General features: G+C 37.4%; 51 protein-coding genes (2 of these 51 cut by a window edge). 14 read left to right on the top strand and 37 right to left on the bottom strand.

All coding sequences use genetic code 11. From position 1 onward, the window contains the following. Positions 1-1,418, top strand: partial view of an IMP dehydrogenase gene (gene guaB / locus HHL23_RS01375; RefSeq protein WP_169233038.1) — the 3' portion only. 43 nt of this gene lie to the left of the window's left edge; 1,418 of the gene's 1,461 nt are visible here — the last part of the coding sequence; its start codon lies off the left edge, out of view; its stop codon occupies positions 1,416-1,418. A gap of 90 nt (positions 1,419-1,508) precedes the next feature. Here the strand turns inward: guaB and HHL23_RS01370 are convergent, their stop codons facing one another. The 5 genes from HHL23_RS01370 to HHL23_RS01350 all read right to left on the bottom strand — a co-directional run bounded on the left by HHL23_RS01370 (position 1,509) and on the right by HHL23_RS01350 (position 6,164). Next, positions 1,509-1,706, bottom strand: coding sequence for a KTSC domain-containing protein (locus HHL23_RS01370; protein WP_169233037.1), 198 nt, complete (start codon positions 1,704-1,706; stop codon positions 1,509-1,511). Between the two features lie 97 nt (positions 1,707-1,803). Beyond that, positions 1,804-2,487 (bottom strand): T9SS type A sorting domain-containing protein, encoded by a 684-nt coding sequence (locus tag HHL23_RS01365; protein ID WP_169233036.1) that lies wholly within the window; start codon positions 2,485-2,487, stop codon positions 1,804-1,806. A gap of 6 nt (positions 2,488-2,493) precedes the next feature. Then, on the bottom strand, positions 2,494-3,084 hold the full coding sequence (locus tag HHL23_RS01360) for a phage tail protein (protein ID WP_169233035.1): 591 nt from the start codon (positions 3,082-3,084) through the stop codon (positions 2,494-2,496). Between the two features lie 132 nt (positions 3,085-3,216). Further along, entirely contained in the window at positions 3,217-5,079 is a 1,863-nt protein-coding gene (locus HHL23_RS01355; RefSeq protein ID WP_169233034.1) for an AAA family ATPase, read from the bottom strand. Positions 5,080-5,093: 14 nt separating this feature from the next. Then, a complete protein-coding gene (locus tag HHL23_RS01350) occupies positions 5,094-6,164 on the bottom strand; it encodes a DUF4407 domain-containing protein (protein WP_169233033.1) in 1,071 nt (356 codons plus the stop codon). 307 nt (positions 6,165-6,471) lie between these two features. On the opposite strand from HHL23_RS01350, the gene HHL23_RS01345 reads away from it, so the two are divergent. Continuing rightward, on the top strand, positions 6,472-8,367 hold the full coding sequence (locus HHL23_RS01345) for a zinc-dependent metalloprotease (protein ID WP_169233032.1): 1,896 nt from the start codon (positions 6,472-6,474) through the stop codon (positions 8,365-8,367). Positions 8,368-8,424: 57 nt separating this feature from the next. Here the strand turns inward: HHL23_RS01345 and ruvC are convergent, their stop codons facing one another. Beyond that, positions 8,425-8,979: a crossover junction endodeoxyribonuclease RuvC gene (gene ruvC / locus HHL23_RS01340; RefSeq protein ID WP_169233031.1), complete on the bottom strand. Its 555-nt coding sequence runs from the start codon at positions 8,977-8,979 to the stop codon at positions 8,425-8,427. A 100-nt stretch (positions 8,980-9,079) separates the two neighbouring features. Here ruvC and HHL23_RS01335 point away from each other — a divergent pair, with 100 nt between their 5' ends. Beyond that, on the top strand, positions 9,080-9,571 hold the full coding sequence (locus HHL23_RS01335) for a hypothetical protein (protein ID WP_169233030.1): 492 nt from the start codon (positions 9,080-9,082) through the stop codon (positions 9,569-9,571). A 2-nt stretch (positions 9,572-9,573) separates the two neighbouring features. Continuing rightward, entirely contained in the window at positions 9,574-10,938 is a 1,365-nt protein-coding gene (locus HHL23_RS01330) for a T9SS type A sorting domain-containing protein (protein ID WP_169233029.1), read from the top strand. A gap of 44 nt (positions 10,939-10,982) precedes the next feature. On the opposite strand, the gene HHL23_RS01325 is transcribed toward HHL23_RS01330, so the two are convergent. Further along, the gene (locus HHL23_RS01325) at positions 10,983-11,522 is read right to left on the bottom strand and encodes a 2'-5' RNA ligase family protein (RefSeq protein ID WP_169233028.1); all 540 of its coding nucleotides are present in this window, start codon (positions 11,520-11,522) and stop codon (positions 10,983-10,985) included. A gap of 83 nt (positions 11,523-11,605) precedes the next feature. On the opposite strand from HHL23_RS01325, the gene HHL23_RS01320 reads away from it, so the two are divergent. From HHL23_RS01320 to HHL23_RS01310, 3 genes are read left to right on the top strand one after another with little or no spacing between them, the layout of a single operon-like run. Next, positions 11,606-11,929, top strand: a complete 324-nt coding sequence (locus HHL23_RS01320; protein WP_076508939.1) for a PadR family transcriptional regulator — start codon at positions 11,606-11,608, stop codon at positions 11,927-11,929. Then, complete coding sequence (locus HHL23_RS01315; protein WP_169233027.1) at positions 11,926-12,651, top strand: hypothetical protein; 726 nt, start codon at positions 11,926-11,928, stop codon at positions 12,649-12,651. The genes HHL23_RS01320 and HHL23_RS01315 overlap by 4 nt, the downstream gene beginning before the upstream one ends. Positions 12,652-12,702: 51 nt before the next feature. Beyond that, positions 12,703-13,317, top strand: coding sequence for a hypothetical protein (locus tag HHL23_RS01310; protein WP_169233026.1), 615 nt, complete (start codon positions 12,703-12,705; stop codon positions 13,315-13,317). On the opposite strand, the gene HHL23_RS01305 is transcribed toward HHL23_RS01310, so the two are convergent. The 4 genes from HHL23_RS01305 to HHL23_RS01290 all read right to left on the bottom strand — a co-directional run bounded on the left by HHL23_RS01305 (position 13,256) and on the right by HHL23_RS01290 (position 19,830). Further along, positions 13,256-14,425 (bottom strand): serine hydrolase domain-containing protein, encoded by a 1,170-nt coding sequence (locus HHL23_RS01305; protein ID WP_169233025.1) that lies wholly within the window; start codon positions 14,423-14,425, stop codon positions 13,256-13,258. The two genes, HHL23_RS01310 and HHL23_RS01305, sit on opposite strands and share 62 nt — an antisense overlap. A gap of 274 nt (positions 14,426-14,699) precedes the next feature. Beyond that, on the bottom strand, positions 14,700-15,404 hold the full coding sequence (locus tag HHL23_RS01300; RefSeq protein ID WP_169233024.1) for a Dph6-related ATP pyrophosphatase: 705 nt from the start codon (positions 15,402-15,404) through the stop codon (positions 14,700-14,702). An 84-nt stretch (positions 15,405-15,488) separates the two neighbouring features. Further along, positions 15,489-16,376 carry a hypothetical protein gene (locus HHL23_RS01295; RefSeq protein WP_169233023.1) on the bottom strand — a complete coding sequence of 296 codons (888 nt, stop codon included), beginning with the start codon at positions 16,374-16,376 and terminating at the stop codon, positions 15,489-15,491. Positions 16,377-16,482: 106 nt separating this feature from the next. After that, positions 16,483-19,830 carry a methylmalonyl-CoA mutase family protein gene (locus HHL23_RS01290; RefSeq protein ID WP_169233022.1) on the bottom strand — a complete coding sequence of 1,116 codons (3,348 nt, stop codon included), beginning with the start codon at positions 19,828-19,830 and terminating at the stop codon, positions 16,483-16,485. Positions 19,831-20,015: 185 nt separating this feature from the next. Here HHL23_RS01290 and HHL23_RS01285 point away from each other — a divergent pair, with 185 nt between their 5' ends. Beyond that, positions 20,016-20,348, top strand: a complete 333-nt coding sequence (locus HHL23_RS01285; RefSeq protein ID WP_169233021.1) for a hypothetical protein — start codon at positions 20,016-20,018, stop codon at positions 20,346-20,348. Here the strand turns inward: HHL23_RS01285 and HHL23_RS22395 are convergent. Then, positions 20,345-21,463, bottom strand: coding sequence for a DUF3667 domain-containing protein (locus HHL23_RS22395; RefSeq protein ID WP_228464531.1), 1,119 nt, complete (start codon positions 21,461-21,463; stop codon positions 20,345-20,347). The two genes, HHL23_RS01285 and HHL23_RS22395, sit on opposite strands and share 4 nt — an antisense overlap. Before the next feature lie 346 nt (positions 21,464-21,809). On the opposite strand from HHL23_RS22395, the gene rplM reads away from it, so the two are divergent. The 4 genes from rplM to HHL23_RS01260 all read left to right on the top strand — a co-directional run bounded on the left by rplM (position 21,810) and on the right by HHL23_RS01260 (position 25,088). Beyond that, positions 21,810-22,265, top strand: a complete 456-nt coding sequence (rplM, locus tag HHL23_RS01275) for a 50S ribosomal protein L13 (RefSeq protein WP_034706094.1) — start codon at positions 21,810-21,812, stop codon at positions 22,263-22,265. Between the two features lie 6 nt (positions 22,266-22,271). Further along, positions 22,272-22,658, top strand: a complete 387-nt coding sequence (gene rpsI / locus HHL23_RS01270; protein WP_042722891.1) for a 30S ribosomal protein S9 — start codon at positions 22,272-22,274, stop codon at positions 22,656-22,658. Positions 22,659-22,840: 182 nt separating this feature from the next. Next, on the top strand, positions 22,841-23,602 hold the full coding sequence (gene rpsB, locus HHL23_RS01265) for a 30S ribosomal protein S2 (RefSeq protein ID WP_169233020.1): 762 nt from the start codon (positions 22,841-22,843) through the stop codon (positions 23,600-23,602). Between the two features lie 233 nt (positions 23,603-23,835). Further along, positions 23,836-25,088, top strand: a protein-coding gene (locus HHL23_RS01260; RefSeq protein ID WP_169233019.1) for an IS3 family transposase whose coding sequence is annotated in 2 segments (ribosomal slippage) — positions 23,836-24,163 and positions 24,163-25,088 — 1,254 coding nt in all. Because the reading frame shifts where the segments join, the coding sequence is not laid out codon by codon here. A gap of 24 nt (positions 25,089-25,112) precedes the next feature. Here HHL23_RS01260 and HHL23_RS01255 read toward each other — a convergent pair. The 11 genes from HHL23_RS01255 to tsf all read right to left on the bottom strand — a co-directional run bounded on the left by HHL23_RS01255 (position 25,113) and on the right by tsf (position 40,112). Further along, positions 25,113-25,568, bottom strand: coding sequence for a DUF6759 domain-containing protein (locus HHL23_RS01255; RefSeq protein WP_169233018.1), 456 nt, complete (start codon positions 25,566-25,568; stop codon positions 25,113-25,115). A gap of 5 nt (positions 25,569-25,573) precedes the next feature. Continuing rightward, on the bottom strand, positions 25,574-26,272 hold the full coding sequence (locus tag HHL23_RS01250; protein ID WP_228464529.1) for a DUF6759 domain-containing protein: 699 nt from the start codon (positions 26,270-26,272) through the stop codon (positions 25,574-25,576). Positions 26,273-26,293: 21 nt separating this feature from the next. After that, complete coding sequence (gene trmB / locus HHL23_RS01245; protein ID WP_169233017.1) at positions 26,294-26,971, bottom strand: tRNA (guanosine(46)-N7)-methyltransferase TrmB; 678 nt, start codon at positions 26,969-26,971, stop codon at positions 26,294-26,296. A gap of 98 nt (positions 26,972-27,069) precedes the next feature. Continuing rightward, the gene (locus HHL23_RS01240; RefSeq protein WP_169233016.1) at positions 27,070-27,843 is read right to left on the bottom strand and encodes a DUF6759 domain-containing protein; all 774 of its coding nucleotides are present in this window, start codon (positions 27,841-27,843) and stop codon (positions 27,070-27,072) included. Between the two features lie 203 nt (positions 27,844-28,046). Then, entirely contained in the window at positions 28,047-28,835 is a 789-nt protein-coding gene (locus tag HHL23_RS01235; protein ID WP_185194843.1) for a hypothetical protein, read from the bottom strand. A gap of 161 nt (positions 28,836-28,996) precedes the next feature. Next, entirely contained in the window at positions 28,997-32,395 is a 3,399-nt protein-coding gene (locus HHL23_RS01230; protein WP_169233015.1) for a T9SS type B sorting domain-containing protein, read from the bottom strand. Positions 32,396-32,508: 113 nt separating this feature from the next. Beyond that, positions 32,509-35,352 (bottom strand): T9SS type B sorting domain-containing protein, encoded by a 2,844-nt coding sequence (locus HHL23_RS01225; protein ID WP_169233014.1) that lies wholly within the window; start codon positions 35,350-35,352, stop codon positions 32,509-32,511. A gap of 138 nt (positions 35,353-35,490) precedes the next feature. Continuing rightward, positions 35,491-38,346 (bottom strand): T9SS type B sorting domain-containing protein, encoded by a 2,856-nt coding sequence (locus tag HHL23_RS01220; protein WP_169233013.1) that lies wholly within the window; start codon positions 38,344-38,346, stop codon positions 35,491-35,493. A gap of 77 nt (positions 38,347-38,423) precedes the next feature. Next, entirely contained in the window at positions 38,424-38,723 is a 300-nt protein-coding gene (locus HHL23_RS01215; protein ID WP_169233012.1) for a T9SS type B sorting domain-containing protein, read from the bottom strand. 124 nt (positions 38,724-38,847) lie between these two features. Further along, complete coding sequence (locus HHL23_RS01210) at positions 38,848-39,090, bottom strand: hypothetical protein (protein ID WP_169233011.1); 243 nt, start codon at positions 39,088-39,090, stop codon at positions 38,848-38,850. A 194-nt stretch (positions 39,091-39,284) separates the two neighbouring features. Further along, entirely contained in the window at positions 39,285-40,112 is an 828-nt protein-coding gene (gene tsf, locus HHL23_RS01205; protein ID WP_169233010.1) for a translation elongation factor Ts, read from the bottom strand. Positions 40,113-40,257: 145 nt separating this feature from the next. Between tsf and HHL23_RS01200 the strand changes: the two genes are divergently transcribed. Further along, positions 40,258-40,986 carry a DUF6759 domain-containing protein gene (locus tag HHL23_RS01200; protein WP_169233009.1) on the top strand — a complete coding sequence of 243 codons (729 nt, stop codon included), beginning with the start codon at positions 40,258-40,260 and terminating at the stop codon, positions 40,984-40,986. Between the two features lie 67 nt (positions 40,987-41,053). On the opposite strand, the gene HHL23_RS01195 is transcribed toward HHL23_RS01200, so the two are convergent. The 8 genes from HHL23_RS01195 to HHL23_RS01160 form a co-directional block, all read right to left on the bottom strand. After that, positions 41,054-42,010 (bottom strand): acetyl-CoA carboxylase carboxyltransferase subunit alpha, encoded by a 957-nt coding sequence (locus HHL23_RS01195; RefSeq protein ID WP_169233008.1) that lies wholly within the window; start codon positions 42,008-42,010, stop codon positions 41,054-41,056. Between the two features lie 48 nt (positions 42,011-42,058). Continuing rightward, the gene (gene gltX / locus HHL23_RS01190; RefSeq protein WP_169233007.1) at positions 42,059-43,555 is read right to left on the bottom strand and encodes a glutamate--tRNA ligase; all 1,497 of its coding nucleotides are present in this window, start codon (positions 43,553-43,555) and stop codon (positions 42,059-42,061) included. A 131-nt stretch (positions 43,556-43,686) separates the two neighbouring features. Continuing rightward, positions 43,687-44,595 carry a glycosyltransferase family 2 protein gene (locus tag HHL23_RS01185; RefSeq protein ID WP_169233006.1) on the bottom strand — a complete coding sequence of 303 codons (909 nt, stop codon included), beginning with the start codon at positions 44,593-44,595 and terminating at the stop codon, positions 43,687-43,689. 33 nt (positions 44,596-44,628) lie between these two features. Continuing rightward, positions 44,629-45,720 carry a hypothetical protein gene (locus tag HHL23_RS01180; protein WP_169233005.1) on the bottom strand — a complete coding sequence of 364 codons (1,092 nt, stop codon included), beginning with the start codon at positions 45,718-45,720 and terminating at the stop codon, positions 44,629-44,631. A 777-nt stretch (positions 45,721-46,497) separates the two neighbouring features. Beyond that, on the bottom strand, positions 46,498-46,959 hold the full coding sequence (locus HHL23_RS01175; protein WP_169233004.1) for an N-acetyltransferase: 462 nt from the start codon (positions 46,957-46,959) through the stop codon (positions 46,498-46,500). Further along, positions 46,956-48,176 (bottom strand): glycosyltransferase family 61 protein, encoded by a 1,221-nt coding sequence (locus tag HHL23_RS01170; RefSeq protein WP_169233003.1) that lies wholly within the window; start codon positions 48,174-48,176, stop codon positions 46,956-46,958. The genes HHL23_RS01175 and HHL23_RS01170 overlap by 4 nt, the downstream gene beginning before the upstream one ends. Positions 48,177-48,241: 65 nt before the next feature. Then, the gene (locus HHL23_RS01165) at positions 48,242-49,429 is read right to left on the bottom strand and encodes a glycosyltransferase family 4 protein (protein ID WP_169233002.1); all 1,188 of its coding nucleotides are present in this window, start codon (positions 49,427-49,429) and stop codon (positions 48,242-48,244) included. Continuing rightward, on the bottom strand, positions 49,426-50,403 hold the full coding sequence (locus HHL23_RS01160; protein WP_169233001.1) for a glycosyltransferase family protein: 978 nt from the start codon (positions 50,401-50,403) through the stop codon (positions 49,426-49,428). Before HHL23_RS01160 ends, HHL23_RS01165 begins: the two co-directional genes overlap by 4 nt. A gap of 59 nt (positions 50,404-50,462) precedes the next feature. Here HHL23_RS01160 and HHL23_RS01155 point away from each other — a divergent pair, with 59 nt between their 5' ends. Further along, positions 50,463-51,542, top strand: a complete 1,080-nt coding sequence (locus HHL23_RS01155) for a glycosyltransferase family 4 protein (RefSeq protein WP_169233000.1) — start codon at positions 50,463-50,465, stop codon at positions 51,540-51,542. Here the strand turns inward: HHL23_RS01155 and HHL23_RS01150 are convergent. The 6 genes from HHL23_RS01150 to accB all read right to left on the bottom strand — a co-directional run. Then, positions 51,539-52,282 carry a polysaccharide deacetylase family protein gene (locus HHL23_RS01150; RefSeq protein WP_169232999.1) on the bottom strand — a complete coding sequence of 248 codons (744 nt, stop codon included), beginning with the start codon at positions 52,280-52,282 and terminating at the stop codon, positions 51,539-51,541. The genes HHL23_RS01155 and HHL23_RS01150 overlap by 4 nt on opposite strands. 405 nt (positions 52,283-52,687) lie before the next feature. Then, complete coding sequence (locus HHL23_RS01145; RefSeq protein ID WP_169232998.1) at positions 52,688-53,443, bottom strand: glycosyltransferase family 2 protein; 756 nt, start codon at positions 53,441-53,443, stop codon at positions 52,688-52,690. Beyond that, the gene (gene rocD, locus HHL23_RS01140) at positions 53,443-54,690 is read right to left on the bottom strand and encodes an ornithine--oxo-acid transaminase (protein ID WP_169232997.1); all 1,248 of its coding nucleotides are present in this window, start codon (positions 54,688-54,690) and stop codon (positions 53,443-53,445) included. Before rocD ends, HHL23_RS01145 begins: the two co-directional genes overlap by 1 nt. 359 nt (positions 54,691-55,049) lie before the next feature. Continuing rightward, positions 55,050-55,454 (bottom strand): type VI secretion system tube protein TssD, encoded by a 405-nt coding sequence (gene tssD, locus HHL23_RS01135; RefSeq protein ID WP_169232996.1) that lies wholly within the window; start codon positions 55,452-55,454, stop codon positions 55,050-55,052. Positions 55,455-55,781: 327 nt separating this feature from the next. Further along, positions 55,782-57,137, bottom strand: coding sequence for an acetyl-CoA carboxylase biotin carboxylase subunit (accC, locus tag HHL23_RS01130; RefSeq protein WP_076508879.1), 1,356 nt, complete (start codon positions 57,135-57,137; stop codon positions 55,782-55,784). Positions 57,138-57,230: 93 nt separating this feature from the next. Beyond that, positions 57,231-57,671 carry the 3' portion of an acetyl-CoA carboxylase biotin carboxyl carrier protein gene (gene accB, locus HHL23_RS01125; protein WP_169232995.1) on the bottom strand. It continues 39 nt past the right edge of the window, so 441 of the gene's 480 nt are visible here — the last part of the coding sequence; its start codon lies beyond the right edge, outside the window — the gene reads right to left on this strand; its stop codon occupies positions 57,231-57,233.

Raw genomic sequence — 57,671 nt, 5'->3', positions numbered from 1 at the left:
ATGACGTTCTTCTAGTCCCTTCTTATTCAGAAGTTTTACCTAACCAGGTACTATTAAAATCAAGACTTACCGACAAAATCACGCTGAATGTTCCGATAGTTTCAGCTGCGATGGACACCGTTACTGAAGGAGATTTAGCGATTGCTTTGGCAAGAGTTGGTGGTTTAGGTTTCATCCACAAAAACATGACGATTGCTGAGCAGGCTGCCCAGGTGAATCGTGTAAAGCGTTCCGAAAACGGAATGATCTCTGATCCTGTTACCCTTTCAAAAGATCATACTTTGGCCGAGGCTAAGGAAACAATGGCCAAATATAAAATTTCCGGTCTTCCTGTAGTAGATGCTGATAATGTCCTGATTGGGATCATTACCAACAGAGATGTAAAATATCAGGAAAACCTTGAGATGAAGGTGGAAGAGATCATGACGAAAGAAAATCTGATCACTTCTGATAAAAATACAAACCTTGAGAAAGCAAAAGAAATTCTTCTGAAAAGCAGAGTTGAAAAGCTTCCAATCGTAGATCAGGACAATAAACTTGTAGGATTAATTACGATTAAAGATATTGACAATCAACTGGAATATCCGAATTCGAATAAAGATCACAAAGGACGTCTTATCGTAGGAGCCGGCGTAGGAGTAGGAGAAGATACAATGGACAGAATTGCAGCATTGGTTAATGCTGGTGTTGATATTGTAGCTATTGATTCCGCTCACGGTCATTCCAAAGGAGTTCTGGATAAAATTTCAGAAATCAGAAGAACCTATCCGGATCTGGATATCGTAGGAGGAAATATTGTAACAGCAGAAGCGGCGAAAGATCTTATTGAAGCTGGAGCTAACGTTCTTAAAGTAGGAGTAGGACCAGGTTCTATCTGTACAACGAGAGTAGTTGCAGGAGTAGGAGTTCCTCAGTTATCTGCTATTTATAATGTTTACGAATATGCAGCTTCCAAGAATGTAACCGTAATTGCTGACGGAGGAATCAAGCTTTCAGGAGATATCGTAAAAGCTATTGCAAGTGGAGCTGGAGCAGTAATGCTGGGTTCACTTTTAGCCGGAACAGACGAAGCTCCGGGAGAAGAAATTATTTTCCAGGGAAGAAAGTTCAAGTCTTATCAGGGAATGGGAAGCCTTTCCGCGATGAAAAGAGGAGGGAAAGAAAGATATTTCCAGAGTGAGGCTAAAAAATTCGTTCCGGAAGGAATTGAAGGAAGAGTGCCACACAAAGGAAAATTGGAAGATGTGATTTTCCAGCTTACAGGAGGTCTTAGAGCAGGTATGGGATACTGTGGTGCTAAAGATATTGAAGCTTTACAGAAAGACACCAAAATGGTTATGATTACCGGAAGTGGATTGAAAGAGTCTCATCCGCACGATGTAATCATCACTCAGGAAGCTCCGAATTATTCTTTTTAGAATTTTAAAACTCAATATAAAAATGCCGTACACAAATTGTACGGCATTTTTTATGCAAACAAATTAAGCTGTTTTATAGCAAAATTTCAGTCAGCTGACTTTAATAAACCGATACCTCCGCTTAATTACGTTATTCAAAAACTGGCCTTTTGATCTGGCCTCTCTGAATTTTTCAGAAATAGAAAGCGGTACTTTGAGATAGTCATAAACAGCTCCGGACTGATAGATAATTCTTAAGATCTCAGTCTCCGGAAAATAAATATAACTGTTGACAACACTTGATGGCATATTGTTTAGCAAGCAAAAAATATTCCTAAAAAATAGCCTTCAAGATTTCCTGAAGGCTATATCAATAATCAATTAATGCTATAAAAACATTGTATTTTTATTTTTTAACGAATTTGAATTCATGAGATTGAAAACTTTTAGTCGTTACTTTTAAAACATAAACTCCCGCAGAAAGCTGAGAAACATCAATCTTTTGATCAAATGCTTCAGATTTTACAAGTCTTCCGTCTACATTATAGATCTGAACAGTCTGTCCGTTGTCGATCCCTGAAATACGAATCACATCTGAAACAGGATTTGGAAAGATCTGGATTTTAGATTTTGTAACATCCGCTGTTGCAAGTGGAGAACTGCTAACATCTCCTGTCATTGTAGAGTTAGTGGCTGTAAGGTTACCTCCGCACTGACCATTTGTTATCGCTGTATTTTCTACCCATAGTCCAAATGTATTGCTTGGCGGTTTTGAGCTGGCGCCGTTTCCTGTTGAATTATGATAAATCAAATTGGGATTGACGAAAGTTCCATTACCCGAGTCAGCCAGAAATTCCCATCTGGTAAGGGTATTGTTCCACTGGATTTTAAACTCGCAGCTTCCTAATCCGCTACAAGGCTGTCCGTCAACGGGGGTGGTGATATAAATGTTTTTATTGTACGCATCAACTCCGCTTTTCGTGAAAACAAAGTTCTGATTGTCAAACAAATTATGGCATCCATTGAAAGTAATGGTCTGTGCTGCCATTGAACTTCCAAGAGCTAAGGCTAATAAGTATAGAGTTTTCATAACTTATTAATTAAAAGATGGGTAAATACCCTGCGTTGCAATAATGCATCTCAGAGTAAGGAAGGGAGATCTGTTTTCATGAGGCTGATTTCCTCCTGCCGGGTTAATCATGGTAGACTTCATGGTAGTATTCGCTGCCGCATCAGAATATTCCTTGTCTAAAAGTTTCGTATCTGCAGGAAGGCTGTTGGTTGGGGCATTCTGATTTCCTTCACTCGTTACAGCGTTTACCGTATGAGAGTGGGATGGCATTTCCTGTTGAGTTAAAGTAACAGATTCGCTGCCTCCGGTCTGACCTACTACATAGTTATTAGCGCTACCGATACCCAATCCTAGGGAGATAGGTGCTCTTCCCCTCATGTCCGGTAATGCAAAATTAGTGGTCCCGTTTCCTCCGAAGGTTGTTCCTAATAAGGAGAAAAGAGCTTGGTTTTGGTTGATAGACAGGAGTTGACCGTTGCAGTCTGCCCATCCAACGGGAGTTCTGTTATAAGGAACAAAAATTATTTGTCCAAGATAAGGATCCATTTGTGCTTTTAAAGAAGGCGTAAATGCCCCACTTACAAGCAGAGTAAATGCTAAAATTAAGTTTTTCATGATGATTAGTTTAAGTAATGTAAAATTATAAAATATTTTATATAAAATAATTATATAAACAAAAAACCTTTCATAATTAACTGAAAGGTAGGATTTTATTAATGTGTGTTTATGTTCTGTTGGATTTTTAATCTATGGATTCAGCATTTTATGGTACTCTGCAATGTGGAGATAGCCTTCCTCTTTTATGCTTACCTCCAATTGATGCTTTCTGGCGGTTTCATAAATCTCTTTAGGCAGCATGCTTCCTTTTTTACTGAGCTCAATACTCATGTCTTTCAACAGGTCCAAATGAAGAATCAGATCTTCTCTTGTCTTTTTGGCCAGATCCTGTATCAGTTTTTCTATTTTCTTATCCGTGATATCATGCTGCATACGGTGCGGATAATCTTCCAGGCTATAAGCGGCCTGATACTCTTCATCGAATCCATACTTTCTGATATAATCAGCGGCCAGAGCTGTTGCCTGCTCTCTGTCATGGCTTCTTCCTATACTTGCGTTATTTTCACCAAAGACAATTTCTTCAGCAATACCTCCTGCCAGATAGATTTTAATTTTATGCAGAAGGCTTTCCTTGGTATCATGAATCTGGTGAGGGAAAGTAAATCCTGCGGCATAGCTGCTGGCAACTTTGCTCTTTAGCTGTAGCGGTGCAAAACCTGTGTGTAACATATACGAAATGGCATGTCCGCATTCATGAACGCTGATGTTGGCCACCGCATCCTGTTGGTTGGACTGGCGTATACTGTCGATCCTTCCTGTATAAGGAATGCTGATGATACGTTTTCCCACTTTTCCCAAAATGGTTTTCTCTTTTACCAGATAGTCGATTTCTATGGTTTTGTCATCATTGATGATCGCTTCAAAGAGAAATTTGCTGAGGTTCGTATCCAGAATATCAACAACACTACTGAATACGGGGCGTACTCCCTGAACAGGAAAAACTCCATTTCTGTAAATCAGTTCATTGATGTTTTTACTGACCTTCAAACTGATCCCGAATTTTGACTTTGTTTTCGTTTTGAGGTTATTTATTTCCCTTTGAACCAGTTGTTGGAAATCTTCTGTTTTTAATGAAAAATAAATCAGATGGATATTTCCGAATCTGGCTACCTGTTCCGGACGAAATTTCCTCGACAGCGCATTTTTTATATCAACAACGGTAATTTTCTTTGTAAAGGCATGATAGATATTGGCGTCTATATCTGCCTCGCTCGTTTCCCGGGACATCTGAAAAGCTTCATCCAGATTTCCGCTGATGATGATCAGCATTTTACTATAGTCTATCGGCTCATAAATCTTCTTTTCCTTTTGCTTCTTAAGGATAAGCTTGATCATATCTTCCTCTTTCATATCAATGATGCTCATCACATCATCTTCCATGCTGAGGTATTTCTTCAGTTCTTTTGCATCCCAAAGGTTCAGGTATGGATTTTCATCCATTTCTGCCTCACCGTTCTTTTTGCGTCGGTCATTTTCCTTTTTGCGTAAAAGATAGGAGAACAGATAATGCTCAAGATCATCACGTTCTCTTTTGCTTAATCTGCCATCGCTTAAAAGCTCCCAGAAATCTGTGAATTTTGTCTGTGGTACTGGTGTACCATCAGGATCAATCGTATTAAAACGCTGGATTTCGTCAAAGAGTACAATGCTGGGTTTTTCATCATTGAGACGGTTGCTTTGGAAAATATCAGATACACTTTTGCTCCATGTGGTTTCATCATTGTTGCTCAGTTCTATCTCTACGAAACGGTTTTGAAATTCCAGGAACCGGACAGTTTTTCTTACCAAATCTGTTTTTCCTACGCCTGTCATTCCCCATAGATTGATTACCACGGGACGTGTCAGGATTTCGGGCATCAGGTACCAGATCTGGATATATTCCATTAAATCATCAATAATCTTATCGATTCCGATGAATTCTTTTTTCAGGAATGCTTTGCAGTCGTCCAGCTTTTTCTTTTTCTTCTGGATCTCTTCTTTATCAATAATCATGCGTGAAAAATACGCTATTTTTTTAAATTATCCTTAAAATCGTCGATTCTGAAATCGGTCAATGCATTTCCTTTTTCAATTTTTTCTTTAGAATAAAGCCTGAAATCATTTTCTGTCTTTTCTAACAGGTGATCATAAGGTCCTACATGGGAAATTAATTTCACCAAGACCGGAGAAATCTCAAGACATATAAAAAGTCCCATGATAAAAGCTGCTGCCAACCCAATGATCGCTGAATTTTTTCCAAGTTCATCCAATGCCTGCAGCCTTGCCGCAAATCCGTTAAATTTATCCTCAAAGGTTTCTGATGATTTCCTTTCAGTTTCCAGATTCGTATAAACTTTAGAGATTTCTTTATCTAAATATTCAACTCTTGGTGCATTTTGCTTCTGGAAGTTTTCCAGATCCAGACGTCGCTGTTCCTTTAATTCCTGCTTACGTTTTGCATTGGGACCATAGCCCTCTTTACCACTCGTTAACCCTGACTGTTTTCCGAGGATTTCTTTTTCAAGTTCTACAGCAGCTGAGTCATATGCCTTTTGATATTGTACTGTCTTTTCAGCAATCTGCTTTTTTTCTGTTTCAAACGGTCCGCTTTGCTGTAAAATTCTGCCGCTCATTTCACCCTGAAGTTGTTTTTTATTTCGTTGAATAATGGTATTTAACTGCTTATTGACTTCTTTTTCAAAAATTTTAAGCTCTAAAGGTTTTGAAATAATGATTCCTAAAAACGTTGCTAAAATCAGACGCGGTACAGCCATTAAAATCTGATTCCACCATGTTCCTGTTTTTTTGATAGAGGAAACAATATAACGATCCAGATTGAAGATCATTAATCCCCAAAGAATACCAAATCCTACGGAAGTCCACACATTATCAAATACTGTATACATAGCGTATCCTGCAGATAGGGTTGCAAAGACTGCGGTAAACAGTACAATTCCTCCAATTCCCGAAAATTTATTCCATTCACTAGGAGTCTTTCTTAAAATATGAATGTTTCCTCCGGAGCATACCATCAGAAACTTCTGGAACCAATTTATTTTATGATTCGCTTGATTTATAGTTTGTTGGTTTGTTTTCATACCTGAAAATTTATACAAATGTAGTACTAAAAATCATACCAATGTAAAAGATAGTATTATGTTTTGCCAAGTAATTGGGTGTTTTTATTTAATTGATTGATTTACATTGTATTATTTTGATTGTTGGGGATTTAGGCTGGAATGTAATTATTGAGGAAATTGTATAACCTGATATTAATGGTTATATAATGGCTTTATTGTTTTAACATAGAAAAAAACACATATCCCAAGAATATAAATATATCATTTATTATTTTGATAAATAATATCTATATTTGCGCTGAATAAATCAAAAAATATTTGTAAAATGAAGAAAATAAGTATTCTTTTAGTGCTTTTTTTATTTTTTAATGCTTTTTCTCAAAATGTTGAACATTTTTGTGGTTTTGATGAGGAAATGAGAAAAATGGACATTAGATTTCCAGAATTAAAGAAAAACAGAGAAGAGGTAGAGACGAAGCTGAGAAATATGGACAAGCAGTCTTTTCTTAACAAAGTAGGTGGAACAACGGCCTGGAACGGTTTGTATACAGGGCAAACTTTTGAAATTCCAATTGTAGTACACGTTATTGAATCAGGGGCTGTGGCTAATTCAAATTTGACGCTATCAGATCAGGATGTGATCAATTGGATCGACAGAGCGAATAAAATGTACGCTACTACGTACGGAAACGGGTTCTATCCGGAAGGAGCAGGAGCAACCGGAGGAAACGTTATTCCTTTTAAGCTTGTATTAGCTAAAAGATCTCCAACCTGTGCCCCAACCAACGGTATTGTAAGATATAACGGAAGTACAATCCCTTTGTATGATACGAGAGGAGTGAAGTCTGCTTCTACAGGAAATGGAGCAAGTGACAGCCAGATAAAAACGTTAGCGCCACACTGGCCTGAGACATCTTATTTTAATATCTATGTAGTCATTGGCTTTGATGGTCAGCAGCAAAATGCAGGTGGGCTGATGGGATATGCAAGATTTCCTGAATCTTATGACTATTTCTATGAAAGCTTTATGAAGGTGGCCACTCTTAAAAATCAGAATGATACCACATTGACCCATGAACTTGGACATGCTTTTGGCCTGTACCATACTTTCCAAGGAGTGAACTACACAAGTCAGACAACATGTCCTGTAAATAATAACTGTGCAACAGACGGAGACAGAGTTTGTGATACATCTCCTTCAAGAAGTATGTATGGTGTTGCTGTCCCGACTAATGCCAGCGTTGACCCATGTACTACGCAAAATTATGACGGAACACAGTATAACGTAATGAATTATACTAATTCTAACCGTAAATTTACAGAGGGACAAAGAGATCGGGCGATCATGCTGATGATGGAATACAGAAAGAACCTGATCTCCTCAACAGCGGGGCAAGATCCAGCCGTTGTGATTCCATCTCCGGTTGCAGTAGTCGCTGCACAGTGTAATCCGGTGGGAATTGTAAATCCAGCCAATAATAATTTTGGAATAGGAGCTTCAAGAGTACAGTTCGGAACGATCAGCAGTACCACCAATGGATATGATTCAGATGAGCCTGCTCCAAAGTTTTATGAAGACTATGCTTCAGCTACTTGTATCAGACCAGCATATGCTACCGATATCCCTTCCAACTCAAGTACTGAGCTGAAAGTTACTTATGACAACGGATTCGGCCAGGCAGATAAATTTAAGACGAAAGTATGGATTGATTATAACAATAATGGAATATTTGAAGAATCTGAATTAGTGGTCAATGATTTGTCTGTTTCCATGGCATCAGGAGCAAGAAAAGTTGTTACCGTAGGAATTACGCCTCCTGCTAATGCTGTAAAGAATACCTATTTAAGAATGAGAGTTTCTGTAGATGCAGCTACATTCAACGGAGTTGCACTTACCGATGGTACTGCGTGTTCACAAGTTCAATACGGGCAGGTAGAAGACTATGCGGTAAGAGTAACCGGAGTTTTAGGAATTTCTGAGGTGAAAAATAACGCAACCGAGTCAAAAGTTGTTTATCTGAAATCTGAGAATAAATTAAAATTAGCCGGAGAAGGATTTTTTGGAGATTACCAGATCCATGACATGAGCGGTAAGCTTATCCAGAAAGGAAATATGAAAAGCAATGAAATCCAGATCGAAAAAGAACTTACGAAAGGAGCATTTATTATTAATTACTCTGGTAAGAATAAAAATGAATCAAAGAAATTCTTAAACAATTAGGTCTAAGACCCTTCAAACATACAAAAAGCCCCAATTTAGGGGCTTTTTTCGTTTATACTATTTCAACCTATCCGGGTTCTGCTTAAGAAAACTATCCCAGCCGCTGAATGATTTTGTGCTGGCTACAGTTCCGGAATTAAAATGATGACACACTGCAACTGCCAGACCATCCGAGGCATCCAAATATTTTGTAGGAAATTCTTTTAAGTTTAAAAGATTCTGAAGCATTCCTGCAACCTGTTCCTTACTGGCATTTCCGTTTCCCGTAATGGCCATCTTGATCTTTTTGGGCGAATATTCTGTAATCGGAATATTCCGGTGAAGGCTTGCGGCCATAGCTACTCCTTGAGCACGGCCCAGTTTAAGCATACTCTGTACATTTTTCCCAAAAAACGGAGCTTCAAGAGCAACTTCATCAGGATGGTATTCATCGATCAGGGCTAATGTTTTGTCAAAAATATATTTCAGCTTCGTTTCATGATTCGGATATTTTTTTAGGATAAGCTCATGAATGGAAATCATTTCCATCTTACCTTTTTTAATGGAAATAATGCCGAAACCCATAATGGCCGTTCCCGGGTCAATACCTAAAATTATCTTCTCTGAAATCATGGCTCAAAGATAGGCTATTCTAAACTTTTTTATTTGAGAAAATATTATTTTAAATATTCAACATCTTGGGAAATATTCATAACTTTAAAATAAAAATGTCATGAAAAATTTACTTAATCTTTTGATGGTTCCCGCACTGCTGTTATGCAGTTTTCAGAAAAGCAGCACGTTAGGCTATTTCCGGGATAAGGTTTCCGGTGCTGAGATCTGGAAAGAAGGCAAGATTGTTTATCTGTTTTTTCAGACCGATAAAGAAGCTGGCGGAAAAGAAAGAATTGTCCTGCAGGAAAAGAAAATTACCGAAGGAAGACTGAAATTTACCCCTTCATTTGACAGAAGTGAAGTTGAACCCGGAGATTTAATTGTGATTCTATCCGATTCTGGGGGAAAAGAAGTAAGCAAACAGTTGGTGAAAAATCCGCTGCATCCGGAAATGGAAGTCTATGAAAAAGAAGGAGTCAGCAGAAAGAAAATACCCCTTGAAAATGCAGAGTTCAGCATAAGATATACTTATTCTGAACAGATTCAGATGGTAAAAATCGAAAAAGTAACTGAATCAGGAACACAGCTTTTATTCACCCAAAAACTATAACTATGAAAAAAACTTTATTAGCCCTCTTGATAGGCAGCTGCTTTGCTGCACAGACTTTTCAGACTGTTCCCCTTCTTCAGAGCGGGACAAATGACAAACGGATCATTATTGCAGTGTTAGGCGATGGTTTTACCACTGCTCAGCAGACTTCCTTCGTTTCATCAGCGCAGGCTACCGTTAATTATCTTTTTACAAAAAGTCCCTACACGGAATATAAAAATTATTTTAACGCCTATGCAGTCAAAGTGGTTTCTACAGCTTCCGGAGTAAAACATCCGGGGACAGCCACTGATGTGACAGAGCCTGTAATTCCGGTTTCTAATCCCAGTAATTATCTTGGATCTTCCTTTGATTTCGGGGTTCATCGCTGTATGTATAGTAACACCACCAACAAAGTAGGTCAGGTTCTTGCCGCTAATGTTCCGGATTATGATATTACCTATGTGTTAGGGAACTCAACTGAGTACGGAGGGTGTGGTGGTGCCTATGCATTTGCTTCGCTCAACGGATCATCCAATGAAATTGTTGTTCATGAATTGGGACACTCGTTCGGAAAGCTGGCTGATGAATACTGGTTTTCCGGTTCAGGAGAATCTCCCAACAAAACCCAGACATCCAATCCTGCTACAGTAAAGTGGAAAAACTGGGTAGGAACAAATGGAGTAGGTGTTTATTCCTATACTGAGAGCCCTTCATGGTTCCGTCCCCATCAGAGTTGTGAGATGAGGTATCTGAATCAACAGTTCTGTTCCGTCTGTAAAGAAGCTATTATTGAAAAAATTCACTCATTGGTATCTCCGGTGGATTCTTATACACCTGCTAATACTTCAGCGGTTAATGCCAATTCTAATGTAACATTTACCGTTAATGAAATTCTTCCGATTCCCAATACGCTGGTCAATTCCTGGAAACTGAATGGAACACTGCTGGCATCAACCGCCAATACAATTACCATTTCTCCTTCCCAGCTGAACGCCGGAAATAATACCCTGATCTTTTCCGTTAACGATAATAATCCGCTGCTTAAGGTGAATAACCACAGTACCGTTCATTTTACCAATGTCACCTGGACCCTGAATAAATCAACAGCTAGAAAAATGACCGACATAAAGGCAGAAGAAAGAAGATACAGTATATATCCAAATCCTTCAGATGGTGAATTTTTTATCAGAGGAAAACAGGATTTTTCTGGAAATCCAAAGGTTGAACTGTATGATGCTTCCGGAAAACTTATTCAGGGAAAATCAGAGCTTAAAGACCGTTCAACGATTTGGGTGGATATTAAAAACCTTCCGGCTGGAACCTATCTTGTGAATGTTTATGAAAATGAAGGAATGTTCATTTCCCAGAAAATCATTAAAGAATAAATTAATAATATTCAAAATAGAGTGCCGCTTGTATAAGGCGGCATTCATTGTTCGTTGACGTTTCCTATCAGCCTCTTTTCCGCAATGGGAACCCATTTCTGATCATGGCGGAGAAGTGTGATTTTGTCAACTGTAAATTTAGTTTTAAATTCTTTATGCTTATAAATCTCCCACGCTTTCAGGTAATTATCATAACTAAGGTTCCTGTATCCAACAGTCATGTGAGGGGTGAAGGAATATTTGATGAAATTGAAATACTGTCTTACTCTTTGATGAAGAATATTTAAATTTTCATTGTGTTCGGGCTGTACAAAAAGAACCGGATTTTTGGGATTGGGAAAACTTCCAAAACCATTCAGTGTAATTTCAAAAGGAGGGAGATCCGTATCTATTTTTTGAAAAGCCGTATGAATATCGCTTTCCAGCTCAAGCTCTCTGGAAAAAGGAGGGAATAAAGTGATGTGTGCATCATTTTTCAACGCCTTTGAATTGTCGTAATTCAGGGCCAGATCTTTTTTAAATGCTTTTACCTCTTCAATGATTTCCTGAGGAGGATAAACCGCAATGAAATACATTTTTTTCATACAACAAAATACATTTTTTCTGATAAAATTTATATACATAAGAAAATTATGCATAGATTTGTAAGGTATTAAAATAACATCATTTGAAAAAGAACAGCCTCTATAAAGGAACACTCCAGAACATTATTCTAAAACTGCTTTCAAAAGAAGTGAAGATGTATGGCTATCAAATAACCCAGCGGGCAAAAGAACTTACAGAAGGAGAGCTTGAAATGACGGAAGGAGCGTTGTATCCGCTGTTGCATAAATTGGAGAATGATGGGATGATCACATCAGAGGTTCAAAAGATCAACGGAAGAGACCGGAAATATTATCTTTTGACTGAAAAAGGGAAAAAAGATCAGGCTGTTCAGGAGAATGAAATGAAAAGCTATTTATTAAATCTAAATGCCATTTTTAACATATGATGACTGAAACACAGGAAAATCAGGTTACAGATTATCTTATTTTTCAACAGCTACCGCTTGATATTTTACTGGAAATCAAAGATCACATGGTATCTCAGATTTTAGATGTCCAGATCAATGAAAATCTAAATTTTGAAGACGCATTTCTGAAAGTGAAGAAATCCTGGGACGGAGAATTTAAAATGGTGAGTTATATCTTATTTTCCCCTGTAAAGCTTCCTTTGATTGCAAAAAGGATCATAAAAGAAAAATACAAAAATCTGCTGAAAATATCGTTTATAGGCGGTCTTATTTCCTTTGGAGTTAATCTTTTGCTGATCTATCTTTCAAAAAATCAGGAAGACTACCAGATGTTTTTCCGATTACTAAACGGGATGTTCCTGCTGGCGTTGGTTGCGGTTTGGCTTTTCAATATAAAGATTTGGAAATACATGAAAGCGGACTTTAAGTATAAAGGAACATGCTTCTATACAATGTATCAGAAAAATGTAGGACTTATGGTTGGAAGCACTGCTGCAATGGTACAAATCGTAGGAAAAAACGGACATTATGCTTACCAGTTTTTCAGAACTCAAAATACCACAGAGATCTTTGGAGTTCTTGTCACATTAATCATTCCTTTCGTATTGCAGACTGCTGTCATCTTTACATTATTCAATTTCTTTGAGCATAAAAAATCTCTGAAGAAACTACAGGATTTTCTTCAGCCTGCGAATAATTAATATACACTAAAAAACTGATTTTAAAATAATATAATAACCTGAATTGTTAACATGATAAATACTGCACAGGAAATAGAGATCATCCAGTATCTTCTTTCAAAAAAACTGGATCAAAAGCTGCTGTTGGAAATCAAAGACCATTTTATGCTTCAGATCACCAACCTGATGGGCGAAAATAATTTGGGTTTTCAGGAGGCTTTTCTTCAAGCCAAAACAAACTGGAAATACGAGCTTGAATTGGTAAAAGCTGACTTCCTTTCAGCCAGAAAAGTCTCAAGAATTGAGAAAGATATTCTTCAGAACAGATTCAGAAAGATGACAGGATATGCTTTACTGAGTTCCGTTTGTTTTTTAATTTTACTCTATATAAAACCTGATCTTTATAATGAGGTGCAAATGGTAGCTTTTGCAGTTATATTAGGGCTTTCGGGATATAATTTTATCTTCAGAAAAATGAAGTTGTACCATTATACACAAATCAGTTTCCATCCTTTGCTGTTAAAAAATCTGTTCGTGGGGCTGGTGGTGATTGGATGTACTTCTTTCTTCTTTCAGGATTTCAAAGTGATTCTTTCTGTTATGATAAAACCTTTCTTTTTGTTCGCTACTGCTGTTCAGATTCAGCTTCTATATTGGAATGCAAAGAAAGTGAATGTTTTGATTTAAGCTGTAACAAGATGTTTTCAAGATTGTCTGTGATCTTTTTAACTTCAACATGCGGTCGGAAGGTTAAACTCTTCCCTTTTTCTTCATCCGCAATATTGGATAGAATAATTACCGATGTTTTGGTTTGCGGATAATAAATATTCAGAGACGGAGAGCCTTTGACGTAGCCACTGTGAAAAAAGCATTCAGGTTTTCCAATATTCATCATAATTCCGTAACCGTAACCCATTTTACCCAGAATAGCATGATGTCTTTCTGCGCTTTTAGAACTGAACTGCTTTAACGTTTCAGGTTTCAGGATCTTTCCGCCATAGAGGGCATTGTTCCAAAGGTGAAGATCGTCTATTGTAGAAAGAACGCCGCCTGCTGGAGTTCCTATATCTTTTCCAGCCAGTCGTTTCGGCATATTGGGAACTGCTTCAGCGTTTTTTCCATTACCCAGATAAGCGTTGGCAAAATTGGAGCCTTCAAAAAGACTTGCGGTAGAAGAACTGGTCATCCCCACTTTTTTGAACAATTCCTGAGCATTTTCATCATACGATTTTCCGGAGACGGCTTCTACAATTTTCCCCAATGCATTAAAACCATCATTAGAATAGAAAAAATCTGAACCACTTTTGAACATCAGTTTTCCTCCAAACATATTAAGCCCTGAAGTATGGTTTAAAAGCTGGTGAATGGTGATATTTTCATATTCTTTGGTCTGAAATTCTTTAAGGTATTTTGATGCTTTATCGGTAACATTCAGTTTCCCCTGTTCCACCTGAAGAAGGATAAGTACTGCAGTGAACTGCTTGCTTACAGAACCGATGGCAAAAACAGTGCTGCTGTCCATTTTTGTTTTAGTCTTAAAATCTGAATAGCCGTTCTCTTTTCTGTACAACTGCAGCGAATCTTTAAATACAGCGATACTTCCGTTGAAATCATATTTTTTAAAAACAGAATCAATCTGCTGCTCCAAAAGAGTGGTCTGGAAAGCTGTAATCGTAGAATCGATGACCGCATTTTTGTTAATGGGTTTAGGGGGGGGAACCAATTCATTTTTACATGAAATTAAACCGGATACGAGAAAAATAAATAAAAGAAAAGAAGAGATTTTTTTTGTCATTTTGTGATGGGAAATAAATTTTTACAGCATTGTCTACCAAAAATAAGAAAAACCGCTCAATGTTAAAGGGCGGGAATGATGAAATATTATTGGTGATAAAGGGAAAACACTGTAATCCGTTACTCCTTTTTTACAAAAGCAATGAACAGATCATTAAGACTTTCATCAGTTGGGGAAAACTTCACAAAATCTTTTGAAATATAATAAACGTCATTTTTGTTCTTAAAAACAGGTTTCTGGTTTTAATTCGGGTAAAAAGAAGCTTCCCCAGACTTTATTTAAGGATCAGATCACAGAACCAGAAAATATATTCTCCTTCCTTATCTTCGGCATCGGCTTTAGGATAGGTTTTCTTTACCGTTTCCCCGATTTCAAACTGCACGGGTTCTTTGAAGATAGGGCCGTCGAAAGTAAACGTATGAAATTCTCCGTTTTCTCCACATGGATCAACATTTTTGGGAAGATCACGGATGAAGTCTTGATCAATTATTCTGCCTGCAAAACTTTTATCAAGATAGGTTTCATTCACGCAGGTAACGATCGTTTTAAAACCAAGATCAAGAAACTCGTGGATAAGATCAGTGGTGTTTTTTTTCCAAAGAGGAAAAACGGCTTCCATTCCGATAGATTGTAGCTGCTCTTCCCGATACTTTCGGAGGTCTTCCAGGAAAATATCTCCAAAGACAGATTGGGTGATTCCCATCGCCTGAATTTCCGACATGGTCTTATTCATCAGATCCCGGTATTCATCCATAGACGGTTCCTTGGGGAGTTCCATTTTAATTAAAGGAAGTCCCAAACTTTCGGCCTGCTTCTCCAAAAGTGAAACATGAACACCGTGCATAGAAATTCTCTGAAACTCTTCGTTGATGCTGGTTAACAGAGTGGTTACTTCGATACGGTTTTCCTGTAAAACATGATAAAGGGCAAGAGTAGAGTCTTTTCCGCTGCTCCAGTTGAATACGGCTTTTGGTTTCATCCCACAAACATAGTAAATATTCAAAATAAAAAACTTCAAAGCTGATCTGCGATGAAGTTCCGTTTTATTATTTTTTTAATTGAATTAATCATTTCTGCGATATGAAACCACAATTCCATCTTCCAGGTCATATTCTTTTCCTAAAAGCTCTTCAGCAAAGATTTCGGATAAAAAATAGGAGTCAATGTCCTTATTTTTTTTGTTTTTTTCATATTCTTCTTTGGAAATTTCCTCTCCATCCAGAAAGTATAAGGTGTTTCTGTTCTTCGGGTTAAATTCTACTTTCTTTGCTTCATTCATATTCAGGATTAAAGCTGAATGTTCTTTTATTCTTCTATTATTGACCGAAAAGTAGAACTGATTGTGTTCTAAATCTTTATAATTGTAATTGGGTGCAGTTTCAACTACGAAGATATTTTGGAAACTGAGATTATCTTCGGGAATACTAATGTTGTCGTAATGACCCTCAGAGCTGTATTTTTTTGAAAGGGTAAGAAGGCTGATGGTATAGTTTCCTAAAGCACTTTTATCACTTGAAAATTTAATATTTATTGTTTTGTTTACCGGGGTATAATAAGAGTCCCTATCAGAATCATCATCAGAACGTTGTGCATAAACGATGAGTCCATCTAAGACTTCATTCCTTAAAGTGTCACTTATTTTTTGCTGTGCATTGAGATTGGATGAAAACATAGCAGCAAGAAAAACTCCGCCGGCTATTTTTCTAAAGGGAAATTCAAAGAAATTATAAGTTGTTTTTGTTTTTTCTTCTGTAAAATATAATCTTGAAGCCTGTATTCTTCCGCATACAGATTCATTTGATTTTAATATTGATTTAATTTCCTCATCTGTTTTATCGGTGAGATCATGTACTTTTTTTGAACAAAGATCACAGAAACTTCCTCCGCTAATCTCTTGCATATTTTCACGGCCTACAGAACATGGTTCTTTAATCTGAAATTCTTTTTTCATCATGGTCAACTTTAGAATAAAAATACAAAAAAAACCTCAAAGAAATTTCCTTGAGGTTTGATTTATAATTTAAAACAGTAGTATAAACTGTCTGCCCGACACGGGCTTACATATTTCTTCTGTACTTACCACCCACTTCAAATAGAGCGTTGGTGATCTGTCCAAGAGAACAGTATTTCACCGCATCCATCATCACGGCAAATAAATTCTGCTGGTTGATGGCCGCATACTGTAGCTTTCTAAGAGCTTCTTCAGATTTATCTTCGTTTGATTTCTGGAAATTATGAAGCGTTTCAATCTGAACCTGCTTTTCCTCTTCAGTAGAACGGATCACTTCTCCCGGACGAACCGTTGGCGAACCGTCTTTTCCAAGGAAAGTATTCACCCCGATGATAGGATATTCTCCTGTATGTTTCAACCATTCGTAATGCATAGATTCTTCCTGGATCTTAGAACGCTGGTACATGGTTTCCATAGCACCAAGAACACCGCCTCTTTCCGTAATTCTGTCGAATTCTGTATAGACAGCTTCCTCCACAAGATCAGTTAATTCTTCAATAATGAATGAACCTTGTAATGGATTTTCGTTTTTGGCTAACCCTAATTCCTTATTGATAATTAACTGGATTGCCATTGCTCTTCTTACAGACTGCTCAGTAGGAGTGGTGATGGCCTCGTCATACGCATTCGTGTGAAGAGAATTACAGTTATCATAAATAGCATAAAGCGCCTGAAGCGTCGTTCTGATATCGTTGAAATCAATTTCCTGAGCGTGAAGCGAACGTCCTGAAGTCTGGATGTGGTATTTCAACATCTGGCTTCTTTCGTCTGCACCATATTTCAGTTTCATGGCTTTTGCCCAGATTCTTCTGGCTACACGTCCGATCACTGAATATTCAGGGTCGATACCGTTAGAGAAGAAGAAAGATAAATTCGGTGCAAAATCATTGATATCCATTCCACGGCTCAGATAATATTCCACATAAGTGAAACCGTTGGCCAGTGTAAATGCCAGCTGGGAAACCGGATTGGCTCCAGCTTCAGCAATATGATACCCTGAAATCGATACGGAATAGAAGTTTCTTACTTTCTCTGTAATGAAGAACTCCTGAACGTCACCCATCAGTCTTAAAGCAAATTCAGTAGAGAAAATACAGGTATTCTGAGCCTGATCTTCTTTTAAAATGTCTGCCTGAACCGTACCACGAACCGTAGCAATGGTTTTAGCCTTAATTTCTGCGTAAGCTTCAGCAGGAATAACTTCATCTCCTGTGATTCCCAATAGTTTTAATCCTAAACCATTATTGGAAGGAGGTAATTCTCCGTTATATTTTGGTCTTTCTAAACCTCTGTCATCAAATTTTGCTTTTAAAACAGCTTCAACCTTAGCTTCAAGTTTGTTTTCAGCAATATATTTTTCAACATTCTGATCAATGGCAGCATTCATAAAGAAAGCCAGCAACATCGGAGCAGGTCCGTTGATCGTCATAGAAACCGAAGTCATTGCATTCACCAGATCAAAACCTGAATATAGCTTTTTAGCATCATCTAATGTGGCAATAGAAACCCCCGCATTTCCGATTTTACCGTAAATATCCGGAGGTAAAGCAGGATCCTGACCATACAAAGTTACAGAGTCAAACGCTGTTGACAAACGTTTGGCATCCATTTCTGCAGAAACATAGTGGAATCTTCTGTTGGTTCTTTCCGGACCTCCTTCTCCTGCAAACATCCTTGTCGGATCTTCACCTGTTCTTTTGAAAGGGTAAATTCCCGCGGTGTAAGGGAAGCCTCCCGGAAGGTTTTCCTGACCTTTCCATTTGATAAGATCGCCCCAGTCCGTATATTTTGGTAGTGAAATTTTAGGAATTCTTAAGTGGGATAAAGATTCTGTTGAAGTCTCAACTTTGATCTCTTTTCCACGTACAAAATAGGAATAAAACTCAGCTTTGAAAGCGTCTTTCGTGTCATCCCATGTTTTCAGGAAGTCGATATTTTCCTGCTGAAGGTCTTTTTCAGCTTTTTGGTATTCAGCCTCTAAAACTTCATTAGTAAGGAAGCTTTTCACGCCTTCTATATGGTACATTTTTCTGGCTAATGCAGCCTGTTTTTCAACGTTAGCATCGTATTGTCTATTGTTTTCAACAATTTCAGATAAATAACGAACTCTTTTTGGAGGAATGATCGTTACTTCTTCGGTAATTTCCTGTTCAACAAAACCTTGCAGATTTAATGCTGAGAATTTTTCATTTACTTTTTCGATCAGTCTGTTGAATAACTCAGTGGTTCCATGATCGTTGAACTGAGATGCTTTTGTTGCATAAACCGGCATGTCATCCAATGGACTTTCCCACAACAAATGGTTTCTCTGGAACTGTTTTTTTACAGCCTGAAGTGCATCCAAAGCGCCACGTTTGTCAGATTTATTTAAAGCAACCAAATCTGCGTAATCCAACATGTCGATTTTTTCCAACTGAGTAGAAGCTCCATATTCAGGAGTCATTACATACATGGAAACATCGGCAAAATCTGAAACTTCTGAACCGGATTGCCCGATACCCGAAGTTTCCAGAATGATCACATCCGGATGAGCCAGTTTCAAGACATTCAAAGCAGAATGGATGAAAGGCGAAACGGAAACGTTATTCTCTCTCGTCGCCATTGAACGCATATACACTCTCGGATCATTGATCGCGTTCATACGGATTCTATCTCCCAAAAGGGCTCCTCCGGTTTTCTTTTTCGAAGGGTCAATTGAGATGATAGCAATTTTTTTATCAGTATTCGAACGTAAGAAACGTCTTACCAATTCGTCTGTTAATGAGGATTTTCCCGCACCACCAGTACCAGTAATACCAATGATCGGAATATTTAAATCTTTCGATTTTTCGTCAATGGCTTTTACCAGTTCAGGTTTTTCGTCAGAAAAGTTTTCTACCGCAGAAATGATTTTCGCAATGCTGGTAGAGTTTTCAAAACTAATTAAATCCAGATCATCTGCTGTTACTTCTTTTCCTGTGGCGAAATCTGATCTTTTAACCAAGTCATCGATCATTCCCTGTAAACCAAGTTCACGGCCGTCATCCGGAGAATAAATCCTGTCGATTCCATAAGACATGATATCTTCAATTTCCTCAGGCAGAATTACACCGCCACCGCCACCAAAAATCTTGATTTGCGGAGAGTTTTTCTCTCTTAAAAGGTCGTAGATATATTTAAAATATTCGTTGTGACCTCCCTGATATGAGGTTAAAGCAATAGCATTGGCATCTTCCTGGATCGCTGTGTTAACAACTTCCTCTGCTGATTTGTCGTGGCCAAGGTGGATGACTTCACATCCTGTTCCCTGGATCACACGGCGCATGATATTAATCGCAGCATCGTGCCCGTCAAATAATGACGCCGCAGTTACGATTCTCACTTTGTGAGTTGGAGTATATTTTTGGGTTTCCATAAAAAATCTAGAAAATTTCTGAATTTTCAAATATAATAATAAAATAAGAACCTTTTGGTTTTGTTTAATAAATTGATTTTAAAGGAGTTGTTTATAAGTGGGTGGTTGTTATTTCCCCAACTTAACAATCATTCGTTTAATAATGACAAGTAAATTCTCTATTTTTGCACCATAATATATATAGTATGAAAAAGGCTTTGATGTACTTTGCGTTAGGAACGGTTCTTAGTTTCCTGATCAATTATTTTTTTTACAGTTCTACGAATATCGGTCTTGATATATATTATGCACTGGCTTTTGGGATCGCTTGGGGAATTGCGTATTATCTGGATACCCCCAATTTCACACTGCCCCAAAAATTAGGTATTTCTTTTGTGGCAATGGGAGTTCTGGTATTGATAGGAACATTTCTATTTAGCCTAGAGCTGGCGATTCCTTCAATACTTAAATTTTCTACGGTTTTTGTAGCGTATTATTTAATTGCAAGTTTCAGAGCAAACAAATCTCTGCGCCGTTAATGCAGAAACAGAAAACTGATGATTCCTAATCCCATCAATAAAAAGCTGAATAGCATGGTGTTGATGGCAAACAGAATGGCACCGACTAAAATCGTAAGAGCAGGGTGCGTTCTGTACGTTCTGTAATGAGCTATAAAAAAGTAGCATCCGGCATAGACAATAGCTGATGTAATAAGAAGACCTTTCATTGCCGATGCAAAAGTACTCTCATCAAAATAGCTCAACAGTTTAGTTACTACAAAAAGCAGCAGTATGAGAAGCAGTAAAAAGGAAAAATAATGGAGTGTAAAAACACCATGGTCAAAGTACCACCATTTTCTTTTACTGTGGAATATCCATAGCAGAAAAGCAAACAAAGGAAGGTACAGGAAAAGGGCTTTCGGTAAATTGTGAATTGAACTCTTTATAAACATATCGGTAATTTCACTTGTAGAATGACCTTTTTTTTCCAGTTCAAAAATCTTTGCAAGAAACGGGCGGAATAGTTCAAATTTGTGTCCGTTTTTTTCTTCTCTCCTGTCAAAATCAGCCATAGATTGTAATCCAAGAGATTGTGTAATGCTTTTGCTTTTAAGGATTTTCTCGACGTCTACATCATTGTTTTTAAGCTGGGCTTCGTTTCCTGTTTTGGTAGAATCAAGGGCTTGGGTCAATGCGCCGCCTGTAAGAGAATCAGCAATGGCAATATCCTTAGAATCTTTAATGAGCTTCCGGACAGATTCATTTTCAGAAACTTGTTTTTGAATTTCTTTCTTGGTGACTTCCCCTGTTTCTACTCCCTGTTTTCCAAAATCTACATCTGCTATCTGGAATGAAATAAATAGAAATGTCACAAAACTGATGAAAATATAGAGTTTCACAGGAGGTACGAATTGTGCTCTTTTTCCCTCCAGATAAATCTTGGTGAGTTTTCCCGGCTTAAAAAGCAGATTTTTCATCGTTCCCCAGAATTGTCCGTCATAATGGGTGAAATCTTCAAAAAAGTGAGTGAAGAGATAATAAAAAGGATGGCGGCTTTCAATATTTTCCTGTCCGCAGTGTGGGCAGAATCTTTCTTCAACCTCATGCCCGCAGTTCAGGCAGGTTTTATCTTCTCTTGTTTTTCCGTGGCTCATGGATCGTATGGTTTTGGCGCAAATATAAATATTTCGCGATATAAAATAATAGATCGATAAGCTTTTAGGGATATGTTTTAAGAAAAGTTAATAAAGAAAGAGTTTAGGAATAAAACTCTTTCTTTTATCACTTGTGTTTTTAGAATCTTCTAAATGTTTTTTTTCATCGGTCATTCATTTTACAAGTTCTGTGCCAAAAAAGGGATTGTAGGTAAATCTATTAAAGCAAAGGCAAAACAGGAGGCTTGTATAGATTAAATAAAATATGTTTTCGGGTTACGAAAATTATTTGTACCTTTGCACACCCTTTTAGGGGAAAATTATGTTTAATCTTTAACTAAAACGTGTGAATACATTAAGTTACAAAACTGTTTCAGCGAACAAAGCTACTGCTAATAAAGAATGGGTTGTGGTAGACGCTGAAGGACAGCCGTTAGGAAGACTAGCTTCTACGGTTGCAAAGATTTTGAGAGGTAAGCACAAAACGAACTTTACACCTCACGTAGATTGTGGTGATAACGTTATCGTTTTGAATGCTGGGAAAATTACGCTTTCCGGAAATAAGTGGGCTGATAAGACTTACATCTGGCATACAGGTTACCCTGGTGGACAGAAGTCTATGACTGCGGCTGAACTTCAGAAGAAAGATTCTTTAAAAGTATTGGAAAAATCTGTAAAAGGTATGTTACCAAAAAATAGATTAGGATCTGCTTTATTAAAGAACCTTTATTTATATGAAGGAACTGAGCACAAACATGAAGCTCAACAGCCTAAAACAATTAATGTTAACGAATTTAAATAATTAATTATGTCTATAGTTCACAAAATCGGAAGAAGAAAAACTTCTGTAGCGAGAGTTTATGTAAGACCAGGTTCTGGTAACATTACAGTAAACGGTAAAGATGCTGCAACTTATTTCTCTACAGACGTTATGGTTTATAAATTGAACCAGCCGTTTATCCTTTCTGAGACTGTTGGTCAGTATGACGTTACCGTAAATGTTTTCGGTGGTGGAAATACAGGTCAGGCAGAAGCTATCAGATTAGGTATTTCAAGAGCTTTATGCGAAATCAATGCTGAATTCAGATTAGCTTTGAAACCTGCTGGTTTACTTACGAGAGATGCAAGAATGGTGGAAAGAAAGAAGCCAGGTCAGAAAAAAGCAAGAAAGAGATTCCAATTCTCAAAACGTTAATTTTCAGACTTCAGATACAAGGTTTCAGATTTCAGAATTTTTTTGGTCTGTTATCTTATGTCTAAAATCTATTTATCAAAACAAAAAATTGCCCGTTACGTTTAGCATCCAAACGCTTCTCCCATCTAAAGAAGTCGTTGATTGCATAAGAAGCGGAAAGTAAACTAACAAAAACAGAAAACATGGCAAAAGCAAATGTAAAAGACCTTTTAGAGGCTGGCGTACACTTCGGTCACATGACTAGAAAGTGGAATCCAAATATGGCTCCATACATTTTTATGGAGAAAAACGGTATTCACATTGTAGACTTACATAAAACAGCAGTTAAATTAGATGAAGCTTGTAGTGCTTTAGAAAAATTAACTTCTGCAGGTAAAAAAGTTCTTTTCGTAGCTACTAAGAAGCAAGCGAAAGAAGTGGTTGCAAAACACGCTTCTGAACTTAATATGCCTTATATTACAGAAAGATGGCCGGGAGGTATGTTAACGAACTTCGTTACAATCAGAAAGGCTGTAAAGAAAATGAACCATATCGACAAAATGAAAAAAGACGGTACGTTCGAAACTTTATCTAAAAAAGAAAGATTACAGGTAGACAGACAAAGAGCTAACTTAGAGAAAAACTTAGGTTCTATCTCTGACATGGTTCGTCTTCCTTCTGCGATCTTCGTTGTAGATATCATGAGAGAACATATTGCTGTAACTGAAGCTAAGAAATTAGGGATTCCAGTTTTCGGTATTGTTGATACAAACTCTGATCCAAGAAAAGTTGACTTCGTTATCCCAGGAAACGATGATGCTTCTAAGTCTATTGATATGATCTTGAACATTGTTTCTGATTCTATCAAAGAAGGTCAGACTCAAAGAAAAGCTGATAAAGAAAAATCTAAAGAAGAAGGAGAAAAAGTATCTGCTGAAACAGATGCTGATTTCGATGCTGAATAATTAAAGATTTTCTTTAATATAGGAAAAACGCTGGATCTTGTCCAGCGTTTTTTTTTGTATCTGGTATGGAATTTTGTATTTCTTTATCATATCAAACGATAGATCGGGAATCATTTTTTCAGATTGACCTGCAATATTTCTATAAACAAAACCCGCTTTCGAAAAGCGGGTTTTTATTTAGTTGTCTCGTCCTGAAAAAGGTTGACTATAAAACCATAAAAACAGTCACCCTTATGAATTTAAAAAAAACATTACCTCCTGTACAAGAATACAGTGAAGCGTTCAAAAGACAAGTTGTCTCCGAATATGAGCGAGGTTTATTTACGAAATCACAGTTACAGACTCGATATAACATTCGAGGTAATTCATGTATTTCCAGTTGGTTAATAAAATATGGTAACTTTACTTATGAGAAACAACTAAGTAAAGGCAGACCCATGAAAGATCCACAGAAACAGAAGATTAAAGAGCTTGAAGCTGCTTTATCCAAAAAGGAAGAAGAGCTCAAAGTGTTTAGGAAATTTATAGAAATTGCAGAGCGTGAGCTGAAGATTGAAATTGTAAAAAAGTCTGGTTCCAATCAATCCAGGAAATAAGGCCGTATACGAATCTTTCACTGGAAGATATCTGCCGATTGTTTGGATACAGTAAACAAGCTTATTACAAAAGGAAGAAACAGCCTGATTCTATAAATCATCAAGAAAGGATTATAGAGCTCGTATTATCAATTCGTAAAAAGATGCCTAAAATAGGTACTCGAAAACTTTATGTCTTACTTAAGAATGATTTTGACAAAGAAAAACTTCATGTAGGAAGAGATCAGTTGTTTAAGATTTTAAGATCAAATTATCTTTTAATTCCCAGAATACACCGCTACTTTAAAACAACGAACTCCAGACATTGGATGAAGAAATATCCCAATATTATCAAAGAAAAAGAGTTGAAATGTTCAGAGAAAGTCTGGGTTGCAGATATAACTTATCTCAAAACTAAAGAGAAGAATTATTATCTTCATCTGATTACCGATGCCTATTCAAAGAAAATTGTAGGATATGAATTGAGTGATAATTTACAGACAAGCTCTACGTTGAAAGCATTAAAACAGGCTATAAAGAATCGGCTCTACAAGCATTCCTTAATTCATCATTCAGATAGAGGGTTGCAGTATTGCAGTAAAGAATACACCGAAATGCTGAAAAAAAGTGACATTCTCATCAGCATGACAGAGAACTCAGACCCTTATGAAAACGCCGTAGCGGAAAGAGTTAATGGTATTTTGAAATATGAATTTGGATTGATTGATACTTTTGAAGACTTTAAAAATCTATCACAACAGCTTAAGCAATCAATTTACTATTATAATAATTGGAGACCACATTTTTCTTTGAATTATAATATTCCTAGCCAAGTACACATAAAAAATAATGTGAAATTAAAAACCTATAAAAAACAAAATCAGAATAGGAAAATTCCTACTCTGATTTAAGTATATTTGAGCAATAAAAACTAGTCAACCTTTTTCAGGACTAGTCAAGTTACTAATTTTGATAGCATACGAAGTTGAAATAAATTTCGTAGACTGATAAGATGAATTACAAAGCATCCCCGATAGTCTGTAATTTTGGTTTTTGGGAACCATGGTATAGCCAACCTTGCCGGAGGCTATGGGGATCTTTTTAAAGAAACCGCTGCTGCTTACGGTGAGAACCATGTTGCAAGGTGATTTATTCTCTACGGAAATAGATGTTCTGGGATTCATAGGAGAATCATCATTAAGAAGATCAGTTAAAACTTCTGCCGTTTCAGGCTTGTACGTTTTGAGTAGCTCCGTATATTCTCTTTCGGTGTTGGCCGCAGAAGTCCCGGAAGCTGAGGGATAAGTGGTTCTTATTGGATAATTACCATAGTTTGCATTACAGCTTATAAGACTCAGTGAAATCACAGAGAAAACGAAAAGCTTTTTCATACCAGTTATTTTTTCGATCTTTTCTTTTTTGAAGGCTTTACGGGAGCCGCTTCTTGGTTATCTTTTATCGGGTCCTTACCCGCTTCGGGTTTAGGAGTACCTGGATTTTCAATCACTACAAATATACTTTTTTTTATGTCTTTTTGAGAAGAGTACTTTACATCACAGACATTGCTATTCAGGGTATAAGAGCCTTTGTTGAGGATGATAAAATTCTCACCATGTGCAGGAACGGCCAGATTATGAAAGTCTTTTCCTTCAATTCTCAGAATGATATTGCAATCTGAATTATTTCTAAACAGAAGGACAGCCTCTTTTCTCGTAATATCTTCATCAAACATAGCGTTGAGAAGCTTTACTGTTTTTTCTTTGTGCTGGTCAGAGGTTTCAGCAATCAGTTTTTTAAATTCTTCCGCATCGTTAGAATTTGAATTCCTCATAAACCTGTCCGGAATATCAGTGATAACAGGCCTTGCTTCCATAGGTTTGGCGGTCTGTGCACCTTTTGTCCATTCGGAGTTCTTCAGGGCAATAAGTTTAGGCTTAAGAACGCTTCTTTTAGGATCTTCAGGATGAGCATTTTTAAGATATTCTTCAATTTCTTTAATATTTACGCTTTTTAGGATGTCTTTGTGTTTTTTCTGCGCAGAAGCAGAAGCCGCAATCAGGAGCAGGAAGAGGAGGGTCGTTAAAGTTTTTTTCATCAGTTTGTTGTTTTTACTTCATCAGCTTATCCGGAATTTTATATAAGTAATTGTTTTTCCTTTAGCCGAAAAAAGTTCTTCGTAATAGGTTTTTATATCTCTCAGGTGCTCTGTGTTGGGATCATATTCAGGAGCACCATAGATATCGTGGTGAGCGGTAATGATTTCATAGCCTGCCCCTTGCAGATAGCCTAGTGTATAGCCATGAAGAAACTCTGAATCCGTTTTTAAGTGGATGATTCCACCCGGTTTCAGGAATTTTTTGTATCGTTCTAAAAAGTCAGGATGGGTCAATCTGTGTTTGGTACGCTTGTACTTGATCTGGGGATCAGGGAAAGTAATCCAGATTTCGTCAACTTCATTTTCAGCAAAAAAATGATCTACAAGTTCGATCTGTGTTCTCAGGAACGCCACATTATTCATGCCGTTATCTACAGCTTCTTTAGCTCCGAACCAGAATCTGGCGCCTTTAATATCTATTCCGATGAAGTTTTTTTCAGGGAACGTTTTGGCCAGTCCTACAGAATATTCTCCTTTTCCACAACCCAATTCCAGTACGATTGGATTCTCATTCTTAAAGAAATCTTTTCTCCAGTTTCCTTTCAGGGGAATACCGCCTAAAGCTTCTTCTCTTGTAGGTTGGATAACATTTGGTAAAATCTTGTTTTCAGCGAATCTTGCTAATTTATTTTTGCCCATCGAGTCATTTATAAAATCTCGCAAAAATAGCGAATTTTACATAGACTACCTTGCCTTTTAAACATAAAAGACATGTATTGAGTGTATTTATATCCGGCTTATGGGGTTGCAGAACTTCCCAAGGTTACCAGAATCGCTTTTTCAATTGTTTTTTGCGAAGCATACTGTGCTCCGCAGACCAGACTGGTGAAAAGATACTGGCCCTTCTCTATAACGATTGAGCTTTCACCGTGGGCAGGAACAGCCAGCCTGTATTTGGTGGTTCCAACGCCTTCCATCCTTACAATGATATTACAGTCGGATTTATTCTGGATAAGAATGATGCTTTCCTTGCTGTTGGGATCGTTGTCGAAAAGGGAGTTCAATATTTTTACGGTTTTGTTCTTGTGTTCTACCGGATTTACGGCCATCAGCAGATTGAATTCTTCAGCTTCTGCATTGGGAACTGCAGCGTTCGCAGAGGTATTGACCACAAAAGTATTTTGGGCTGTGCTTGGCGTATAGACTACCGTGGATTGTTTTGCCGCAAGTTCTGCTTTGTATTTCGCGATCTGTTTTTGTTTGATAATCGCATTCATTTCATCAAAACTGATCTTTGTAGACGGTCTTCTTTTCAGGAGTGCAAGCATTTCCTGCATGTCTTTTACTTTCTGATCAGCGGGATGAGCCTCTTTAATATATTGCGTCATCATCTCCATCACACGGGGCTTTAGTACAGACCTGCGCGGATCTTCAGGGTGTGCATCTCTTAAGAAAGCATTGATCTCGTAGATATTCTTACTTTTTAAAATATTGCTGTAGTCTTTTCCCTTTTTCTGGGCAGACAGGCTGAAAAATAGAATAGAAGCAAAGAGTAAAAGTAATTTTTTCATTGACAAATAATAAGTAAGGGGTTGGTTTTCTCTCTTAATTTGTGTTTGGTCAATTAGTTTTCTTTATAATAACGACACACTGCTATTTTTATTTTAAACACTTAATTGTGGTATGAAATTAAGCATATTTTAAACAAAAAAAGAAATGTATACTATAATTTTTAAATCGGATACATTTCTTTAAAGATTTTTATGTCGTAAAATTATTTAATGACCTCCTGAAGATTTGAGGTTTTAAGCCTTTTCTGGTAAATCGGAAGATATTTTTCGATAGGAATTTTTATGGCTTCAAAATTACCAGCCAGTACATACGCTTCAATATTTTCTGATGTATAGACAAACTGAAGAAAATTATCAATCAGGTTTTCCGGAACCTTGAACTTCGTGAAATAATCTTTTCCAAGATAATTTTTGATTTGTGCCACAGAATTATTCATCCTCTCGTAGGCCATATAACGCTGTTTTTTCTTTCTGTCTCCCGAAAGGATGTCATAGATGCTTTCTAAGCTGAAAGTAAGCCCGCCGTCCCTTAATCCGGCAACAGGAAGCTCGGGAGATGTTCCATCACCTTTAGGCTCAGGTAACCCGATTACTTTTTTTATCGCCAGTGCTTTATCTACTTTTCGTATAGAATTGACATCATACCTAAGGTTTCCGGTAGGCTTGAAGCGCGTCAGTACAATTTCCTGGATCTCGTAATAGGCAATTTTTAATTCAATTAAATTTTTCTGCTGCATCATCTGAGGGGTCAGCTTTACATCCTTTCGTTCCGTAACAATAGAAGTAAAACGGATCACGTCGCCTGGAGCTGCAGGAATATTATAAGTACCGTTATAATCGGTAAGTACGGTTTTCTGGGTATTCAGATTGGTTACATAAACCTGGTTGAGATACAAAATCGAGTTATCTCTTAAAAATACCTCTCCGTTGTATATCTGTGCGCTGACTTTGGCTAGAAAAATCAGCATTAAAAGGGTAATTAACTTCTTCATATAATTAGGGCAAAATTACGTAGAAATACAGCAATTTATACCGATTAAGATAATCATCTCAGGTTAAAGTTATATTAAACTTTAATACTGAACTGTTAATGAATGTTATAAACTTATATAAATACAAAGAAAATGGATCAATTTAAAGCGATAACCGCATATTATTTGTGTTTTACCAACAGCCAGCTTGTATATTTTACAGAGGTAGAAGTACCATATTCAACCCAGCTGATAAAATACCAGTAGGTGGCTGTAGGTACAGGTCTTCCGCCCATTCTTCCGTCCCAGATATATCGGTTGTCCGGGCTTCCTCTGAAAATTTCTGCTCCGTATCGGTCAAATATTCTGAACTCAAGATTCGTATTGCTCATGAGAGCAGAATAATCTATCTGTTCATTGTGTCCGTCGCCGTTTGGAGTGATGGTATTGATCAGGTTGATGATGGCAAACGGCCTTGTTATTTCCTCACATAATTTTGAGTCTCTCACAAAAACTTTGTGGGCCCCTCTTGTTACATTATTAAATACATTGGAACTCTGCCAGCTTACTCCATCCAAAGAATATTCATAAGGGGGTGTTCCGCCGCTTACTCCCACTGTCACTGTAGTTCCGTTGATCTCTATAGAAGTAATCATTGGTGTAGGGGATTCAGTAACAGTTACATTCTGTCTGTATACACAACCATTGAATGTAAGATCCACCCAATAGCTCCCGGCAGGAACATTGGAAATAGAAGGTGAAGTGGCTCCCGTACTCCATAAATATTTTTCAAATCCCGGCCCTGCATCTAACGTAGTCGTAGCTTTAGGACAAATAACCAGATCTTTTAAGATATCAGACTTTTTGGGGATTTTAACGGTGATTTTAATTGATCCTACCTCCGGGCAAACTCCGTTTTTCTCAAAACGGATATAATAGGTCTGTGTTCCTGTAACATTGACTGTGCCAGATATGGGTGCGCTGTTATTTTGTGCATCAGCTAAAGTGGAATGGAAGGTATACGTAACATTCGGGTCTATGGTAAACTGCGGGATAAACTGGGCAAGATTGACTGCTTTTATTCCATCCAGGTCATCATCGCAGACAGTAGTAACGGCTGCTTTTGTGATCAAAGGAATTCTGGCTCCAATACTGAATTGTAAAGGTTTCACCACAACAGCACATCCGTCCGGAGATTCCACTCTGATATAAATTGTCGTTGTTGCTGTATAGCTCCAGTTATTGGGAAGTGTATTGGCATTTCCCGCATTAGCATCAGCAAGGGTAGCATAATATCTTACATTGGTAAAATAACCTGGATTGTTCAGCACAATACCTGTTATATTGGGTAATATGACGGTAACTGTTCCGTCCATATTGTCATCACAGAAAATACCGTTGTAATTATTAAGAACAATAGCCAGATTGTATAAAGAGAGGGTGATTTGGGCAATACTTTTACAACCCATATTATTTTTTACCACCGCATATACAATGGTACCATCAGGAGCCGTATATGAATTGGCAGTCGTGATAAGTGCTCCCGGATTTTCTGTCTGGGCATCCACCAGGGTAGGGTAATAGGTAATGGTTACCGGCGAGTTATTGGTGACATTGGCAGAAGTAAGGTTAAAGGTTCCCTGCCCGTTAATATTACAGGCATGCAATGTGATATTGTTAACCGTAAGAGCTAGAATATTGATATTGACGGTTACCGTTTCACAGTCGGGGAAAACAGGATCGTTTCCACAGAATGTATACGAAAAGGTATCTGTTCCGGCAGTTCCCGGCGTATTGACGGTATACGTAATGACACCTGTTACAGGATTTATCACTACTGTGCCTGAAGCAGGTGGAGTAACAATAGCAACCGTAGAAGCTACCGGAACCTGTGCTGAACTGGTGAAAGCCGGGGTGATGGTTTGTGTGTTACAGACATTATAAGTTGTTGTCGTCAGCTTTGTACAGTTCAGTACTTTAAATGGTTCGGTCACCAGAGGAGCACATCTTCCCATGGTAACTGAGCAGGTGTAAAATCCGGACTGTGTAGGGTTGATGGACGAGCCTGTAGCTCCCGGGATAAGAGATCCGTTCACATACCACTGATAGGTGTCATAAATAATAGGGTCTACGGTAAGCACTATGCCTGGGGCACAAGTTCCTCCCGACCTCAAAATAACAGGCTGCGTAGGAAAACCAGCAAAAAAGCCTCCATATCCTACGGCATCACTTCCCGCATTAATCCCCGCAGTGATCGCTTTATCAGAAATCACGGTGATGGTTCCGGTTACATTGGGAATGCCATAAGTAACCCAGCTGTTGGTACCCGTCATATCGAATGGGCCCGTGGTAGCCGGAGGAGTAGCTCCATTCACCGTCACATTGGCTCCTCTTTCTGTAATAAGGTTTAGTTTTGTCGGAATATTCAGGATTCCAGATGGGTTAGCATTGGAGTGAACAAAGTTTTCATTAATAAAACCTAATTCATTGATCTGTTTCGGAAGGTAACAGTTCAGTGCGGGAATAAAATTAAACCCACCTGTCGCTACCTCGATTGCTGAAGCAGAATCTCCGGCAAGGACCTGGTAGACGTAAGCATTCTTAGAGGTCTTTAAATAAAGATTATAATGATTGAGCCCCTGGACTTTATATTTGGAATCAGGAATAATAAAATACTGTCCTGCATTTAATGTGGTGAGAGGGGGAATTTCATCGTTGACAAAGATCTGGGTATTGTCTTCCGTAGCAATAACGATAGCTCCTTCCATATTGGATCCTATAGTTCCGTTTCCTTTTACAAGAGCAAACTCAGTACCCAGTCTTTCAACCGGGACAGCCTGATCCATTAAAATATCAGAACTGGTAGGGTAGTTTCCGGCATACTGGCCGTTGAAATTTCCGTTGGTGACATTGACGGGTTTATTAGCGGTGATCTTGGCACCGATAAATACATCAGAGTTTCCGGGAGGTGAACCAATACCATCTATAATATAAGATTGACCTTTATTGAGGGTAAAGGTCATCGTGGGATTGGTAACTCCTGTCGTTCCGTTTGAAAACTGTGCTGTTGGCTTATATCCGCTTATGGTAACTGTTGTATTGTCTTCTGTAGCAAGAACGCTGGCCATGAAATTTAAGATAGCATTGTCAACCGTAATAGGTGCGTGGGCAGCATAAAAGTTTTTTCCTGTGGAAGGTATTCCTTTTGAAGTGATGATCTCAGCATGATTAAGGACAGAGAATCTTAAATTGGCATAAAAAGGAAATTCTGCTTTTAAATATAATCCTTTGGAGGTGGGCGTGAACAGATCTGCCTGACTGGTGGTTATGATATAATTCCTAAGTACATCAAATTTCTGGGGATTGTTTTTACTGATGTTCACTGTGCCAATAAGCACATTGTTATTATAAATGCTTACCGGGAAAGAGGTTGTCCTGTTGGTAGATAAGTATAATTTCTGATACGGATTTGGACTTCCGCTCCTGTCCATCATGGGAGCAAACCAATGTTCCCTGTCCAGCTGGGCAAAGGTAAAGGTGAAAATACAAAATATAAATAGAAAAGATAAAGTTTTCTTCATTCAGTGGAAGGGTTTAACACAAATTTAATAATAAAATGCATTCATTCTCTGAAAAAGTAATAAAAAAACCGTGACGTTAAAATCACGGTTTTTAAACTTCTGTTTTGTATGGATTATTCTCTGCCTTTGACAAGGATCCATCCTGTATATTTTACAGCGGTCTCCTTGCCGGAAGGTTCATTCCATCGGATCTCAAACCAGTAATTTCCGGTAGAAACTCTTTTGCTTCCACCTAAAGTTCCGTTCCATTTGTAACCGTTGGTTTTATCCCCCTGGAATATTTTGCTTCCATATCGGTCGAAAATAGTAAACTCAAGATTCTTTTTACCTGATAATAAAGAATAATCCAGAACGTCATTTACGCCGTCATCGTTCGGGGTAATAGCATTAATCAGATTAGGAATGGTAATTTCCACTTTGAGAGGTTCACAGTTATAGCTGTCTTTTACATATACTGCAGGAGTACCTCTGGCTACATCGGTGAATATATTAGAATCCTGCCACTGAATATTGTCCAGTGAGTATTGATAGGGAGGATTTCCACCTATGGCATAGACCGTAACAGTAGTGTTTGAAATATCAATATTTGAAACAACAGGCTGCTCCGAAGCATATACTTTCACCGTTTGCAGCGCAATACAGTCTCCTGTTTTCAGTTTGACCCAATAGGTACCGACACCGGCATTTTGGATAGACTGCGTAACTGCACCTGTGTTCCATTCATAGCCATTGAAGCCCGGACCTGCATCAAGTGTTGTCTTGTCTTCTACACAGATAATTTTATCTACAAGGACAGCAGATGTTACAGGTGGAAGAACAGTAAGGGTAACTTCAGCAATTCGGTAACAACCGTTTGCATTGATAACTTTTACATAAGCCACTCCTGTAGGAGCAATATAATTGGTGGGGTTTAAGATCTCATTGGTGCTGTTTTCAGCATCTGTAGGAGACGGATAATATTTTTTGGTGACTCCCGGTTGAATGGTAACGGAAGCATTGGTCAAATTAAACAATCCTGTAGCATGGTTAGCTTCCAAAAAGCAAGTTCTTAGAGAAGCGTTGTTGACAACAGGGCTTTCTGAAACAGTTAAATTCAGGGTTACCTGCTCACAGTCTGTGAAGTTAGGATTGTTTCCACAGAATTTATACACAAAAGAATCAGGACCTACATAATTGAAAACAGGAGCATAGCTGATAACACCGGTAGTAGGATCAATTACTGCAGTTCCATTAACAGGAGGAGTAATGATTGTTACAGTTCCGGGAACTACGGCCTGTGTAGAATTGGTAAATGTAGGAACAATGAACTTAACACCATCGCATACAGTCTGGTTCAAAGTAGTTTCTGTAAGACAGGTAAATACTTTATATACTGGAGTTATAATCGGTGGACAAGAGCCTACTGTTATTTTTACAGTATATTCACCAGATTGCGTTGGAGTATAAGAATTGCTGATCGCTCCGGGAATCGCGGTGTTATCTTTATACCATTGATAAGAATCAAAGCTGTCATCTAATTCCAGTACAATTCCCGGTATACAGTCACCGGTTTGCTTGGCAATAACGGGGATGGAGGAGAATCCTGCAAAATATCCACCGTAGCCTACTACACCACTTCCACCAGAGATTCCTGCCGTTACAGCTTTTGAAGAGGTGATCGTCATGTTTCCCGTCACGTTTGGTACAGAATAGGATACCCAGGATGAAGTTCCTAATACCTGATAAGGTCCCTGAGCTGCAGGAGGAGGTACCCCATTTACGGTAACAGCAGCACCTGTCTCTGTCAGGATATTTAATTTAACATTATTGGTTGTGGGAGGTAAGATATTAATGTTTCCAATTTCATCAATTTTTCTCGGAAGGTAGCAGTTTAAAGGGGGAATGTAATTGAATCCGATGGTAGCGTTACTTGCTGCAACACCTGCCAACAGCTGGTACACGTAAACATTTTTGGTTGTTTTAATGTACATATTATAGTGGTTATTCCCTTGACTAATATAATTGGTGTTAAGTAGCTTGTTTACCCTGTAGCTTTCTCCCTCACCAAGCGTAATGGCCGGGGTTGCTCCATTATTAATGAACACTTGCGTACCGCTTTCCGTAGCGACAATCAAAGCATCTTCCATTCTTTCAGCGATATCTCCGTTTCCTTTTACAAGAACGAATTCATTTCCTAATCTGTCCACAGGTACGGACTGGTCCATGACAATATCAGATCCGTCGAAGATGGAACCTGGGGGAATGATGGCGAACTGGCCGTTAAAATTTCCGTTAGTCACAGAGATGGGTTTGTCAGCTTCTATTTTGGCACCGATGAAGCCTTCTTTATTTCCGGCATTATCACCTGTTCCTTCAATGATATAGGATTGTCCCTTATTAAGTGTGAATGTTAGGGTAGGATTGGTTACCCCTGTCCATCCGTTGGTAAATACAACGTTGTCCGAATAATCTGAAACAGTAACCACTGTATTATCTTCTGTAGCCATGATACCTGCCGTGAAGTTCAAAGCATTAATGGGGTTTTCTATAGGCGAAACGACTGCATAAAACTTTTTACCGATTCCGGCTTTTCCCTTGGAGGTTAGAATTTCACCATGACTGGTAACCGAAAATCTGAAGGTTGCAAAATATGGTTTTGTGCCTTTAGTGTAAAGTCCCTTGTTTACAGGAACGAACAGTTCAGAGGTGTTACTGGTAATAATACTTCCCAAAGGAATCTGAAAAGTCTGAGGAGCTCCCTTAGCAACCGTTACCGTTCCAAGAAGGGTATTGTTGCTGTAGATCTCTATAGGAAATGGGGTCGTAGAGTCTGTGGAGAAATAGAGTGCCTGCTGGGGGGAGCCTACATTGGTGCTTCGGGCGGCCATCGGGGCAAACCAGTGCTCTGTATCTCTTTGGGCGAAAAGTGGGTTAATGGCTGTCAACAGCAAAAGAAAAGTGAGTAAAAATATTTTCATTTATTTGAGAATTAGGATTCTGGCAAAAATAGGAGAATATTTAATGTGCCATTATAAAATTTTTAAAAAAAGGTTGATTTTAAATTAAAAAAAACCGCGATTTCAAATCGCGGTTCATTATTTATTACTAAGAATGGTTTATTCTATATTTTTAACTAAGATCCATCCTGTATATTTAATTGGGGTTTTTTCCTTATTGGATTCATTCCAGTTGATATGGTACCAATAGGTTCCGGTTACCAATTTCTTATCATAGTGTCTTCCGTCCCATTTGTAATTATTGAATTTGTTTCCGGTGAATATCATATTTCCGTATCTGTCATAAATTACAAAACTAAGATTCTCTTTATAAGCTAATTCGCTGTAATCAATAAAATCATTTTTATTGTCACCGTTAGGCGTGATAGCATTGATCAAATTCGGGATCGTTACTTCAACTGCAGTAGGATCACAATTGTAGGCATCTTTTACATAGAATGTATGTTGTCCTCTTGTCAATCCTGTGAAGATGTTAGAATCCTGCCAGTTTGTCGGTGTATCTACCGCATATTTATAAGGTGCTTTTCCGCCGTTTACAATAACGGTTGCTGTGGTATTCGAAATTTCAATCTTAGTGATTACGGGATCTTCAACTTTTCTTACTCTCACTATTTGTGGCAGAAGACATCCGTTTTTGCCTAAAATCACAGAATATTCTCCAATTCCTACATTTTGGATAGAAGCTGTTGTCGCTCCTGTACTCCATAGATAAGAATCATATCCAGGGCCTGCATCCAGATTTGTTTTGCTGTCTGCACAAATAAACTGGTCAACAAGAATTGGTGATTTTTTGATTGGAAGAGCAATCAGTTCAATTTTTGCAATAGCTGTACATCCCTCGTTGGTGGTTACTTTTACATAGACGAATCCTCCGGCAGATGCATAGGTGGCAGGAGCTGTAATTTCATTAGTTCCTGCATTAAGATCAGCCATTGAAGGGTAGTATTTTTTTACAACTGGATTATAGTCAGTAATGCTTGCTTTGGTAAGATCAAAATGAGCATATGGATCTACATCATACTGACAAGCCTTTAGTATGGCATCTCTTACAACGAAAGGAACTACAGTAAGATTTAAAGTAATCTGTTCGCAGTCAATAAACTCAGTGGCATTACCACAGAATTTATAAACAATCTGATCTGCTCCATAGTAGTTGGCAGTAGGTGTATAAGTGATTGTTCCGTTTGGATTAACCACTGCTGTACCATGTGCTGGTGGTGTAATGATAACCAGAGTTCCCGGTACTACAGTTTGTGTTGAAGATGTAAATGCAGCAGTGATAACCTTAGTTGCACATGCATTCAATGTTTGTGTTGTGAGTTTTAAACAGGTAAATACCTTATAAATTGGTGTGGTAACAGGTGGACATGTACCCATTGTTACTTTTACCGTATAGTTTCCTGAAGTTGTAGGTGAAAAAGTATTGGCCGTAGCACCTGTGATAGCTGTTCCGTTTAAGAACCACTGGTAGCCTTCATAGCTGTCGTCTACCTCAAGAATAATCCCTGGAGCACATTCTCCTGAACGTTTAGCAATTACTGGGATTGATGAGAATCCGGCAAAGTATCCGCCGTATCCTACAGCACCACTTCCTGCAGAAATACCTGCAGTAACTGCTTTTGAGGAAACAACAGTAACGTTTCCTGTTACGTTGGGAACAGAATAAGATACCCATGCTGAAGTTCCTGTTACAGGGAATGGTCCCTGTACCGTTGGTGCGGGTGCTCCATTTACAGTGATGTTAACGATTGCTCCGGTTTCAGTAAGGAGATTGAGTTTTACATTTTTATTACCACTGGATGAGGTTTCAGGAAGTTCATTGATCAATCCGATCTCGTCAATTTTTCTAGGTAAGAAACAGTTCAAAGGCGGGATATAATTATATCCTTCCGTTGCCGTACTGTTAGCGATACCTGCCAGAAGCTGGTATACATATGCATTCTTAGAAGTTCTAATGTGCATATTAAAATGGGAACTTCCCTGATCGATATATGGAAATATATAGGTATTGTTTGGTCCCTGACCCACTCTCAGCCATTGTCCTTCATTAAGAACCTGAATAGGAGTGGTAGATCCGTTTAGGAATACTTCCGTATTGTTTTCTGTGGCGATAACCAGTGCATCCTCATCTCCATCATCTGAATCTCCGTTTCCTTTTACAAGTACGAATTCATTTCCCAATCGGTCTGTAGGGACAGACTGGTCCATGACGATATCAGAGCCACCTGAGCCCGCAATCGGGGGTAGGGCAAACTGCCCGTTAAAGTTACCGTTGGTAACAGATATAGGTTTATTGGATTCTATTTTTGCACCGATGAAACCGAAGGCATTCGTTCCGCTAGCCTCCCTTCCCTCGATAATATATGCTTGTCCTTTATTAAGGGTAAATGTCAGAGTAGGGTTTGTAGTTCCTGTAGTTCCGTTAGAGAACTGTACGCCTGTATTATAGCCGGAAACGGTAACCGTTGTATTGTCTTCCGTGGCTAAAACTCCAGTCGTAAAATTTAAAAGGGTAAGGTTCTGGCCAGTCATTGGAGTAGCAGCAGCATAGAATTTCTTTCCAATTCCCGCTTTTCCCTTAGAGGTTAATATTTCACCATGGCTTAAAACACTAAATCTGAAATTAACGTAATAGGGTTTTAGTCCTTTAGTATAAATTCCTTTACCTATTGGCAAAAACATTTCAGCAGCATTCAATGTAATCATGGTAGCCGTTGTAATATCAAATGTTTTAGGATCCCCTTTCATAATAGTTACCGTACCAAGCAATACATTGTTGCTGTATATTTCTACAGGAAACGGGGTGACCGAATCGGTAGAAAAATATAAGGCCTGCTTGGGACCTGACAGACCTTTTGCGGCCATAGGAGCAAACCAGTGTTCCGTATCCCTTTGGGCAAAGACTGTATTAATTGATAAAAGAAGTAATACTAAACTGAGTAGAAATCTTTTCATGTGTGTGGAATTAGGATTTCTACAAATTTAAAATAATATTTGAAATAGTATTAAATAAATATAACAAAAGTTAAAAATTAATCACGATTTTTAATTAAAAGCCATCCGGAATATGAAACTGGCAATTTCGTATCAGGCTCAATCCATGTAATTACATACCAATAGGTTCCTGTAGGAAGGCTTCTTCCGTTTACTTTTCCATCCCATACATAATTCTTGTCTGTCGACTTGTAAACAGATGCTCCATAACGATCTGCAACCTCTATGCTTACGTTTTGTTTGATCTTTAAATCAGAATAATTAAGTACATCATTAAGACCGTCTCCGTTCGGTGTAATGGCATTAACCAAGTTCAGAACTAGAAATTCTTTGGTCACAGGTGAACAGCCATCTGAGCCCAATACATACGCTTTATGGATTCCTCTTGAAAGACCAATAAAAACATTAGAAGTCTGATAATTGATTCCATCCAGGGAATATTGGTAAGGTGGAGTTCCCCCGTCACATATACGGTCGCATTAGAACCGGATTTCCTTTACTTACCTGTACATTAGAAAATACTGTATTGTTATTAGAAACCTGTACGGAAAACGGGACAGTTTCGTTGGTCGACAGGTATAAATAACATTGCGGAGCTCCCTGAAGAGGACTTTCAGACATTGGTGCAAACCAATGTTCAGTATCTAACTGTGCATTAAGGAATAAACAAAGAAAAGTGCAAATAGCTAGTAGAAATTTTTTCATGCTTTATTATAAGGGGCAGCAAATTTAAACATTAATAATCTTTTTTTACCCTAAAATATTTCACCAATAGGCACTTAGGATTTTATTGTTGAATATTTAAGATTCACTTCATATTGGGTTAACAGCGGCGCATGATTCCATAAAAAATCCCGGTGAAATATTCACCGGGATCTGTATTATTTTTTGAAAGATGATTAAGCCAGGCTTATTCTTACAAATCCTGTTACTTTAAGGTCTCCGTTTACAGATTTTACATAGTCAGCAACAGAAAGGCTTGGGTCTTTAATGAAAGACTGGTGTACCAATGTGTTGTCCTTGTAGAATTTCTGCATTTTACCTTTAAGGATGTTTTCGATAATGTTTTCAGGCTTACCTTCTTTGATAAGAAGTTCTCTTTCGATCTCTAATTCTTTATCGATCGTTTCCTGAGACACTCTGGTTTCGTCTAAAGCGATAGGGTTCATCGCAGCAACCTGCATAGAAACAGATTTAGCAGCTTCGTCAGCTCCGTCTGCTTTAGCAGAAAGCGCAGTGATAGCAGCAATTTTGTTTCCAGCGTGGATGTAAGCTCCCAAGAATGGTCCTTCGATTCTTTCGAAAGCTCCGATCTCGATCTTCTCACCGATAACTCCTGTTTGCTCAATTAATTTTTCAGCAACAGTCATTCCGTGGAAGTCTGTAGCTAAAAGCTCTTCTTTAGTAGCCGCGAAGATAGCCATTTCAGCAAATTCGTAAGCTAGCTCGATGAAAGCTTCATTTTTTGCAACGAAGTCAGTCTCGCAGTTTAGAGAGATTACCACACCTAAAGTGTTGTCCTCGTTTACTCTAGCGATTACCGCACCTTCAGCAGATTCTCTGTCAGCTCTGTTAGCAGCTACTTTTTGTCCTTTTTTTCTAAGGATATCTACTGCTTTTTCGAAGTCTCCTTCAGCTTCAACTAGAGCTTTCTTGCAGTCCATCATACCTGCACCTGTTTGGTTTCTTAATTTCGCTACGTCTGCAGCAACTGGTGTATAAGACATAATATCTATTATTTATTTTATTTAAGATTAGTATTAATTTTTAGCTTAATTTTAGAGCAGGGCAAAGATAATGATTTTAATGATAAACTAAAAAATGACTTTTCACGTTATTGATATATTTAATACTATTTTAAAGACTTGATTAATGAAAAAAATATTTCTACTTATATTTCTATGCATTTTTACACTAGGTTTTTCCCAAAAAAAGAAGAAATCGAAATCTAAGGCTGTCGTAGAAAAAGAGACAGTAATCATCTATACAGAGCAGGATGCAGAGGCTTCAAAAGAGGCAAGAGTCATTGCCGGTTTCCTGAAACAAAATCCCGGACATGCCAAATCAGATTATTTTAAAAGAAAACTGATCGATATGATCATGGCAGATAATTCTCCTGAAGCAAAACCTACCATTAAACCAATCAGCAAGGAGAAAATTGAAAAGATTGTTCAGAATAACGAGCTGAACAGCGGAAAAACAATGGCTTCCAATACTGCTACAAAGGTTGCTGCAACAGCAAAACCGGAAAGAACTGTGGGCTACGCTTCTGTAGGATCTGCGAAAAATGCAGGGACAAGCAGTAAAGCAGAACCCAGCGCGGAGGCCAAAAGAACTGCAGCGATGCTTACCCATCTTTTTAATAACGATACGAATAAAAATGAAGCTTATATCAATATCAAAAACAGATCAAGCTGTAATCTGATTGTGAAAATAAGCGGAAAAAAATATTATAATCTGACTGTTCCTGCAAAAGGACAGAATTTTATTCTGATCGATAAAGGAGAATATGTACTGACCACTATGGTGTGTGATGCAAAATATTCATCATTGAAAAAGATCGATAAAGATATTGAGATCGCACTCAATATATCTGAGTAGGGGAATAACAACAAGAAAACGATAAGCAAAAACGGTTAAGAAATATTTCTTAACCGTTTTTATTTTTTTATCCTTTAAACTGTCCCATCGCAATGAATTTCTCCTGCCTTTGGGTTTCAAGTTCTTGTCCTGAGAATTTTGAAAAAGCTTTGATATTCTGTAAAATAGAATGTTTAAGATTCAGATAAGCTACTTCCGGATCATATTGAGCACCTCCTAGTGGCTCTTCAATGACACCATCAATGAATTTCTCTCTTAATGCATCTTTCGGGGTAAGATTCAATGCATTGGCTGCATCTTCCTTATGATCCCAGTTTCTCCATAAAATAGAAGAACAGCTTTCTGGTGCAATTACAGTATACCAAGTGTTTTCAAGCATGTACACTTTGTTTCCTACCCCTATTCCTAAAGCTCCACCGCTGGCTCCTTCACCAATGATATAAGTGAAAATAGGCGTTTTAAGCTGAACCATTTCAAAAATGTTTCTTGCGATCGCTTCACCCTGTCCTCTTTCTTCAGCTTCCAATCCGGGATAAGCTCCCGGTGTATCTACTAAAGTCACTACAGGAATTTTGAATTTTTCAGCAAGCTTCATTAATCGTAAAGCTTTTCTGTATCCTTCAGGATTCGGCATTCCGAATCTTCTGTACTGTCTTTCTTTGGTGGTTCTCCCTTTTTGGGTACCAATGATCATTACTTTCTGACCATCCAATGTCGCTAAGCCGCCGATCATTGCAGGGTCGTCTGCGAAATTTCTGTCTCCGTGAAGTTCCAGAAAACTTCCTTTATCTACCATTCCGTTGATATAGTCGATTGTATAAGGACGATCCGGATGACGGGATAGTTGTACTCTCTGCCAAGGGGTAAGGTTTTCGTAGATTTCTTTTTTCTTTTCTAAAATCTTATCCTCAATCTGGCTGCATGCTAATTTTACATCAACACCACTTTCTTCTCCTACTAAAGAACAAGTCTGAAGTTGATCCATTAGATCTTTTATAGGAAGTTCGAAACTTAAATATTCCATTTCTTGAAGTAAATTAAATCTTTCAAATTTATGAAAAATTATGAAAAACTATTTAAAATTATTGATAGCATTGTTTATTCTGGAGATAGTCTCCTCTTTTCCAATAAGTTCCATAATATCTGGAACATCCGGACCTTTCAGTTCTCCTACTAAAGATAAACGCAGTGGCATCATCACTTTTCCCATCCCTAGGCCTTTGTTTTCCGCGAAATCGTGGATAGCCTGCTTTAGGTTTTCTGAAGTAAATTCAGTGGCAGTAAGGTTTTCTCCAAATTCACCTAAAACAGCAGATGTTTCTTCGTTCCATGCTTTTTCATCATAAGAAACCGGAGCTTCGAAGAAAAATTTTCCGTTTTCGTAGATGTCTTTCGGGAAAGTTGCTCGTTCTTTCATTAAACCGATGATCTTCACCAGTTTTTCATCAGAGACTGCAGAAAGGTCAAGGTCTGATTTTTTTAGAATCTGAAGAAGCTCTTCGTTCGATTTCAACTGAATATACTGGTGGTTGAACCATTCAGATTTTTCTTTACTGAATCTGGCTCCCGCTTTATGTACTTTATGAAGATCAAATTCTTTGCACATGTCTTCCAGTGTCAAAATTTCTTTATCATCTGCCGGCGACCACCCTAAAAGGGCTACCATATTGATAAATGCATCCGGAAGATAACCGTTTTCTCTGTATCCTTTAGAAACAATTCCCGTTGCAGGATCTTTGAAATCCAATGGAAATACAGGGAACCCGAATTTGTCACCATCTCTTTTGCTTAATTTTCCTTTTCCTTCAGGTTTTAAGATCAATGAAAGGTGAGCAAACTGAGGCGCTTCCCAACCCATTGCTTCGTATAATAATTTGTGAAGTCCTAAAGAAGGCAGCCATTCTTCACCACGAATCACGTGGGAAATTTCCATTTCGTGGTCATCGATGATGTTGGCGAAATGGTAGGTAGGCATTCCATCATTCTTTACAAGAACTTTGTCGTCTAATGTATTGGTATTTACCGCAGATGTTCCACGGATGATATCTTCAAGATTCAGAATTCTGTCAATCGGCATCTTAAATCTCACCACATAAGGTGTCTTTTCGTCAAGAAGTTGCTGAACTTCCTCTTCAGAAAGTGCAATACTGTTTCTCAGTCGGTTTCTGGTTTTGTTGTCATAAGAGAAAACATCTCCTTTCGCTTCGAACTCTGCACGGATAGCGTCCAGTTCTTCAGGGGTGTCAAAAGCGATGTAGGCATAGTCTGTTTTCAGAATCTTCTCCGTATACCTGTCATAGATATCTCTTCTCTCAGACTGTCTGTAAGGTGCAAATTTCCCTCCTTTCTTCGGACTTTCATCAGGAATGATTCCGCACCATTCTAAAGCTTCCTCGATGTATTCTTCCGCTCCTTCTACATACCTTGCTGTATCTGTATCTTCGATTCGAAGTACAAATTCACCACCTTGGTTTTTGGCAAAAAGATAATCATATAATGCGGTTCTTACGCCTCCCAAATGCAAAGGTCCGGTAGGACTTGGAGCAAAACGAACTCTTACTTTCTCCATTTCAATTAAAATTTTGGTGCAAATTTACTTAAAATTATATGTTTTAAGGATTATTTACAGTTTGGTTGTTGGCTTTTTTTGATTTCGGAGATTAAAAAAGGATGAAGTTAAAATTGGCCTCATCCTTTTAATTATTTTTTAAGCATCAGCAGTTTAAAGAATAGGACAGGATTTTTGTATTTGATTCTGTACTTTTCTTTTTTCCATTCCATCTGCAGTCTTTCTTTTTCAGAATCAGAATCTGTTTCTGATAACAGGATCTCGTAGTTGAAATGAATAAGCTTTAGTCTGTATTTTTTATAAAGCTTCTGGTCAGCTTTTATATAGTCCATGTATTTGTGGGTGACCTTTTCGTAAGAATCCTTCATCAGCTTCCAGTTTCTTGAAAGGCTGGTGGAAAGTATTCTGTAGTGGAATAATTTTTTGTCTATAAATCCTACTTTGTAGCCTTTAGATGTCAGTCTTAGATTCATATCCCAGTCTTCGGTATTGATATTTTCATCAAAAGGATATTCTACCAGAAGTTTTCTTTTTACAAATGTTCCTACGTTGGATGTTTTGTTTTCAGAGACATTTTCATGGAAAAAATTGGGAAGACTGTCGATGACCTGTTTCTTTTCTTTCGGAGTGTAGGTGTCTGTTGTTTTATCTTCTGTCTGGTAGTATTTATAACCGTCCGAAAGAATAAAATCTACCGCATTTTCCTGAATATAGGATACCTTCTCAGCCAGGCTGTCTTCTGTGTACCAGTCATCTCCCGAAAGCAGAGAAATATATTCTCCTGAAGCATGTGAAACTGCAATATTAATATTTTTAGCCACCCCAAAACTTTCTGTATTCCTGATCATTTGATAATGCTGGCCAAACTTCGAAAGCACCTTTTCTGCATTTTCAAAGGTCTTATCTTTTGAGGCATTATCCAACAGAATAATTTCATAATTATGGTAGGTCTGCGAAATGGCGGACATACATGCCTGCTCAATGAACTTTTCATGGTTCATGGTGATGATGATGAGGCTTACAAGCGGCGGGTTAGTCATTGTTTAAAGATACTGATTTTAGATAGGATGAGTTTAATTACCGTAAATGGTAAAATATTTTGTCTTTTTGATTGCTTTTTTTTGTTTCATAAGTTCAAGGGTTATTGAACTGACAAAGAAGCCCTCTTTATAGTAATGCAAGAGATTATTATCTACTGCTATTGTATTTGTTTTTAATTTTTGAAGATCAGATTTCCAGCTTGGATATTCAACATCCATTTCCCATGAGGCACGGTTTAAAAAACTTGCGTTAATAATATCCAAAAGAGGAGAGGCGGGTAAGAATATAACATCTTTATGTACTTGATGTATCTGTTGTGCCTCTAGGATATAGGAGTATTCTTTTTCAGAAACCAACAGTCCTGAAACTGCCGGAACATTTTTAATAAAAATATGTTTAGATGTAAGACTTTCGGAGTGATAAGGATACTTGCCTCTATATATTGAAAAAGCGGTTAATATTACTCCCCATAAAAGCATGAAAAATCTGTCTTGCCTTTCGATGAATTTATAAAGAAGAATTAAAATAAAAAAAACAGGTGTATTATATCCCCAGGATATAGAAGAGCACCAACCGAGAAACAGTAATAAAAATATAAATTTATTTTGCCGTTCATACTTTAGAAATAAGATAAATAAGATGACATACAAGACATAAGTTCCCTTGAATTGCCCGGCATTAAAAAAAGGATATATGATAAAGATAGACAATACAGCCACTAATGCTATTTCAAATACTTTTCTATTAATACGTATAAAATAGATCAGGACTAATGAAATTATATAAAGTATGGTGTGAAAATTTTTTTCAAAAGAAAAGTAAGGAGCTATACAGCCTTCATAAATATAAGATGGTGATGCATGTTGTAAAACCTGTTCTATAAATAAGTTGAAATTTTCAATAATTCGATATTGAAACAGTACTGCAATTAAGAATAAAAAAGAAGGGATAAAAAGGTATAGGTCTTTTTTTGAAATCACAAATTTTTTAAACAGATCAAGAAGGATAATGACTGATGCACCCAGCCCGAAAATAACAAACGATTGCTTGGTAAGTGAAGCGAATGCAATAAAAAGAAGTGAGCTCAGATACCATTTTTCTTTATAAAACAGCAAAGCAAGCACAGCAAATAAAATTCCATCTATAGTATGCCAGGGCATGATAGGGAAGGTATGAAGAAAGCATAACACCAAAAATACGGTGGTCAGTAAATTCTTCTTATCAAAGATAAGCTTCTGTATGACATAGCAGATGATAAAGCTTTCTATAATAACAAGAATTCTGGAAATTAAAATTAAATAATCAAACTGTAGCGGAATAAACTTAAGCAGGTAATCCCAAAAGCTAACTCCGAAAAAGGGACGGATAAAATCGTAATCTTTATAAATAATCTGCCCTGTTTTTAATCTTCCCACTGCGGATAACTGAAAACCCAAATCTGCCTGATTGATAGAATAAACACTTATGAAAGCAAAATACAGACCTGATAAAAATAACATTCCATAAAAGAAAATCTGATTTTTACTATAATTAGGTGCCGAATCCATATTTGTCATATATTTTTAGTTGCAATAAATATTTTTATTTCTTTCATGAATTCAGTTTAAATACAGTGTTACCCAATGGTCGAGAGTATACTTATTATAAACTTCTTCAGGTGGTTTTTCGTGTGGGGTATGAAAAAAATCTTTTTATGTTACGGAATTTTTATTCAGTACCAGAATATTGAGGATTATAAAGATCGCAGACTTTAATGGTTGGATTATCCGTGATGATTTTTGCCATGGCTTCAAATATCCTGAAATTAGGTCTGCCTGATCAGAACGCATGAGGTAAAAGACAACTTTAGTAATCTTGTAATAGATGGGCAGCGTATGATGAGATGTTTTTTCTTCCGAACTTTAAATCTTAATTTTTTGTTTTTTTGCCGGGTTTCCAAACCAGGTTTCTCCGGCAGGTATATCCTTTGTCACAACACTTCCTGCTCCTACCACTGCATTCTCATGAATGGTAATTCCTGGAAGTATGGTTGCATTTGCTCCAATAGAGGCTCCTTTTTTGACAGTGGTTTTTAGTAAAGTGAAATTTTTATTTTTGGATACAGGGTTTTTATCATTGGTAAAAGTTACATTGGGCCCAATAAAAACATCATCCTCAATAGAAATCCCATCCCATATTTGTACTCCCGGTTTTATAGTGACATTATTTCCAATATAAACATTATTTTCTATGAAAACATTATAGTTGATATTACAATTCTCACCTATTATGGCATTGGGAAGCACAACGCAGTATTGCCATATCATTGTATTTTCACCAATAGATTTGCTTAGGACTTCCGCAGTAGGATGTATATTTATCATAAGTTTAAAAGTTGTTTTAGTTCATTTGAGAAAATTTCAGGATCCAAGTTATAATCTTCATGAAAATCTTTACTTGTCTGAGGATAAATATAAAAGTGTAAATCGAGCCCTATTTCTTTTGCTAATGTAGAAAAAATAGCGAAATCTCCCCAAACGGAACTAAGCCAAAGTAATCCTTTGGCTCCCGGATTTGTAAAAAGGATGTTGGTCCATGCCGCTCCTGTTGGTCCTATGATATAATCAGCTTTATTTACCAGGTAGATTTGCTCGTGAATGTTAAGGTCTTCAAAGAAAACCTCTTCAAACCCATATTTTTTTGCTGTTTCAAAAATTTCATGATCATTATATTTTCTATACTGTGATTTTCTTGAAATAAATACTTTTTTAATAGGCTCGATGCGTACCTTGCTTAGGTTTAGATTATCAAAGGCTGTTTTTCTAAGGTACTGCAGAGAAGATTTCGATAATTTTGCAAATCCGGCTTCATATTTTTCGCCCGGCATAATATTCGGGATGGCATAATTGATGCTCGTTATATGCCACAGTTTTTTGAACTGGTAATAATTTTTATTGTTGCTGAGAAATACAATTTTATAATCCTTTAGAAAAAACATCAGAAGGTCTTTCATATTTTCAACCTTTTGCACTTCTTCATCTATGATAATCAGTTTATTCTTAGCATCAGGGATATATTTAAAAAACTCAACTTTAGAAAGAATATCAACCAGAAAATGATAATAATTGAAGGTGAAAGTTCCGCCCAGGAAAATAGCTTCATCATCATAATACACATTCTTGTAATTCTTTACTTTTGCAAGAGTCATGGAATGTTGTATTAAATTGGTGGTATTGTATACATAAGTAATCCTTTCGTCATCATGCCATCTTTCGTAAAAGATTTTATCTTTTTTCAGGTTTAAAAAGTAGGTGGAATTAGGAATACAGAGTACATTTTGGAGTGCAAAAATCTCTAAGGTATTTTTAGGTGCTTTTACAGAAGCCTGAGGAGCATAAAAAGTTTTAGGAAGAAAAATTTCTACCTCTTGTTTTTCACTGATCTTTATTTTTTCCGTACAGTATTCAGACGGTATAGAATCCAGCGGTAAAAAATCTGTTACAAGCCTTTTTGCTTTTCTGAAAAAAGACTTGATATAATATTTTTTTCTAAGTGCTTTAAGCTGTTCTTCTAAATTTTCAATTTGTTCCTTTGCATTCATATTCTAAAACTTAAGATCACCTAAGAAGTTCGGTCGTTATTTCCAGTAATACAAATCTTGTCTTTCTATATAATCTTCTGGTAATAATTGATGGTTTCATCAACCATCTTATCAATGCCGAATTTTAATTCTATTAATTTCCGGGCATTCAGTGATAACCTGTTTCTCAGAGCATCGTCTTTAAAAATAAGACCTATCTTTTCATGGAAGTTGTCTTCCTCAGCAATCAGGCCGTTGACGGGCTCCTGTATAATTTCTTTGAAGGAGTCTATCGCAGAACATACAACAGGTTTCTGCATGGCCATTACCTCGAGCAAAGATAAGCTAAAATTTTCACCTTTGGAGGGGAAGCATACGACCTCTGCCTTGCTGATGAGCTGGACGATTTCGGTGCCGGATTTACTGCCATAAAAATGAATCGAATTTCTGGTCTTTGTATCGTGAATATTCTCAGTAATATAGGTGGGATAATGATTAGGATTTCCTATGAAATGAAGGGATGCTTCAGGATAATTTTTTTTAAGTTTGATAAAAGAATTAATCAGCGTTTCGGCTCCCTTTTCAAAAGAGACATTTCCTAAAAAGAAAACAGATTTAGGAATAATTTCTACATTTTCTGCAGGTGTGTAGAATTGTTCATCAATACCGTTGTAAATGAGCTTTGGATCTTTGATGGCGAACAGGCTCTTATTGATCGTTTCATTATACCTGGAGATGGTAATAATGTTTTTTGAATTTTTAAAAGCTTCTTTCTCACAGAAAATCCGTCCCTTATGAACTTTTTTATAGCCAAAATATTTTTCAAGTATAGACCATGAGCCGTGACATCTGATCACATAAGGAAGTCCTTTAGGAATAGTAAGAGCCAAACCGTCAAAGTCATGGGTTTCCGCAATGTCAAAGTGAAGATCATTTTTTTTAATCCAGGCACTTATTCTATCTGATATTATTTTTTTCTCGGACAAATAGGTCTTAAAATGGACTTGTTCAAATGCTTTTACTTTTCCGGTAAAAGATCGTACCAGCTCAAGAAGAGGATTGGCTTTGAAAATATCCTTGATAGAATGAATGTTCACTCCATCTTCCTTAAGATCAAATGCATATTTTGAGATCAGGAAAACATGTACTGAGATCCCTCTTTTTACAAGTTCTGTACATAAATTTTTATAAAAAACGCCTGTGCCACCTACTTTGGGGTTGCGGGAACATTGGTACTCCCGGGTTACGATAAGTACATTTTTTATTGCTTTCATGAATTCAGTTTAAATACAGTATTTACCCAATGATCAAGAGTATACTTATAATAAACTTCCTCAGGCAGTTTTTCGTATGGCGTAGTGAAAAAATCTTTTTTTACATTACGGAAATTCTTATCCAGTACCAAAATGTTGTTGGGATTATAAAAATCATAAGTTTTGATGGTAGGATTATCGGTAATGATTTTCTTTTCCAGAGCCATTGCTTCAAATATTCTGAAGCTGAGTCCGGTTTGATCAGCACGCATGAGATCAAGAATAACTTTCGTGTTCTTATAATAAGCCGGCAATGCGTGATGAGGTATTTTTTTTCTTCCGAATTTTAAAATGTCAATATTCTTTTGATCAATGAACTGATTCAGCTTGTTTTTCCAGCCTTTCTTTCCTGCGATATATACTTCAAATTTTATTTTCATAGACGACAGTCTGTTGATCAACAGATTCAAGGCCGTGAGTCTTTTTTGATCATAAGAAGTAATATAAAATAAATCCAATTTTGGATGCTGCTTGGATGCTGGAACATGCTCAAGATAATTATAATTGGTAATTTTTTCAAATCCGAAATTTTTAACATCCTCATCATCAAAAGAAAATACAGTGTCAAAATAATGCAAAAGATGAGTTGCCGGATTTCTGGCCATACTGTCATAGAGATAAGCGATGTTCCGGTCTGCGTATTCTCTTATTTTTTGATGGATGCTTTCTTCAATAGCTTCAGGATTGATGACCAAAATCTGATCCTGTTTGCCAATTTTTTCCAGAGATTCCAATATGAAACTTTGTCTTTTGTGATATTTCGGGTTTTTTCCCAGAAAAATTTTACTGAAAGTGTTTTTTATACGCTCTCCGGTATTTTTATGGGTAAAGGCTCCGATGTTGATGTGGCAAGCCTGAATGCCTCTATCACTCAGTTTTTCTACGATGTGTTCATCATAATGCCAGAAATCGAAGCTGATTAAACAAATTTTCATACTGCAAAAATAAAAATTTCATATTTAAATTTATATTTTTGATGCAAAGCCTTGCTATAATGAGACAGAAAATTTTAATTGATGCCGAAAGATTGAAGTATCCGAAGTCGGGAATTGCTAACGTATGTGTTTCATTAATAAAGGGTCTGGACGAGAAAACGTCTGATTTTGAATATACTTTTTACGGACCAAAAAAAAATATTCCACAGACGAAAAAAAACTTTAATATTATCGACTGGAAGTTCTGGCAAAAGAAATTTTCTATCAATACCCAATCTTTTTCCCTGATCCATACCGCTCACCAGCTTTCTAAATATTTTCATACGGTAAAAAAAGGGCAGAAAAAAGTAGTGACACTCCACGATCTCAATTTTCTCCACGATGGAAGCTCTGAACAAAAAATTAAAAAAGCTATAAAAATTGTTCAGAAAAATATAGGGAATGCAGATGCCGTGGTGTGTATTTCTGAATTTGTGAAAAATGATTTTCTTAAAAATAGAAACCTTTTTACTTTAAAAAATAATGTCAGCGTAGAAGTGATCTACAACGGACTGATCTTTCCTGAAACTCCAGAATTCAAGTCTGAGTGTACTTATAGTTTCATGGGTAAAAAATACATTTTAAATATTGGAGTCCTTTTTCCTAAAAAGAACCAGGAAGTCCTGCTGGACCTTATTTCACAGAATGACAGGGATTTGGTGCTTGTAACTTCTTCCGCGAAATCTGCTTATAAAGAGAAGTTTCTGGAGAAAATAAAGACATTAGGATTAGAAAGTAGAGTCCATATCCTGGAAAATATAGATAATAATGAGAAGTATTTTCTGCTGCAGCACTGTGAATCATATTGCCACCCATCATTGGCTGAAGGTTTTGGAATTCCCCCTGTAGAAGCAATGTATTATGGAAAACCTGTCTTTTTAAGTAAATTGACGAGTCTTCCTGAAATTGGTGGAGAACTGGCTTTTTATTTTGAGGATTTCTCGGGAGAGCATATGCAACATGTGTATGCATCCGGAATGCAGGCTTACGGAGCTAAAACAGATGAATACGCTTCACAATTAAAAGAAAGAGCATTGAAGTTCGGATATCGCGAAATGGCTGATGCTTACGAAAAACTTTACAGTGAACTGCTGAATTAAAGCTTAATCTTTCCGAGCCTTAGTTTCCACTTAAACACGCTGAAGCTGTCGCCCCCTTTAATATCAATTCTTTTGATCTCAAATTTATTCTTCCAGGGATAATAGGCAATATTATTACCGATACGCACCGCAGAAGTAATTCCGGCTTTTTCAAGCATGGCAAAAAAATTCTTTTTCTGTTCTTCCTTTTTGGGAAACTTGCCGTATGGGTAGGCGAGGACCTTTGTAAACCGGATCTTTTTTTCCTCAAGGTTACGGATGTTTTCCTGAAGGTCGTCCGCCGCTTCCTGCAGAGAAATCTGTGAATAGTTCTTGTGGGAATGACTGTGTAGGGCAATTTCAACATATTGAGGATTAAGAGATCTGATCTCTTCAAACGTCATCATATTGCGGTTTTTATCTGCCTCATTATTCTGAATAAGCCCGGTTGGGATGAAAATCGTAGATTTTAGCTGGTATTTTTCCAGTAACGGAACTAGGTATTGAAGATTGTTGAGATAGCCGTCATCAAAAGTCAGGATGAGTTTAGCCTTCAGATGACTGCTGGTACTTAGTTCATTAAAAAATAAAGTGTTATAATGATTTTTAATGTATTGGAACTGTTTTTCAAGATCTTCTGCCGATACGGTAAGAAAATCTTTACCAGAGATTTCTTTCTCCGGAAGAACTTTATGATACATGAGGATACGTACACTCTCTGTACTTGAAAATCCAAGAGTCCTTTTAACAAATCTGATCATGGTTATCTGAATTTTTAGATTATAATTTTCATTAAATTTGTTCCTGAAAAAATTATGGTCCCTGTAATTCTATTGTTTTTATGGATGAGCTAATCTATTACCTGTTATAGGGTATGAGTCTACATAAACAGACAACTGTTACACTACTCAAAATTAATTAAATAATGAATGCAGTAGCTTAAAAATACATTAAAATACGTTTGAGATACTGAACAATTAAGCGCAAAGCTAATAAAGAGAGGTTAAATAGGTGCTTTAAAAGGATAAACTGGAACCATTCGACTTATATATAGCCGATTGTGTGGTTAAAAGAGGTAATGAGTCTGTTAGGGGGTAAAAAACAAACAGCCGGCTGCTGTAAAATTAGTGGCAGTCCGGCTGTTTTTTATTTCTGTCCAAAGGATATTATTTGAATTTGAGAATTTCGTTGATCTTTATATATTTCAGGAAAGTATAAAATGCACCCGTGATAGAAATATAAAATCCTGCAACACCATCCAGAAAGCCAAACTTGAAAAAGTATGTTTTCATAAAATCATAAAAAGGAGAAAATATAACCTTAAAAAGAGATACTGATTTTCCACTGGAAACCTTTTTTTCGGCCATCAGCTGGGTGTAGTTGTTGATCTTTTCAATATGATGGGCAATACTTTTATAAGTGTAATGGTTGATGTTTCCAGGCAGTTTCCCTTTTCTGTCCTGTGTAATAAAGCATTCATGTACCAGATCATCAGTATATTTCCCATGACCTTTTTTGAAGAATCTTTCCCTCCAAACATTGCCCCAACCTCCGTATTTAATGGTTTTCTTCAGCAAAATATTGTTGAAGTGGATCTCATAGACGTTATAAGACGGATTGGAATTTTTTAAAATTTCTTTAATAGCATGTACAGCTGTTTCATCCGGAACTTCGTCGGAATCAAGGAACAAGATCCATTCTCCCGAAGCTTCAGACAGGGTATAGTTTTTCTGACAGCCGAAGCCGAGAAATTTTTTTCTGATAAATTTTACTTTCGGAAACCCGGTACAGATCTCCTCAGTTTTGTCTGTGGAAAAAGAATCAACGACAATAATCTCATCAGCTATTTCGTAAATGCTATTGATACTTTTCTCTATGATTCTTTCTCCATTTAGAACAATATAACAGACTGATAACTTCATTAACGAAATTCTGTAATAGTTTTTTCAATAATTTTGACACAGTCTAATAACTGCTCTTCTGTAATAACCAAAGGCGGAGCCAATCTGATGATATTTCCGTGGGTTGGTTTTGCCAGAAGTCCGTTTTCTTTCAGCTGAAGACATAAGTTCCATGCTGTAGAGCTGTCCGGAGTGTCGTTGATCAAAATAGCATTTAAAAGACCTTTTCCTCTTACTTTGGTAATAAGGCTGTTCTTTTCGATAATCTTTTCGATCTCAGATCTGAAAAGCTGGCCTAATTGTTCAGCTCTTTCTGAAAGTTTTTCATCAGCAACCACATCCAATGCGGCTACTGCTACTGCGCATGCAATAGGATTTCCTCCGAATGTAGAACCGTGTTGTCCCGGCTTAATTACACTCATGATGCTGTCATTGGCCAATACGGCTGATACAGGATACATTCCTCCGGAAAGGGCTTTTCCTAAGATCAGAATATCCGGCTGTACATTTTCGTGGTGACATGCGATTAGTTGTCCTGTTCTTGCAATACCCGTCTGAACTTCGTCAGCAATGAAAAGGACGTTATATTTTTTACATAGTTCAGAAGCATTTTTCAGATAACCTTCGTCCGGAACATAAACACCGGCTTCACCCTGAATAGGCTCCACTAAGAATGCGGCTATATTTCCTGCTTCTCTGTTGAGTACTTCTTCCAGTGCTGCAGTATCATTGTAAGGAATTTTGATGAATCCAGGAGTGAAAGGGCCATAGTTTAGGTTGGCATCAGGATCATTAGAGAAAGAAACTATCGTTGTTGTTCTTCCGTGAAAATTATTTTCACAAACGATGATCTTAGCTGCATTTTCTGAAATTCCCTTTACTTCGTAGCTCCATTTTCTGGCTAATTTTACGGCAGTTTCTACGGCTTCAGCTCCGGAGTTCATTGGAAGAACCTTATCGAATCCGAAAAGAGTGGTAATTTTTTGCTCGTATTCGCCAAGATTTGAATTGTAGAATGCTCTTGAAGTCAGGGCCAGTTTTTGTGCCTGATGTACTAATGCTGCTACAATTTTAGGGTGAGAATGTCCTTGGTTCACAGCAGAATATGCTGAAAGAAAATCATAATATTTCTTGCCTTCTACATCCCATACAAAAACGCCTTCCCCTCGGTCAAGAACCACTGGAAGTGGGTGATAGTTGTGCGCTCCATGTTTGTCTTCAAGGTCAATAAAATACTGTGAGTTTTTTGCTGTTGCTGCTGTTGACATATGTTCTGGTTTTCTACAAATTTAAGCATTATTAATGAGATGCATGAACAAAAACGTAATACGGTACACGACAGTAATTAAAGTGTATTTTAGGGTTGGATTACGATGTTTTAGAAAATATTTCTTTTACAAATCACGCAATGCAGGTTTTATATCTTTGAAGAATGGAATTTTTTTTCTTTGGATTTTGAAGAAAAAAAGCACAACTATTTTCGGACTATGTTTTTTGTTAATCAATTCTGCAGTATCTGTAACTTTTTTTATATAAATTGAGAGTACCGCAAAAAAGACAGAATAGTATTCCTATTGTTGGGTGTACTATTCTGTCTGTTATTTTTATCTGATGTAGAATTACACTCTTAAGATGGCCATTCTCCTCTATAAGAAGACGTTCCAAGATCAATTTGTTCTGCACTGATAATGAAAGTAATATACATACTGTTGTCGTCTACTGCATCGAAATCCAATTCATGCTGGATCACATATCCGTTCTCCCATTTCAAGGTTGTCATTGTTCCTTCTTCGTGAGATTTATTGAATGTTACCTCTCCTGTTGTAGGCTTATACTTTCCGTTAAGAAGGCTTTCCAGGATGTCTGATTTTTCAGTAGCTTCTACTGTGATTTTGACTAATGCATTGGAAGGGTCTGAGGCTACTCTTCCGGATACGTCTGTAGAGCGGGATACCGTGTAGTTAAGTTTTAATAACTTCTGTCCTTCACCGCCGTTGAATTTTAAAATTCCTCTTGAATTTCTTTCTGCCATGATAGTAAATTTTAATTGTTAATTATGTGTTTTGTTATCTTATGTTACCAAAAATAAAAGTAATTATAGTATCAAAAAAAAATTTTTGAAGAAATTTTAAAAAGTGTCGTAATTCTTCGACTGACAATTGTTAGGGTTCTATTTGTTGTTAATCAGTAGTTTATGGGGTCTGTAGTAACTGCTTGGTAGCTTCCGATGGATGGGGAGGTGGAAGGAGGATAAGAAAAGGAGTTCCAGGATTTTTTGAAAAAAATAAATGATACTAAAGACATAGAAATAAAAAAACTGCCCCGAAAGAGGCAGTTTGAAATTTATATATCAATAATCTTAGTGATTATCATACTTTCTATCCATTACAAAATCTTCCATGAATTTTGTTGTATAGTTTCCTGCTAAATAATCTTCATTATCCATCAGCTGTCTGTGGAAAGGAATGGTAGTTTTCACCCCTTCAATATAGAACTCTTCCAAGGCACGTCTCATTTTAGCGATAGCTTCTTCACGGGTTTGAGCCGTTGTGATAAGCTTAGCGATCATTGAGTCATAGTTAGAAGGAATTGTATACCCTGAATACACGTGAGTATCTACTCTGATTCCGTGTCCGCCAGGAATATTTAATCCTGTGATTTTCCCTGGAGACGGTCTGAAGTCTGCATAAGGATCCTCAGCGTTGATTCTACACTCGATGGAGTGTAGTTTCGGGTAATAGTTGATTCCTGAAATAGGAGTTCCTGCTGCAAGAAGAATCTGCTCTCTGATCAGGTCATAATCAATAACCTGCTCAGTGATAGGGTGCTCTACCTGAATTCTTGTATTCATTTCCATGAAATAGAAATTTCTATGTTTGTCTACAAGGAATTCAATAGTACCTACTCCTTCATATCCAATGAATTCTGCAGCTTTTACAGCGGCTTCACCCATTTTCTCACGAAGTTCGTCAGTCATGAACGGAGAAGGAGTTTCTTCGGTCAGTTTCTGGTTTCTTCTCTGTACAGAACAGTCTCTTTCAGAAAGGTGACATGCTTTTCCGTACTGGTCACCAGCAACCTGGATTTCGATATGTCTAGGCTCTTCAATCAGTTTTTCCATGTACATTCCTCCGTTTCCGAAGGCAGCCACAGCTTCCTGAATAGCAGACTCCCAGTGATCTTTAAGGTCTTCGGCTTTCCATACCGCTCTCATCCCTTTTCCACCACCACCTGCAGTAGCCTTGATCATGACAGGATATCCTGTTTCTGCAGCCACTTTTACAGCATGCTCGTAAGATTCAATCAATCCGTCAGAACCAGGTACACATGGTACACCTGCAGCTTTCATGGTTGCTTTAGCGTTTGCTTTATCTCCCATTTTTTCGATCTGCTCAGGAGAAGCACCAATAAACTTGATGTTGTTTTTCTGACAGATTCTGGAGAAGTTGGCATTTTCAGACAGGAATCCATAACCTGGGTGTATAGCATCAGCATTGGTAATTTCTGCCGCCGCAATAATGTTAGGGATTTTAAGGTATGAGTCTTTGCTCATAGGAGGACCTATACAAACTGCTTCATCAGCAAATCTTACGTGAAGACTATCTTTGTCTGCAGTAGAATATACCGCAACGGTTTTGATCCCCATTTCTTTGCATGTACGTAAAATACGCATTGCAATTTCGCCACGATTGGCTATTAATATTTTTTTGAACATCTCTCCGAAATTTTAAATTATAAATTTTGAATTTTAAATTATTTTAAATGAAAAGGATTCATCTAAAATTTATAATCTTTCATCTAAAATTCCTTAAGATGGATCTACTAAGAATAAAGGCTGATCGTATTCTACCGGAGTAGCATCATCTACCAAGATCTTCACGATTTTTCCGCTGATCTCAGAATCGATCTGGTTGAATAACTTCATTGCTTCGATTACACAAACTACTTTTCCTATAGAAACCTCGTCGCCTACGTTTACGAATACATCTTTATCCGGAGATGGCTTTCTGTAGAAAGTCCCAATCATTGGAGACTTAATCGTAACATATTTGCTGTCATCAGATACGGGTTCAGCTTTTTCAGCAGGAGCCGCCGGAGCTGCTACATGAGCTGGAGCTGCTGCAGCCTGAGGAGCTGTATGGTAAACTGCTGGTTGTGCATAAACCGCATCGCTACCGGCTAATGGAGTTTTAATAGTGATTTCGAAATCTTTAGTTTTGTATTTTACTTCTGAAACTTCAGCCTTAGA

The sequence above is a fragment of the Chryseobacterium antibioticum genome, assembly GCF_012927325.1.
In the GTDB taxonomy this organism is placed as follows: Bacteria; Bacteroidota; Bacteroidia; order Flavobacteriales; family Weeksellaceae; genus Chryseobacterium; species Chryseobacterium antibioticum.
The sequence above is the reverse complement of the archived record's forward strand: the minus strand, read 5'-3'. Positions and strand labels throughout refer to the sequence as shown.

Coding starts and splice junctions, on each gene's coding strand:
- tsf (WP_169233010.1), bottom strand. CDS start 40,112: ATGTCTTATACACCAGTTGCTGCAGACGTAGCGAAATTAAGAAACCAA.
- HHL23_RS01185 (WP_169233006.1), bottom strand. CDS start 44,595: ATGACTAACCCGCCGCTTGTAAGCCTCATCATCATCACCATGAACCAT.
- HHL23_RS01290 (WP_169233022.1), bottom strand. CDS start 19,830: ATGGAAACCCAAAAATATACTCCAACTCACAAAGTGAGAATCGTAACT.
- rpsB (WP_169233020.1), top strand. CDS start 22,841: ATGGCAAAAGCAAATGTAAAAGACCTTTTAGAGGCTGGCGTACACTTC.
- HHL23_RS01225 (WP_169233014.1), bottom strand. CDS start 35,352: ATGAAAATATTTTTACTCACTTTTCTTTTGCTGTTGACAGCCATTAAC.
- HHL23_RS01240 (WP_169233016.1), bottom strand. CDS start 27,843: ATGAAAAAATTACTTTTACTCTTTGCTTCTATTCTATTTTTCAGCCTG.
- ruvC (WP_169233031.1), bottom strand. CDS start 8,979: ATGATTTCAGAGAAGATAATTTTAGGTATTGACCCGGGAACGGCCATT.
- gltX (WP_169233007.1), bottom strand. CDS start 43,555: ATGGAGAAAGTAAGAGTTCGTTTTGCTCCAAGTCCTACCGGACCTTTG.
- HHL23_RS01295 (WP_169233023.1), bottom strand. CDS start 16,376: ATGAAAAAAGAATTTCAGATTAAAGAACCATGTTCTGTAGGCCGTGAA.
- HHL23_RS01325 (WP_169233028.1), bottom strand. CDS start 11,522: ATGAAAAAAATGTATTTCATTGCGGTTTATCCTCCTCAGGAAATCATT.
- HHL23_RS01210 (WP_169233011.1), bottom strand. CDS start 39,090: ATGAAAAAATTTCTACTAGCTATTTGCACTTTTCTTTGTTTATTCCTT.
- HHL23_RS01300 (WP_169233024.1), bottom strand. CDS start 15,404: ATGAAACCAAAAGCCGTATTCAACTGGAGCAGCGGAAAAGACTCTACT.
- rocD (WP_169232997.1), bottom strand. CDS start 54,690: ATGTCAACAGCAGCAACAGCAAAAAACTCACAGTATTTTATTGACCTT.
- accC (WP_076508879.1), bottom strand. CDS start 57,137: ATGTTCAAAAAAATATTAATAGCCAATCGTGGCGAAATTGCAATGCGT.
- HHL23_RS01150 (WP_169232999.1), bottom strand. CDS start 52,282: ATGATCAGATTTGTTAAAAGGACTCTTGGATTTTCAAGTACAGAGAGT.
- HHL23_RS01160 (WP_169233001.1), bottom strand. CDS start 50,403: ATGAAAATTTGTTTAATCAGCTTCGATTTCTGGCATTATGATGAACAC.
- rpsI (WP_042722891.1), top strand. CDS start 22,272: ATGTCTATAGTTCACAAAATCGGAAGAAGAAAAACTTCTGTAGCGAGA.
- HHL23_RS01315 (WP_169233027.1), top strand. CDS start 11,926: ATGATGACTGAAACACAGGAAAATCAGGTTACAGATTATCTTATTTTT.
- HHL23_RS01370 (WP_169233037.1), bottom strand. CDS start 1,706: ATGCCATCAAGTGTTGTCAACAGTTATATTTATTTTCCGGAGACTGAG.
- HHL23_RS01165 (WP_169233002.1), bottom strand. CDS start 49,429: ATGAAAGCAATAAAAAATGTACTTATCGTAACCCGGGAGTACCAATGT.
- tssD (WP_169232996.1), bottom strand. CDS start 55,454: ATGGCAGAAAGAAATTCAAGAGGAATTTTAAAATTCAACGGCGGTGAA.
- HHL23_RS01220 (WP_169233013.1), bottom strand. CDS start 38,346: ATGAAAAGATTTCTACTCAGTTTAGTATTACTTCTTTTATCAATTAAT.
- HHL23_RS01330 (WP_169233029.1), top strand. CDS start 9,574: ATGAAAAAAACTTTATTAGCCCTCTTGATAGGCAGCTGCTTTGCTGCA.
- HHL23_RS01305 (WP_169233025.1), bottom strand. CDS start 14,425: ATGACAAAAAAAATCTCTTCTTTTCTTTTATTTATTTTTCTCGTATCC.
- HHL23_RS01175 (WP_169233004.1), bottom strand. CDS start 46,959: ATGATAAATATACATCCTACTGCGGAAGTCCTAAGCAAATCTATTGGT.
- HHL23_RS22395 (WP_228464531.1), bottom strand. CDS start 21,463: ATGAGCCACGGAAAAACAAGAGAAGATAAAACCTGCCTGAACTGCGGG.
- HHL23_RS01355 (WP_169233034.1), bottom strand. CDS start 5,079: ATGATTATTGATAAAGAAGAGATCCAGAAGAAAAAGAAAAAGCTGGAC.
- trmB (WP_169233017.1), bottom strand. CDS start 26,971: ATGGGCAAAAATAAATTAGCAAGATTCGCTGAAAACAAGATTTTACCA.
- HHL23_RS01145 (WP_169232998.1), bottom strand. CDS start 53,443: ATGAAGTTATCAGTCTGTTATATTGTTCTAAATGGAGAAAGAATCATA.
- HHL23_RS01195 (WP_169233008.1), bottom strand. CDS start 42,010: ATGGAATATTTAAGTTTCGAACTTCCTATAAAAGATCTAATGGATCAA.
- HHL23_RS01310 (WP_169233026.1), top strand. CDS start 12,703: ATGATAAATACTGCACAGGAAATAGAGATCATCCAGTATCTTCTTTCA.
- HHL23_RS01285 (WP_169233021.1), top strand. CDS start 20,016: ATGAAAAAGGCTTTGATGTACTTTGCGTTAGGAACGGTTCTTAGTTTC.
- HHL23_RS01335 (WP_169233030.1), top strand. CDS start 9,080: ATGAAAAATTTACTTAATCTTTTGATGGTTCCCGCACTGCTGTTATGC.
- HHL23_RS01255 (WP_169233018.1), bottom strand. CDS start 25,568: ATGAAAAAGCTTTTCGTTTTCTCTGTGATTTCACTGAGTCTTATAAGC.
- HHL23_RS01170 (WP_169233003.1), bottom strand. CDS start 48,176: ATGAATGCAAAGGAACAAATTGAAAATTTAGAAGAACAGCTTAAAGCA.
- HHL23_RS01365 (WP_169233036.1), bottom strand. CDS start 2,487: ATGAAAACTCTATACTTATTAGCCTTAGCTCTTGGAAGTTCAATGGCA.
- HHL23_RS01230 (WP_169233015.1), bottom strand. CDS start 32,395: ATGAAGAAAACTTTATCTTTTCTATTTATATTTTGTATTTTCACCTTT.
- HHL23_RS01235 (WP_185194843.1), bottom strand. CDS start 28,835: ATGAAGAAGTTAATTACCCTTTTAATGCTGATTTTTCTAGCCAAAGTC.
- HHL23_RS01345 (WP_169233032.1), top strand. CDS start 6,472: ATGAAGAAAATAAGTATTCTTTTAGTGCTTTTTTTATTTTTTAATGCT.
- HHL23_RS01360 (WP_169233035.1), bottom strand. CDS start 3,084: ATGAAAAACTTAATTTTAGCATTTACTCTGCTTGTAAGTGGGGCATTT.
- HHL23_RS01350 (WP_169233033.1), bottom strand. CDS start 6,164: ATGAAAACAAACCAACAAACTATAAATCAAGCGAATCATAAAATAAAT.
- HHL23_RS01155 (WP_169233000.1), top strand. CDS start 50,463: ATGAGACAGAAAATTTTAATTGATGCCGAAAGATTGAAGTATCCGAAG.
- HHL23_RS01250 (WP_228464529.1), bottom strand. CDS start 26,272: ATGAAAAAAACTTTAACGACCCTCCTCTTCCTGCTCCTGATTGCGGCT.
- HHL23_RS01200 (WP_169233009.1), top strand. CDS start 40,258: ATGAAAAAAATATTTCTACTTATATTTCTATGCATTTTTACACTAGGT.